The 57,671-nt window shown below is 55.2% G+C and carries 43 protein-coding genes and 1 tRNA gene (2 of these 44 cut by a window edge); 26 read left to right on the top strand and 18 right to left on the bottom strand.

From position 1 onward, the window contains the following. Positions 1-2,186 carry the 3' portion of a hybrid sensor histidine kinase/response regulator gene (locus VGM48_RS23210; RefSeq protein ID WP_331583030.1) on the top strand. Its footprint begins 1,930 nt before the window's first position, so the window shows 2,186 of its 4,116 coding nt (coding positions 1,931-4,116); the start codon falls outside the window, past its left edge; the stop codon is at positions 2,184-2,186. A gap of 9 nt (positions 2,187-2,195) precedes the next feature. Here the strand turns inward: VGM48_RS23210 and VGM48_RS23205 are convergent, their stop codons facing one another. From VGM48_RS23205 to VGM48_RS23170, 8 genes are all read right to left on the bottom strand, one after another. After that, positions 2,196-2,432 carry a hypothetical protein gene (locus VGM48_RS23205; protein WP_331583028.1) on the bottom strand — a complete coding sequence of 79 codons (237 nt, stop codon included), beginning with the start codon at positions 2,430-2,432 and terminating at the stop codon, positions 2,196-2,198. 11 nt (positions 2,433-2,443) lie between these two features. Continuing rightward, a complete protein-coding gene (locus tag VGM48_RS23200) occupies positions 2,444-3,964 on the bottom strand; it encodes a hypothetical protein (protein WP_331583026.1) in 1,521 nt (506 codons plus the stop codon). 118 nt (positions 3,965-4,082) lie between these two features. Continuing rightward, on the bottom strand, positions 4,083-4,940 hold the full coding sequence (locus VGM48_RS23195) for a rhomboid family intramembrane serine protease (protein WP_331583024.1): 858 nt from the start codon (positions 4,938-4,940) through the stop codon (positions 4,083-4,085). A gap of 157 nt (positions 4,941-5,097) precedes the next feature. After that, positions 5,098-6,945, bottom strand: coding sequence for a PQQ-binding-like beta-propeller repeat protein (locus tag VGM48_RS23190; RefSeq protein ID WP_331583022.1), 1,848 nt, complete (start codon positions 6,943-6,945; stop codon positions 5,098-5,100). A 27-nt stretch (positions 6,946-6,972) separates the two neighbouring features. Next, the gene (locus VGM48_RS23185; protein WP_331583020.1) at positions 6,973-8,625 is read right to left on the bottom strand and encodes a RagB/SusD family nutrient uptake outer membrane protein; all 1,653 of its coding nucleotides are present in this window, start codon (positions 8,623-8,625) and stop codon (positions 6,973-6,975) included. Positions 8,626-8,646: 21 nt separating this feature from the next. Then, positions 8,647-12,231, bottom strand: a complete 3,585-nt coding sequence (locus tag VGM48_RS23180; protein ID WP_331583018.1) for a TonB-dependent receptor — start codon at positions 12,229-12,231, stop codon at positions 8,647-8,649. Between the two features lie 139 nt (positions 12,232-12,370). Continuing rightward, positions 12,371-13,369 carry a FecR family protein gene (locus VGM48_RS23175; RefSeq protein WP_331583016.1) on the bottom strand — a complete coding sequence of 333 codons (999 nt, stop codon included), beginning with the start codon at positions 13,367-13,369 and terminating at the stop codon, positions 12,371-12,373. Between the two features lie 116 nt (positions 13,370-13,485). Beyond that, the gene (locus VGM48_RS23170; protein ID WP_331583014.1) at positions 13,486-14,058 is read right to left on the bottom strand and encodes an RNA polymerase sigma-70 factor; all 573 of its coding nucleotides are present in this window, start codon (positions 14,056-14,058) and stop codon (positions 13,486-13,488) included. 97 nt (positions 14,059-14,155) lie between these two features. On the opposite strand from VGM48_RS23170, the gene VGM48_RS23165 reads away from it, so the two are divergent. Beyond that, a complete protein-coding gene (locus VGM48_RS23165) occupies positions 14,156-14,761 on the top strand; it encodes an HAD family phosphatase (RefSeq protein ID WP_331583012.1) in 606 nt (201 codons plus the stop codon). On the opposite strand, the gene VGM48_RS23160 is transcribed toward VGM48_RS23165, so the two are convergent. Further along, positions 14,758-17,304, bottom strand: a complete 2,547-nt coding sequence (locus VGM48_RS23160) for a beta strand repeat-containing protein (protein ID WP_331583010.1) — start codon at positions 17,302-17,304, stop codon at positions 14,758-14,760. The two genes, VGM48_RS23165 and VGM48_RS23160, sit on opposite strands and share 4 nt — an antisense overlap. A gap of 493 nt (positions 17,305-17,797) precedes the next feature. Between VGM48_RS23160 and VGM48_RS23155 the strand changes: the two genes are divergently transcribed. From VGM48_RS23155 to VGM48_RS23135, 5 genes are all read left to right on the top strand, one after another. Beyond that, the gene (locus VGM48_RS23155; RefSeq protein ID WP_331583007.1) at positions 17,798-19,174 is read left to right on the top strand and encodes a sensor histidine kinase; all 1,377 of its coding nucleotides are present in this window, start codon (positions 17,798-17,800) and stop codon (positions 19,172-19,174) included. After that, positions 19,171-19,560, top strand: coding sequence for a response regulator (locus VGM48_RS23150; RefSeq protein WP_331583005.1), 390 nt, complete (start codon positions 19,171-19,173; stop codon positions 19,558-19,560). Before VGM48_RS23155 ends, VGM48_RS23150 begins: the two co-directional genes overlap by 4 nt. 25 nt (positions 19,561-19,585) lie before the next feature. Next, the gene (locus VGM48_RS23145) at positions 19,586-20,755 is read left to right on the top strand and encodes a MalY/PatB family protein (protein WP_331583003.1); all 1,170 of its coding nucleotides are present in this window, start codon (positions 19,586-19,588) and stop codon (positions 20,753-20,755) included. Next, positions 20,752-22,530 (top strand): DsbA family protein, encoded by a 1,779-nt coding sequence (locus VGM48_RS23140; protein WP_331583001.1) that lies wholly within the window; start codon positions 20,752-20,754, stop codon positions 22,528-22,530. The genes VGM48_RS23145 and VGM48_RS23140 overlap by 4 nt, the downstream gene beginning before the upstream one ends. 368 nt (positions 22,531-22,898) lie before the next feature. Next, positions 22,899-23,690, top strand: coding sequence for a hypothetical protein (locus VGM48_RS23135; protein WP_331582999.1), 792 nt, complete (start codon positions 22,899-22,901; stop codon positions 23,688-23,690). A gap of 17 nt (positions 23,691-23,707) precedes the next feature. Here VGM48_RS23135 and VGM48_RS23130 read toward each other — a convergent pair whose 3' ends face one another. The 3 genes from VGM48_RS23130 to VGM48_RS23120 all read right to left on the bottom strand — a co-directional run bounded on the left by VGM48_RS23130 (position 23,708) and on the right by VGM48_RS23120 (position 29,475). Next, positions 23,708-25,141: a SusD/RagB family nutrient-binding outer membrane lipoprotein gene (locus VGM48_RS23130; RefSeq protein ID WP_331582996.1), complete on the bottom strand. Its 1,434-nt coding sequence runs from the start codon at positions 25,139-25,141 to the stop codon at positions 23,708-23,710. 5 nt (positions 25,142-25,146) lie between these two features. Then, positions 25,147-28,344, bottom strand: coding sequence for a SusC/RagA family TonB-linked outer membrane protein (locus VGM48_RS23125; RefSeq protein ID WP_331582994.1), 3,198 nt, complete (start codon positions 28,342-28,344; stop codon positions 25,147-25,149). 81 nt (positions 28,345-28,425) lie between these two features. Beyond that, positions 28,426-29,475: an SDR family oxidoreductase gene (locus VGM48_RS23120; protein ID WP_331582992.1), complete on the bottom strand. Its 1,050-nt coding sequence runs from the start codon at positions 29,473-29,475 to the stop codon at positions 28,426-28,428. A gap of 70 nt (positions 29,476-29,545) precedes the next feature. On the opposite strand from VGM48_RS23120, the gene VGM48_RS23115 reads away from it, so the two are divergent. Then, positions 29,546-30,346, top strand: a complete 801-nt coding sequence (locus VGM48_RS23115; protein ID WP_331582990.1) for an AraC family transcriptional regulator — start codon at positions 29,546-29,548, stop codon at positions 30,344-30,346. 57 nt (positions 30,347-30,403) lie between these two features. Here VGM48_RS23115 and VGM48_RS23110 read toward each other — a convergent pair. The 3 genes from VGM48_RS23110 to surE form a co-directional block, all read right to left on the bottom strand. Beyond that, positions 30,404-30,474: transfer RNA gene (locus VGM48_RS23110), tRNA-Gln, on the bottom strand. 113 nt (positions 30,475-30,587) lie between these two features. Further along, entirely contained in the window at positions 30,588-30,899 is a 312-nt protein-coding gene (locus tag VGM48_RS23105; protein WP_331582988.1) for a hypothetical protein, read from the bottom strand. Continuing rightward, positions 30,887-31,921, bottom strand: a complete 1,035-nt coding sequence (surE, locus tag VGM48_RS23100; protein ID WP_331582986.1) for a 5'/3'-nucleotidase SurE — start codon at positions 31,919-31,921, stop codon at positions 30,887-30,889. Before surE ends, VGM48_RS23105 begins: the two co-directional genes overlap by 13 nt. A 176-nt stretch (positions 31,922-32,097) precedes the next feature. Here surE and atpG point away from each other — a divergent pair, with 176 nt between their 5' ends. The 3 genes from atpG to lysA all read left to right on the top strand — a co-directional run bounded on the left by atpG (position 32,098) and on the right by lysA (position 35,246). Continuing rightward, positions 32,098-32,979, top strand: a complete 882-nt coding sequence (atpG, locus tag VGM48_RS23095; RefSeq protein WP_331582985.1) for an ATP synthase F1 subunit gamma — start codon at positions 32,098-32,100, stop codon at positions 32,977-32,979. 78 nt (positions 32,980-33,057) lie between these two features. Beyond that, positions 33,058-34,011, top strand: a complete 954-nt coding sequence (gene scpB, locus VGM48_RS23090) for an SMC-Scp complex subunit ScpB (RefSeq protein ID WP_331582984.1) — start codon at positions 33,058-33,060, stop codon at positions 34,009-34,011. A 14-nt stretch (positions 34,012-34,025) separates the two neighbouring features. Then, the gene (lysA, locus tag VGM48_RS23085; protein WP_331582983.1) at positions 34,026-35,246 is read left to right on the top strand and encodes a diaminopimelate decarboxylase; all 1,221 of its coding nucleotides are present in this window, start codon (positions 34,026-34,028) and stop codon (positions 35,244-35,246) included. On the opposite strand, the gene VGM48_RS23080 is transcribed toward lysA, so the two are convergent. Further along, complete coding sequence (locus tag VGM48_RS23080) at positions 35,243-36,325, bottom strand: hypothetical protein (protein WP_331582981.1); 1,083 nt, start codon at positions 36,323-36,325, stop codon at positions 35,243-35,245. The two genes, lysA and VGM48_RS23080, sit on opposite strands and share 4 nt — an antisense overlap. Positions 36,326-36,379: 54 nt before the next feature. Between VGM48_RS23080 and VGM48_RS23075 the strand changes: the two genes are divergently transcribed. Genes VGM48_RS23075 through VGM48_RS23065 form a run of 3 tightly spaced genes read left to right on the top strand, consistent with a single transcriptional unit; the run spans position 36,380 to position 39,925 of the window. Continuing rightward, positions 36,380-38,026: a C1 family peptidase gene (locus tag VGM48_RS23075; protein ID WP_331582979.1), complete on the top strand. Its 1,647-nt coding sequence runs from the start codon at positions 36,380-36,382 to the stop codon at positions 38,024-38,026. Positions 38,027-38,030: 4 nt separating this feature from the next. After that, on the top strand, positions 38,031-38,525 hold the full coding sequence (locus VGM48_RS23070; RefSeq protein ID WP_331582977.1) for a DUF4442 domain-containing protein: 495 nt from the start codon (positions 38,031-38,033) through the stop codon (positions 38,523-38,525). Then, positions 38,522-39,925: an MBL fold metallo-hydrolase gene (locus VGM48_RS23065; RefSeq protein WP_331582975.1), complete on the top strand. Its 1,404-nt coding sequence runs from the start codon at positions 38,522-38,524 to the stop codon at positions 39,923-39,925. The genes VGM48_RS23070 and VGM48_RS23065 overlap by 4 nt, the downstream gene beginning before the upstream one ends. Positions 39,926-40,028: 103 nt before the next feature. Here the strand turns inward: VGM48_RS23065 and VGM48_RS23060 are convergent, their stop codons facing one another. After that, positions 40,029-41,147 (bottom strand): AI-2E family transporter, encoded by a 1,119-nt coding sequence (locus tag VGM48_RS23060; protein ID WP_331582973.1) that lies wholly within the window; start codon positions 41,145-41,147, stop codon positions 40,029-40,031. 130 nt (positions 41,148-41,277) lie between these two features. Between VGM48_RS23060 and VGM48_RS23055 the strand changes: the two genes are divergently transcribed. The 11 genes from VGM48_RS23055 to VGM48_RS23005 all read left to right on the top strand — a co-directional run bounded on the left by VGM48_RS23055 (position 41,278) and on the right by VGM48_RS23005 (position 55,940). Beyond that, positions 41,278-42,021 (top strand): hypothetical protein, encoded by a 744-nt coding sequence (locus VGM48_RS23055; protein ID WP_331582970.1) that lies wholly within the window; start codon positions 41,278-41,280, stop codon positions 42,019-42,021. Positions 42,022-42,090: 69 nt separating this feature from the next. Next, positions 42,091-43,455, top strand: a complete 1,365-nt coding sequence (locus VGM48_RS23050; protein ID WP_331582968.1) for an APC family permease — start codon at positions 42,091-42,093, stop codon at positions 43,453-43,455. Positions 43,456-43,471: 16 nt separating this feature from the next. Next, positions 43,472-44,050 (top strand): TetR/AcrR family transcriptional regulator, encoded by a 579-nt coding sequence (locus VGM48_RS23045; protein WP_331582966.1) that lies wholly within the window; start codon positions 43,472-43,474, stop codon positions 44,048-44,050. A gap of 17 nt (positions 44,051-44,067) precedes the next feature. Beyond that, a complete protein-coding gene (locus tag VGM48_RS23040) occupies positions 44,068-44,616 on the top strand; it encodes a Crp/Fnr family transcriptional regulator (protein ID WP_331582964.1) in 549 nt (182 codons plus the stop codon). 228 nt (positions 44,617-44,844) lie between these two features. After that, a complete protein-coding gene (locus VGM48_RS23035) occupies positions 44,845-45,288 on the top strand; it encodes a carboxymuconolactone decarboxylase family protein (protein ID WP_331582961.1) in 444 nt (147 codons plus the stop codon). 56 nt (positions 45,289-45,344) lie between these two features. Next, positions 45,345-46,730: an amidohydrolase family protein gene (locus tag VGM48_RS23030; protein WP_331582959.1), complete on the top strand. Its 1,386-nt coding sequence runs from the start codon at positions 45,345-45,347 to the stop codon at positions 46,728-46,730. Between the two features lie 17 nt (positions 46,731-46,747). Further along, a complete protein-coding gene (locus tag VGM48_RS23025) occupies positions 46,748-47,692 on the top strand; it encodes an AraC family transcriptional regulator (RefSeq protein WP_331582957.1) in 945 nt (314 codons plus the stop codon). A 50-nt stretch (positions 47,693-47,742) separates the two neighbouring features. Then, a complete protein-coding gene (locus VGM48_RS23020) occupies positions 47,743-48,195 on the top strand; it encodes an SRPBCC family protein (protein WP_331582955.1) in 453 nt (150 codons plus the stop codon). A 99-nt stretch (positions 48,196-48,294) separates the two neighbouring features. Further along, complete coding sequence (locus VGM48_RS23015; RefSeq protein ID WP_331582952.1) at positions 48,295-51,030, top strand: ABC transporter permease; 2,736 nt, start codon at positions 48,295-48,297, stop codon at positions 51,028-51,030. Between the two features lie 47 nt (positions 51,031-51,077). Then, positions 51,078-53,465, top strand: coding sequence for an ABC transporter permease (locus VGM48_RS23010; protein WP_331582950.1), 2,388 nt, complete (start codon positions 51,078-51,080; stop codon positions 53,463-53,465). A 111-nt stretch (positions 53,466-53,576) separates the two neighbouring features. Beyond that, positions 53,577-55,940 carry an ABC transporter permease gene (locus tag VGM48_RS23005; protein ID WP_331582948.1) on the top strand — a complete coding sequence of 788 codons (2,364 nt, stop codon included), beginning with the start codon at positions 53,577-53,579 and terminating at the stop codon, positions 55,938-55,940. 69 nt (positions 55,941-56,009) lie between these two features. Here VGM48_RS23005 and VGM48_RS23000 read toward each other — a convergent pair whose 3' ends face one another. Then, entirely contained in the window at positions 56,010-56,861 is an 852-nt protein-coding gene (locus VGM48_RS23000) for a methylated-DNA--[protein]-cysteine S-methyltransferase (RefSeq protein ID WP_331582945.1), read from the bottom strand. Positions 56,862-57,080: 219 nt separating this feature from the next. On the opposite strand from VGM48_RS23000, the gene VGM48_RS22995 reads away from it, so the two are divergent. Beyond that, positions 57,081-57,671, top strand: the 5' end (the start) of a protein-coding gene (locus VGM48_RS22995; protein ID WP_331582943.1) for an ABC transporter permease. Its footprint extends 1,821 nt past the window's final position; only the first 591 of its 2,412 coding nucleotides appear in the window; it begins with the start codon at positions 57,081-57,083; its stop codon lies beyond the right edge, outside the window.

Below are 57,671 nucleotides of genomic sequence, written 5' to 3'. Positions count from 1 at the left end.
CACATGCTGCCTTTAAAAGCCGGACCGGAAGAATGTATTTCGGCGGGGTCAACGGATTCAACGCCTTTTATCCCGACAGCATACAGGAGAATACCTTTAATCCACCCCTGGTCATCACCGGCTTCCAGATATTCAACAAGGAGGTCCCTGTTTCTACGGATCGGCACCCTTCACCGTTGACATCGGATATCACCGAGACAAAGGAGTTAAAGCTCGACTATAAAAGCTCGGTCATCACCTTCGAATTCGCCTCGCTGAACTATACGGAACCCAATAGCCGGCAATACCGGTATATGCTCGAAGGGTTCGACAAGGAATGGACCTACACCAGCACAAAACATGCCGTCACCTATACCAATCTTGATCCGGGTACCTATACTTTCCTGGTAAACGCAATGAAGGGGGACGGCAACTGGCTGGCCACGCCCACGACGCTCCGGTTCACCATCATCCCGCCTTTTTGGATGGCGACCTGGTTCCGGGTGCTGGCGATACTTGCCGTCATCGCCCTGGCGCTTGGCATCCACCGGTTAAGACTGCGGAACATCCGGTCCCATCGCAAACAGCTGCAATGGGAAGTGCAGGAAAGAACGGCCCAGCTCACCTTCTCCATCGCGGAAGAACGTAAGGCCCGCGAAGAAGCCGAACTGGCCAACAAGGCCAAAAGCGAGTTTCTCGCCAATATGAGCCATGAACTCCGGACACCCCTGAATGCCATCATCGGATTTACCGATCTGGTGCTGTCGACACCGCTCCAGCAACTTCAGCGGGACTATATCGAACACGTCAGCCGTGCCGGCTATAATCTCCTTGGACTGATCAACGCCGTTCTCGACTACTCCAAGATCGAAGCGGGAAAGCTCCTGCTCGACGACATCGAGTTCAATCTTGCCCATATGGTGGAGGAAACCGTCGGCATGCTGGCCATAAAAGGATTTGAAAAAGGGCTCGAGGTCATCTGCGAAATAGACCCTCGCCTGCCGGAACTGTTCCGGGGCGACAGCCTGCGCATCCAGCAGATCCTGGTCAACCTGATCGGGAATGCGATCAAGTTCACCGATAAGGGCGAGGTCATCGTCCTGGTGAAGAAGGAAGAGAACATCTCGATCCTCGTACAGGACACGGGTATCGGCATTCCGGCGGACAAGCTGGACACCATCTTCGAGAGCTTTACGCAGGGAGACTCTTCGACAACGCGGAAATATGGCGGCACGGGTCTCGGCCTTACCATCGCAAAGACCCTGGCGGAAATGATGCATGGCCATCTCACCGTGGAGAGTACGGTTGGCAAAGGAACTACCTTTACCCTTAGTCTGAACCTGCAGGCCGTCAGCGAGGCGCCGGTTCCTCAGCCGGTACGCCGATCCGCGCTGCATAATATCCTGATTGTGGATGACAATGCCTCCAACTGCCGGCTGTTGCAGGATATCTTCCGCCAGATGGAAGTGGGCTGTATGACAGCCACCAGCGGACAGGAGGCGTTAAGCATCCTTTCAGCCCACCGTCGACAGAACAGATCGTTCGACCTCATCGTCACCGACTACCAGATGCCCGGCATGGACGGTATTACCCTTGTCCGGGAGATCAAGTCCATGCTCACCGGCCGAAAACAACCCTTTATCCTGATGCTCTCCTCCATCGAGAGAAACATCTACAGGGAGGAGGCGAGAGACATCGGGATCGATATGTTCCTGACAAAGCCGGTGCGTGTCGAACAGCTGAACCAGATACTGGCCGGCATTTTTGAAGAACGGAATACGCCGCTGGCGGAGAACAACGGGCATGGCATCGCACCCATCAGCGATCTGCAACACAGTATTATGGTGGTGGAGGATGACGCGATCAATATGCTGCTCATTTCCGAGGTGCTGGGCAAGATGGGTTTCTCGGTTATCGGCGCGACCCACGGCAAGGAGGCGCTGATCCGGCTGGAGACACATTCACCCTGTCTCATCTTTATGGATATCAACATGCCCGAGATGGACGGCTTTGAGGCTACCCAGCGTATCAGGGAGCTGGCAAACCCCAAATGTGACATCCCCATCGTCGCCCTGACGGCGGACGCGATGAAAGAGGACAAGGACCGCTGTCTGGCGGCGGGTATGAATAACTTCCTGGCCAAGCCCTTCCGGATCGAGGAAGTAAGAACCCTCCTCGAACTCTATGTCCGCGCGCCCGCCAACTGATAGCGGTTGCTACCCTTCATTTATCTCATGTGCAATGAAAAGCTCGTCGTTGAGCAGTCCCCGGGCACTGATGGTCTTCCCGACCATGGCTTTTAGCGTGGGATCATCGAATGGATTGCCGCCCAGCCGCCGCAGGTGGTAGGAATTGCCATCCGTTTCCAGGAAGACCGCGTCATGCTCCGACTTAGAGCCTTCCGCGAATTTCCTCATCACAACCCTTCCCTTCAATTCGACCATGTCTGCCATAAGCCATCGGTTTACCTGGAGAAATATACGTGATAGTCCAAAATTCCGGAATCGGTCTCTTTCACGAGGAGAAGCTTCGACGGCTTTATAGGTTTTTTTCCCTTTTCCGGTGTTTTCATCGTAAAGGTACGAAATACCACCTGGCTGGGGACCATTCCCTTAGGTAACCCCCGGGTGACTTCCGAATGCCGTTCGCGTGTGGCGCGGGCGATATAATGCTCTTCGGTGGAATCGAGCATGCCTTCCCGCTGGAGGATGGCCTTTATATCCTTACGGTGCCGGACGCTTTTTCCGACACCCACTTTCCTGGCCGGGATCACCGATTGCCGCAGGATAGCGCCTTTACTGAAAAGTTGCATCCGCCTGCTTTTGATCGTATCCGCGCCCGCCTCTACTTTCTTGCTGTCGACCGGATTTTCCACCAACTGCAGACTCGGGTCGCCAAGGAAATAGAATTGACAGATGGTCTTGAGGGCCACGGGGTCGAGATGCGGTCCGCTCTTGGTAAGATATTGCTGCCGGGCCTCCAGCAGCGAACGGCCGGTTGAGGCGCCTTTAAGCACGCTGGTAAAAAAATAGGAACAAACGAGATCGGCCTGGTCGTTCGAATCGGCGGGCCCGTAGGCGATCGTGCTGCTGCCCAGAAAGCCCAGGGCGCCGCTAACCAAATAATTATTGGCAATGCTAAGCTGGTCCCCTCCCCCGGCGCTCGCGGCATCGATCAGCTGTGCTCCATAACAACATTCCGCGGCAACCAACGTACCCTTACCGATCTTTCCGGCGAGGTCCCTGGTATTCATCGACTCGGGATAGCTGGTCCCCGACTGTCCATAATAAGCATAGGTCAGCTCCGCCCCATGGCAGTTGATAAAATGGGAAAGGGCTTTTAGATCGCCGCTCTTAGTAGCGGCGCTGTCGGTGGGGGCCACCAGTAAACTGGAGAAATTACCAAAGACGGACTGGAGGCTGAGACTGGTGGACTTGATCCAGGGCTTGGCGGTAATGCCGAAATAAGTGGAATAATCACTCGTCTTGCCCGGCTTGGATGCGATGGCAAGATCGATCAGGGTCTTGACATAGTCGACATCGCCTTTGCCCGGTACGTCCGGCAGCCGCCCGACGACGCGGGTGGGCCCGGTGAAATCCTTTGCCTGGGTACTATAAGACGTGTCACAGGCATAGGGGAGATCGGAGGGTACGATCTTATCATCGTCGGAAGCCGGATTTACGATGGATTGGAACGGAACGATATCCTGCGCTCCGAACAAGACGATATAATCAGGCTTCCATTTGGCATAAAGCGCATCGACGGCATTCTTACAGTCCTTCTCCTTCGTCGATGGGTATACGGAGATACCCGCTTTCTTTGCTGAAGCCGGATCGTCGATATAAACCACCCGGGTAGTCAGTTTTTTCTTTTTATCGGCGGCTGCCAATTTTTTAAGCAGCGCATCGACTTTTTTGAAATTTGCCGCGCCATATTTCAGCACGAGCGGATTCTTGCAGCTGATGATCAGTTTGATGGTTGGCATAATTCATAGATTTCAACAAAGTTTACGAATTTCAGGCCGATTTGTATACCGTAGAAACACGGTATTTTCCGGACGGTGCCGATCGAGCCGATACGGGTGGGTAAGGTTGGCAGCGGGCTTATAATCGGTCGATATCCCCTCTTTTCGAATACGCCTCCAGCGTATCCTTTTCTTTTTTACTCAGGCTGCCAATCCCCCGCCTGCTGATCTTTTCGAGAATCCGGTCCACCTCCTGTTGCTGGTCGGCCCGCTCGGCATTGTACCGGTGATCGATGGAATAGTAATCCTTATGCGTCTTATAGAACAGGTTATCGACGAACAACAGGGCAGGCCGCGTGACGATGAGATAGATAAAAACAAGACAGGGGATGAGGATGATCAGGATGGTGGGGAGATTGGCCAGGAAGGTCGAGGGGCGCATCACGAGCGCGAGGAGCATGCCTACCAGTCCGCCGCCGAGGTGCGCATCGTGGCCGATATTGTTCTTCTGCGAGCGGATCGCGTAGATGCTGATCAAAACATAGAGCAGGGCATAGACCCAGCTCGGGACGGAGACGGGCAGCGGAAACAGGCTGATGTTCATGCCCGGGAACAACGCCACCGAGGCGAACATGACCCCGCAAACGGCGCCCGAAGCGCCGACGGAACTGTAATCCCCATGGTTCCGATGGATGAACAGGGAGAACAAACCCCCGCCGACCAGGCTTGCAAAATAGATCAGCAGGAATGAGATACTGCCCAGCGCCATTTCGACAAGCCCGCTAAAGGAATAGAGGCTGAGCATATTGAAAAGAAGGTGGCCCCAACCCACGTGCAGGAACCCCGATGTGATCAGCCGCTTGTAATCCTTATGGAGCAAGAGCTTGTCCACTTCGAACTTATAGCCGTCAAAGAAGAGGCTATTGGTAAAACCCTTATAGGAGACGAGGATATTCGTCACGATAAGGAGCAGGATGACAAATCCGGTAAAAGGCATACGAGTGCTGGCAGGTTTTGACCCGAAATATAAAGAATCTCTTCCACAAAAAAAGGGGCGGCCGAAACCGCCCCTTCACATCGTTCGCAATAAACCAGTGCGAACCACAGGTTCGCAGGCCGAAGGCACATTATCAGCCGTGAGCCGAGCCGGTTCACTATTTAACGTAGATACATGTCAACTTCCCATCCATCGTGCTGATCACGTATTCTTTATCGCCTATCGGCAGGATCCCGTTGACCATGCAGTTGGAGGCTTTGTATCGCCATAATAATTGTCCTTCTTTTCTCGCCAACGCCCAGACGGTCCCGGAATGCGTCGGCACCAGCACTACGCCGTCCTTTTCCAGCAGTGCCGTGGGCGCCAGCTCATAGCCCAGGTCGACGGGCGACCGCCAATCGATCTGCAATGCCGGCGCGGTGGTCGACACCCCGATGACAACTCCATCCATCGTCTTTACATACACCAGCGCGCTGTCGGCCGATAATCCCATGGACTCCCGGACCTTTAGCTTTGGCGCCCGCGACCGCCAGATCACCTGGCCTGTTGCCGCGTCGAAGGCCGTCATCACCTGGTCGGGCGCCACGATAAACAGCCGGCCGCCCGTCGCTACGGGCCAGCAGGCGGCGGGGGAATGCATCCGGCTCGTCGCGCCGTTATTCCACTTCCACACCAGCCGGCCGGTAGTCTTATCCAGTGCGTAGAGATCATACCCCCAGCAACCGAAATAGATATTTCCGCCATAGATCAGGGGCTTGTCCACCACAAATCCGCGAACCTGGTCGAAGTCCCAAAGCAATTTGCCCGTAGCGAGTTCCAGTGCCCTGAAATGACCGTCGCTTCCGCCGATGTATACCTTGCCCCCGTCGATCACCGGCGCCGCCACATCCGGCTTCGAAGTTTCGAACTTCCACACCAGCTTTCCGTCTTTCAAGCAATAAATATACTTGTCCGTCGACGCCGCTACAATGAACCCATCGGCAACGGCCGGCGTGGAATATACCTTTCCACCCGTCCGGTAACCCCATACCTTCTTGCCGGTCTTTCGATCCAGGGCGAAGATCCAACCGTCGGTGTCCGTGCCGATCACCCATTTCTTCCACACCACATTTCCGGTGCCGATATCACTCTTCGCCTGATACTCCCATCGCCGGGATACCTGTGGATAGAGGCCGTTCACCGCAAACGAAGGCCGGTAGTAGTGAGTCGTGTCGGAAGAAAAATGATGATCGAAAAGCCGGGCCGAAGCCCAAACAGACCCTATCGGCAAACCCGGGTGCTTCAATCGATAAAACACACTGTCCCCCGTGATCGTAACGATATTATACCCGCCGATCGAATCCTTTGCCCGTAAATTGGAGCGACCCATGATACCGGGGATCCCCTCGAAATTCAACAGGTGGTTACTATGGCCGTGACCGCAAAGGATAAGCTGGACATTGTGCTGCTTCAGCAGGTCGATGGCCTCATACCAGTTATTTTGTGAGGAGTCTTGCGGATAATGGTTCAGATAGATGACCGGCATATCCGGCCGGGGCAGATGTCTCAAAAGAGAATCCAGCCATACGATATTCTCATGAGGGACCTGTCCCGGGCCCATCCGCATATTGGGGCCGCAGGCCGTGCCGGCAAAGAGAAATCCGCCGTACTGGAACGTCGTCGTCTCCGACCCGAACACGGTGCGAAACGTATTAGCACCGCTCTCGCTCCAGTTGGCATCGTGGTTGCCGGGGATGATATACCAGGGTTTGTTCAGGCTGTCGAGAATGGCTTTGGCTTCCCGCAGTTCCGTATCGGCGCCAAACTCGGTGATATCGCCCGTTATGATGACGAACTTCAGATCGGGGTCGGCGTTGATATCCCGGACGGTGTTTCGCAGGTCGTCTACCGCGGTTGGGGCGCTGCCGATATGGGTGTCGGAAACATGGGCAAACTGAAAAGGACGTTGCGCGGAAGCTCCTATCATCAGCCCGCAGGCTATAAAAAACAAGAAAAGATGTCGCATAATTCTATTTTAAAGATAGGGTTTTTTCTACCATCCCGGATTCTGCATCGCTTGTTGAATGCCGGTCGGGTATAACAGGATCTGACTGGTCGGGATCGCCGACAGATAGTTTTTCGGATCTGTGAAGGTCCGGACCGACCCAGCCGCATAAGGAATGATGTATCCATTGGCATCCAGATGGACCGTATTGTTGGGCGTGACCCTGGCCCCCAGGAAGCTGTTGGGATTCTTTTGGCTGTCCATATAAACGCCCTTCTTCCAGCGCATGATATCCTGGAACCGGAATCCGTCCATCATCAGTTCGACTCTTCTTTCGCGGCGGATCTCCCAGATCAGCGGCGTTACATCGGCATCTTTGGCGGGATCGGCAAACCCGACGGTCTGCGGTCCGGTCAGCGTCAGCGCTTTTATGCCTGCGCGCTGCCGCAGCTTGTTGATCGACTGATCGAGATCGGCCTGTACAATGGTATACTTGCCAAGCTGATCCAGCTCCGCACAGGCTTCCGCATAGTTGAGATACACTTCGGCAAGCCAGAAGATGGGCGCATCGGTCGTGTTGTTCGGAGATTGCTGGACGTCGGCCGGCTGCAGGAATTTGGAAGGCCGGTAGCCCGAACTCGAAGTAAGACCCGACACCAGCGAGCCCGCATAACAATAGAAGGTATCGATAGTTTCCAGAAGCCGCTTATCCCGGTTCGTCCGCAGAGCCTGGATCGTAGCATCCCCCTTGTACAGCGGCGACAGTTGGATCGGCAGTCCATCCGAGCAGACATAGCTGTCGACGGCGCTTTTACTCGGCCCGTTCATCAGCGTAGTGCTGTTCGTATAACCGATGACCGAATGGGTGAGGAAACCTGCCAGATACTGTTTGTAGAGGATCATCTCCTTGTCGGAAGACAGGTCGAGACTGCTATAGGAGGTCCGGTAATCCGCTGCAAGGGAATAGGTGCCCGTCGCCATGAGCTGGGCGGCCGCATCCTTTGCCTGCTGAAGATAGAGATCGGCATTGGGCAGGTTCAGCTCCGGATGATATTTCCGGTAGGTTCCTTCAAAGAGGCAGATGCGGGATTTCAAGGCGAGCGCCACGTTTTGGTTGACGGTATTGGGCAGATCGACGACGCGTAAATTCGCCACGGCGTAGTTGATGTCCGCAAGCACGCTGTCCATCACCAGCTGATGGGAATCCCGGGGCTTGTAGATCTGGGTGGAATCGCTGATGTCCAGGGGGGAGTTGAAAAAAGGCACCCCGCCGAATTCCTGTACCAGTTTGAAGTACTGGAAGGCGCGGAAGAAATGCGCGATCCCCTTCCAGTGACGTTTTGCCGTCGAGTCCATATCCACTCCATCGACGCGTTGCAGCATGATATTGGCTTTGCGGATCATGCTGAAGTTCCAGTCGCCATTGGAAGCCGCCGTGGTGACGGGGAATTGCGAAAAGCTGGAAGAGACCTGGTCATCGGTGAACGCCGTGAAATAAAAGTCACCGGTGCCGGTGCCGTTCCCAAAACCCGGGAACAGGTTGTAGAACTCCCAGTTATAGGTGCGGACGCTGTTCTCGTCACGCCAGTAGGACGGATCCACTTCCGTATCGGGATTGGTCTTGTCGAGGTATTTTGTACAGGCCGGCAAGAGGAGGACAGCGAGCGGGAAAAGCAGCCGGTATATGTTCTTACTGATCATTGTCAATTTTTTTTTAGTGAATTAGAAGGTCAACTGCGTCCCAAAAGAATAGGTCCTGGAGAAAGGAAAGGTCCGGCCCGTGGAGCTGCTTTCTCCATCCGTGATCTCCGGATCGATGGGCGCGCCGACATGCGAAACGGTCAGCAGGTTCTCGCCGCTGACATAGAACCGCAGCTTGTGGATCCCTTTGCGGGCCAGCCAGGCAGCGGGGAGGGTATAGCCTGCCGTGAGGTTCTTCAGTCGGGCGTAGGCCAGATGCAACAGATATTTTGTCTGGGGATAGTAGTTGCCGCTCCCCTGAGAGATCCCTGCGATCGCCCCGGTGTTGTTATTGGCATAGGGCCGGGCAAAGCGCGCATTGGGATTCGTGGGCGTCCAGTAATCCAACTGGTTGGCATAGAGGATATCCGTGCCCTGGTACAACGGGATAACGATATTGCCGGCTCCCCAAAATTTCCGCTCCCCTACGCCCTGGATGAACACATCGATATCGAATCCTTTATACGAGGCGCCAAACCGGGCGTTGAACTGATAGCGTGGCTGGGTATTGCCGATGACTTTCAGGTCACCGTGATTGCCAAGCGTCATATTGCCGCCGTCGATCTTGCCGTCATGGTTCCGATCCTTGTACTTGATGTCGCCGGGGCCATATTTGAAGTTCCCGCTTTGCAGCGCGAGCTGCGAAGGAGACTTGGCCACATCGTCGTTGGAGGTAAAGTAACGGTCCGTCTCGAAACCCCAGATCTCGCCGTAGGTCTTGCCTTTGTAGTTGATCCCGGAGGCATTCGAAATGGACAGGTTGGGATTGCTCCACTTGGTGAACACCGTCTTGCCATCCGAGAGATTCAGGTTGCCGTAGACCGTAAGGTCTTTTGAGAGTGCATAGTTGGCGTCGATGCCGATCTCATATCCCCTTGTCCGGAAATTCCCGGCGTTGATGTATGGCCCGGATACTCCGAACGTGGAAGGGACAGAGGTAGGTTGTACCATTCCGATGGTATTCCGTTCGAACCAATCGACCGTCAGGCCAATATGGTTGTGAAAGAAACGGGCATCCGTACCGAAGTCCAGCGTTTTCACCCTTTCCCATTTGAGCGAACCGGCCACAGCTGTCGGCTGAGTCACCGTCTGAACGCTGTTGCCGCCATTCAGCCAGTTAGGCGTCGAACCGTTGAGCACCGGCAGGAACAGACTCCGCGAGCCAAGGTCCTGGTTGCCGATCTGTCCATAGGAGACCCGGAATTTCAAATCCGACAAAACAGGCTGCAGGGCCTGCATGAATTCTTCCTGGCTGATGCGGTAACCTGCCGATGCGGAAGGAAAGAAGGCCCAGCGGTTCTCGACGGGGAACGTGGAGGAGCCATCATAGCGACCGTTGAGTTCGACAAGGAACTTGCCTTTGTAATCATAGTTCACCCGCGCGAAATAACCTGCGTAGGCATTCTTGCCGTGACCGTTGGGGCTAAACGAAGGATTGGTAACGGGGGAACCCGGGGAGGTCAGATTATCGGCGCCTGCCGTCTGGGTACCCGTGGCGAGGCCGAGTTCACCCTGCGAAGGGTCCAGCAGTCCCTGACGGGCGGCCTTGAAATTGATATTCTCGTTGTTGTCCACGTTGACCCCTGCGATCAGTTTGAAGTGATTTCCGGGGAGCGGGGTAAACTGCCAGGTCGCATATGCGTTGAGCGTGTTGACGAGATAACGCCCCGCATAGTAGTTGGTGACATTCTGTGACGCCGAGGCGATATTCGTAAGGGGAAGCTGACCGGCCGTCCAGAAATCCCATGCGTTGACGGGTCCGCCGGTCTCATGACGGATGGCATTGTCGCGGCCGATGGTATAATCGGCGCGGACATTCAGGTTCTTCAGGATCTTGATGGTTGCACCCAGGTCGATCCGTGTATATTCGTCGGTAAGCGTGCTCTTGCTGGCCTGGCTCAGATAGGCGCCGTTCCCCCGGAAATAGTTACCCTGGTACGTGCCCAGCGGGAAATAAGAACCCCAACGCCAGAAATAGTACCAGTAGTTTTGGTATTGATAGGGATAATCGTATTCGTAATTACGGAAGGTCGTCTTGGCGCTAAGGTCGAGCCAGTTGTTCACGGAGAGGTTCACACCGCCGGTAAGATTGTATTTCTTTACGCCATCGGGGTTCATTTTCCAGATCCCCTGGTCATCGCTATATCCGCCGGAGACATAGTAGTTGGCTTTTTCCGTTCCACCCTGAACATTGATATTATGCTGCTGGGAGAAGGTGTATTTGTTCAGCATCAGCTTCTTCGGATCCCATACCTTATAGAAATAGGAAATGTGGCTCACCGGGTCGATATCCCAGTCTTCGCCCTTGATCATCTCCAGACCCGTATTTGTCCTGGCATAGTTCTTTTCCCAGTTGACGACCCCGGCCTGGATCTTTTCCAGTTCCATTCCAAACAATTGGGGCGTGGTCGTGGCGCTGGCGCGACGGCCGGCGGAGTCCAGGGCGATCAGCTCCTTGGCAGGATCGGCAAAGTCGGGGAGGACGGTCGGCGTGCTCCAGCTGAAGTTATCGTTGTAGGACACCCGTACCGGTTGATTGCGACGCCCCATCTTGGTCTTGATCAGAATGACGCCGAAGGCGGCGCGGGTCCCATAGATAGAGGCGGAGGCCGCATCTTTCAGCACAGAGATGCTCTCGATATCCGCGGGATTCAGCACCGTCAGATCATCCGCCTCCACGTTGTCCACCAGGATCAGCGGGCGGCTGGTACCATTGACCGATCCGATGCCCCGGATCTTGATATCCGGATTGGCGGTGAGTCCGCCGTTACCATACTGAATGGTCAGACCGGGCACGACACCCTGCAGGCCCTTGGCGGGATCGTTGAGGGGTTTGCTTTCGAACGTGTGGCTGACATCCACGGTGGATACGGCTCCGGTGAGATCGGCTTTCTTCTGCGTGCCATAGCCGACCACGACTACGTCGTTCAGACTGGAAGCCTCGGGCTCCAGGATGATAGTGAGATCACCGGACCCGGCCGACGGCTTCAGGGAATAGGTTTTGTAGCCCACCGCGCTGAAGTTGAGGGTTTGACCGGCACGCAACATTGTCGTAAACCTCCCGTCCGGGCCTGTCGTGACGCCCTTGTTCGTCCCCCGGATCACCACCGAGACACCGGTCATGGGCTCGCCGGCCTTGTTCACCACTTTACCGTGGATCACGGTATCGGCCATCACCACGTTCTCATTCCATTGCCGGCCGGGCCGCGTGCCGGCAGCCTTTTTATAGATCAGGATACTATTACCCATTTGTCTGAAAGTCAGATCGGTGTTCTCGAGCAGCAGATCCATCGTTGTGCTGAGACTACGGAATCCCTGAGGGATGTTCAGCTTTTTGTAGGTTGCCACCTGTCCCGGTTGGAAGGCGAAAAGAAACTCCGTCCGGCTTTCGATCTTTTTAAATGCCGCCGCAAGGCTTTCATTTTTCAGCCCCAGCGTCAGCTGTGTCTTATCCATGTTTTGCCCGCTGCTGGGCAGGGCAAAGAGAAGCTGGATATTTAATGTAAAGAAAATAATGTAGTAGAGACCTGTCCGCATAAGAAAGACGAGGTTACGTTTTAATATCATACCTTGTAATTGTTTTTAATAGTTTCACCATTATTAAAAGCTCACCGACCATCCGGGGTCCAGCCGGGTGGTCTTTTTTGTCCGTGTAGTAGTTGTAATTGGGGTTACATAAATAGTTGTTTTGATTGGGGGGTGATTATTAATTGCATCCTTTTCCGTTGATAATGATCTGATCGTTGGGTTGCGCGGTATAGCTCCCTTCCACGACGGCACACACGACAGTCAACACCTGCTCCAGGGATTCATGGGCCAGAAAGCTGGCGCTGATATGACAGTCCTTCAGGGCATCATTTGCCAATACGACGTTGACATGATATTTATGTCCGATCAGCCGCGCCGCCTCTGCGAGGCTGATCGAGTCGAGCACGAGGTAATCCTTTTTCCAGGCTACGATCGAATCGGCATCGACCGTTTGATTGATAAACGCACTCGAATGGGCGTCCACGGCTATCTGCTCGTTGCTGCTGATGACCCCATAGGTCCTCTGCGGATCGCTGACGCGCACCTTGCCCCTTGTAACGGTAACCACTACTTCCGATCGCGCCGGCCACGCGCAGACGTTGAAGGCCGTTCCCAACACCGTTGTGTTCACGGCTTTGGCATGAACGACAAATGGCCGGCCATCATCGGGATGAATATCGAAGTATCCCTCTCCGGTCAGGGTCACTTCGCGGGTCCGGGTGTTATAGGCAGCACCAATGGTCAGCTGACTGCCGCCGCGCAACAGGACCGTGCTGCCATCGGGCAGATGGATGAATTTCCCTCTGTCTGTATCTGCGGGAACGGCCGGCGTCGGGGTTTCCGTCTTCGCCAGCGGGGTCTTTCGCGGCGCCGAAGACCATAGGAGCCATCCTGCTACGGCCACCAATACCAGTGCCGCGGCTGCCGGTAACATTACCCGATACCTGTTAAAGGGTTTTGCGTTCGGGATCAGCTTGTCCGTCTTCTCCTCGGTGGAAAAGATCTTGTACAATAGACGATGCGCCGGCTCCAGGGACATATCCCGGTCGGCCCGGCCCTCCAGGAGGGCGTCGTCGATCCGTTGTTTCAAGAGTTTGTCGTACAGCCCGCTTTTGATCATCTGGAGCAGCTGCTGTACTTCTTCGGAGGTGGCGTTATTCGTCAGATGTTTTTCCAACAATACCGCAAACTTGTTTTCATCTCTATGCATTGCAATAAAGACGATCGTCCCAGGGGCAGGGAGTAGTGGGGGAGAAAAATTTTTAATTATTCGATCAGCGGGCGGAAAGATGGCTAAAGGAAAAATGCGGAGAGATGTTGCCGCAGATATTTTCGGATGGATTTCAGGGCCTCGGCCATATGTTTCTTAACGGTAAGCCGCGACAATTGCAGTTGGCCCGCGATAGCTTCCTGGCTCAGGCCCTGCATCTTTGCCAGTCGGTAAACTTCTTTTTGCCTTTGTGGCAGAAGGTCGACGGCCTGGCGTAACAGTTGAAGACATTGGTCCTGCCGGAGGCGGTGATCGGAGTCATCCACGGATTCGGAGGAGAGCGGCCATTTTTTTTGAGCGGCCGTCTCATAGGAGAGCGCCTTCAAGCGGTCGAATATCAGGTTGCGGGCGAGGATGAAAAGATAATTTTCGGTGTTCTGGATCTCTTGCAGGTCCTGTCGCTTCAGCCATATCTTCATAAACACGTCCTGTACGATCTCTTCGGCCAGCACCGGTGATTTCAGGAAATGCCAGGCCACGCTATACACCTTCCCCCGATAGTGATCGAACAACTGCGTGAAGGCATATTCGCTGCCTTCTGCCAACAGCTGCCAGGTTTGTTTTATTGCTACTTGCTCATCAGGGGGCACAGGCATACTAATCACGTTGAGACGGCAAAAGTAAAACAATCGACCTCCCCTTCGCCCCGATCCGGTTTGTTAACAGACAATTAATGTATGTTATCTTTGATGGATGGAAGACTCGAAACTGGAGATCCTCACGCGGATAAGCGCGGGATTTAAAGCGTATCTCTATGACTGCGACGGCACGCTGGCCGACAACATGGCCGCACACAAAGAAACCTACCTGCAGGTGGCCGCAGCAAAAGGCCGGACGATCGACGGCGGGATCATCGACGAACTGGCTGGCTGGCCGGTGCTGAAGGTGATCGAAGAAATAAACCACCGCCACGGAACGGACTTCGACCCAAACGAATTCAAGGCGCTGAAATACCGGCTCTTCATGGAACAGTATATCGATCATACCTTGCCTGTAGAGCACGTTGTCGCACATCTGAAAGCGAATGCAAAAAAGAAAAGGATCGGCGTCGTTTCCGGCAGCGGCCGGGAAGCGGTGGAGAAGACACTTGATGTCCTCGGGATCGCCCCACTCATCGAGGTGACCGTCTGCGCCGGCGAAACGGAACGGGGCAAGCCCTATCCCGATCCATTCCTGAAAGCGGCTAAACTGCTGGGCGTCGAACCCGCCGACTGTCTCGTCTTTGAAGACGGTGAAGCCGGCGTCCGGGCCGCGGAAGCAGCCGGGATGAAATGGGTACGCATCGACCAGTTGGTCTAGTGCACCACCATCTCCTGCGTTATTTGCAAAAGGGTGTTGCCGTCCATCACTTCTACAAAGTACACCCCGGCAGGATAACTGCCCGTATTCAGCGTGACATTACCACCGCCTGATCCGTCGATTACCTTGGATTGAAGCACCGTCCCCGTCATATTGACAAGCCGGATCGAAAGGCGGCGGCTCGTAGCCCCGGCGCTGATGGTAATAGTCGTGTTGGCTGGATTGGGATAGACATTCACCTGGGCCAGAGCGGCGAACGCCACCGTTCTCACCGGTGAATAAAAGGAAACTCCATCTGCACTTTCAACCAGCAGCCGGTAATAATCCTGACCGGTTACGGGCGAAACATCCGTAAAGGAATAGCTGTTCTCTTCGGAAGACCCGCCCGGTACCACGCCGATATTCGTCCAGTGGGAACCATCGACATTCTTCTCAACCGTGAAAGAGACTACGGGAATATCTGAGTTGATGGACCAGGACAGATCAGCCGTCCTGCCTTTTGGTATGGCTTTGAAATCGGTCAGCAGCACGGGCAATGCAATCGGTGTCCCGATAATGCTGAACTGGCCAAAACTGCCGAAGCTGGTACTCGCGGATTTTGTGGCGACATTACCGCTGCCGCTGGTGGTCTGCCAGGTTCCGCCTGAGTATTGGGTAATGCCGATATTGGTGCCGAACTGTTGAAAAGAACCTCCTTCCAGTGCGGTACCCGTCGAAGCCCAGTTGAGACCGAGTGTGGCATTGCCGGATCCGGCAGTGCGGCTGACATTCCACGTCGCGTGGGCCATCAGGTCCAGCAGGCCCGAACTTACTGAAGAACCGGTTGACAGCGCATTCTGCGTCACCCCCTGATAGACGGAGGTGGAATAGGCCGTATTGCCATTGTTGCCGGGATTGATGTTCACCGGCAGATAGTAGCTGGAATTGCCGATCGGGAAAAGCGTCGACGTATTTTTAGGAAGGCCTTTGATGGCGAGATAGCCGGTTTGGGTCATGCCGTCACCGGTAATTATATAACTGGTGGTAGAAGCGCCGGTGATCGCGTTGGAGCCCGTGCTGATGGTCAAAGGATGGGTCGAGGCGTCCAACAGGCCGCTGGAAAAACTTAGTTGATCGCTTACCGTGGTGGGCAGACCCAATAATACATTTCCCCCCGTATTCGCTATTTGCAGATCATAAAAGGTCTGGCTGGATAACGCCGAAGAGGTGATGGCCTGCTGTGTCGCCCCGGAAAATTTCACGGTATTGGTGCCGGGATCAAAACTCCCCTCGATGTCAAAGGCAGTGCCGGCATTGCTACCGGTGATATTCAGGACTGGGATCTGAGATGCGTCGAAGGTGGTTTTCGAGTTTGTGCTGATGCTCAGGGCATTGACATTGCCGGGAGTGAGTGGCCCCACCGTCTTGACTACATTTGTCGCCGAAGTGATATTTGGATAATTGGTCGTGGCGTGCGGTTCCAGCGCGAAAAAATTGGTATTGTTCTGAGTGCTGGAATTCCCGAACTGTACCGTACCGCCGGTAACAGAGTATAGATTCGAGGCCACATTTGCACCGCCCATGTCGAAGTCGGGTTGGGTTGCCGTGCCCGGCTCCTGTACGATGATGAGTCCTCCCGACATGAATGTTTGCCCATTTGTTTCGTCCTGCAGCTGGAAGGTGGCATTGTCGGAAGATCCGTTTGCGGCAACCGTCATTGTGCCGCCCGTCATGTGAAAATCGACATAATCGTTATTGTCTTTGGGATTGAAACCGGCCCCCACCGTCAGCGTTCCGCCGGTAATATAAAGCTGCGGCGATCCGCCGACTGCGGTATATTGAAAGTCCTCACCCGAATTGGTGTTCTGTCCGGTCTGGACATTCACCGTTCCGCCGTTGATAAACAGCTCACCCGATAGCTTCACATTCCCCGTGGTTCCCCCTGTGGCCAGATTCATCGTGCCTGCGTCGGATTCGATGACGACGCCGAAGGGAATGTTAAGGGCAGTGGACGAGCCGCTGTTATAGGCATTGTTGAGTGTCGCAGTGTTATCCATCTTCCAGGTTCCCCGGGTAAAAGTGAAATAGTATTTGGCGCCCGTGTTGATCCCAGCGATGAACTTGGTATCCTGGACATCGAGCACCGTGCCGGCCGCGCCCATATTCATTACGACAGTGCCGGCAATGGAATAGGTACCGCCCCCGGTGATCGTCGCATTCGCGGCGCTGTTAAACGTCAGTGTAGTATTGGCGACAGCAGAAAGGGTGCCGGCGTTGGACAATGAACCGGCGATGCTCAAACTGCGATTGCTGGAGATCGAAATTCTGCCGCCCGAATTGATGGTTAGACTTGCGCAGACGGCCGCCGTATTGACGGTTACTGTAAAGCCATTGGGAACTGTAATATTATCCGCTGCCGTCGGCACTCGATTGGCGGACCAGGTATTGGTGCTATTCCAGTTGCCGGTTCTAATAGCAGAGATATTTGCGGCCAGGGTAGAAAACGTATTGGCAAATAAAGACAACGTCACTACCAATACACGGTAGGTGCAATTAGTTGACATGGATTCGGTCAGATTTTAAGGGTCTTTAAAAGAAAACAATAACGGGATGCACTTAGTGCTATTGCTTTTTTTTCATAATCGGACCCCGGGGTGGAAGACCCTGGGGTGGAAGACCCCGGGGTTATTCTGCAGAAGAAAGATCGCCGGATCTTTTTCATGAAGCAACATTCTTTTCTTGATTATCGGTTGGTGGTATACGTTAGTTATATCCATGTTGCATAGATCGGCGATTTCTGACCAACGATGTTGGTTCTCCAGGGTTCTCCCGGAACCGGATGGTTTATGCCGTCCATAATGTTGGTGGCATGGTTGCCGGAGATGGAAGCCCAAATAAACAATACCCTTAGTGGCAAACAATATCAATTTCTCTAATTCGTTATTAATTAGTTGATTCAGCCCCAGTGAATTAGTACCCATGATCCCTGTCCGTGCAAACAACCGCCCCGACAACCGGTCATCCCTACAAGATGCTGATTGTAAACCGTTTCTGGCGGTGGCTGACCATATTGCCGGCATCCCGGGAGCCTTTATCGCCCCGGCGGGGACCGATCCTGGAAATTCTTTTTGCTTCCCCCTGGAACTTTCTCCCCATTGCTACGGACAACTCTGCATTCCGGCTGGTTTGCCGGATGGGCTTCGGCCGGATCAACGTAAGGCGTTGGAAGAACTGGCTTCGGGTATCGCCCGGATGTTCGCGGCAAAAAAGCAGTTCGCCACTCATAATGGTAACCAGGCCGCGCTAACGGCAGAAGCCCAGGATAAGCTTGACAGGCAACGCGAGTTTTACGAGAACATCCTGAATAAATTGCCTACGGATATCGCCGTTTTCGACGCGAATCACCGCTACCTTTTCGTCAACCCCGGAGCGATCAGCAACGAAGAATACCGCAAATTTATCATCGGTAAGGATGACTATGAATATGTCGCCTATCGCAACCGGGACATTTCCATTGCCGACTCCCGGCGGGCAAAATTTCTCGAGGCCAGGGAAGCGGGTAAGGAGATCCGCTGGGAAGAGACCATGATCGATCCGTCGGGAAATCAGCTGACCCATCTCCGGCGGATGTTTCCCGTATATGATGAGAACGGGGAATTTTCGATGGTCATAGGATTCGGAATGGAGATCTCCGATCGTAAGGCCCTGGAAGAAAAACAGGCCCGGCTGGTGCGTCAGCTTTCGACGCAGAACACCCAGCTCATTGATTTTTGCAATATCGTCTCGCATAACCTTCGGGCGCCCCTGGTCAATATTTCAATGTTAGTGGATATTCTCGGCACCAGCGACGACCTTGATGAACATAAGCTGCTTACTTCAAAGCTTCGCCCCGTACTTGATAACCTTCACTCCACGTTCAATGAATTGGTGGAGTCGATACAGATCCGGCAAAATCCCGAGATCCGGTCGGAAAAACTGTCGGTGCAGGAAGGTCTGCAGCGGACGACGGAAAGCCTGCAGACGGAGATCCATCGGCTGGAAGCGGAGATAGAAGCGGACTTCGCATCGGCGCCGGTCATCAACTTCCCGCCCCAGTATCTCAGAAGTATTTTGCTCAATCTGATCTCCAATGCCCTCAAATATCATTGTCCCGGCCGGCCGCCACGCATCCGCGTGACTACCCGCAGGGAGAAGGACAAGATCGTTCTTGCCGTTGCGGATAATGGGCTGGGTGTCGATCTGGTCAAGCATCGGGATAGTTTTTTCAAGATCGGCAAGGTCTTTCACCGGCATCCCGACGCAAAGGGGTTTGGACTTTTCATGACGAAAACGCAGGTGGAGGCAATGGGGGGCAGGATCTGGGTCGAAAGCGAGCCGCAGATCGGAACCACCTTTTATATTGAATTTATCAATCAGCAAAATTGTTTGCCGTGAAAAATATTTACTTCATAGACGATGATCCCGTATTCATCTATCTCACGAGAAGGATGATGTCCTCTTCGCGGACGGGGTTCGATGCGAAGGAATTCACGGATGGTGAACTGGCCATCGACCACCTGCGGAAGATCAGTGACCAACCCGATCTGCTGCCCGACATCATTTTCCTTGACCTGAGCATGCCGGTTATGGACGGCTGGGAGTTCCTGGAAGAATACAGCCAGTTGCGCTGCAGTCTTAGCAAGAACATCTCCCTGTTTATCGTTTCGTCGTCCATTTCCCCGGAAGAGGTTGAGCGTTCGAAGACCTATGCCGCCGTCACCGACTTTCTGATCAAGCCGCTTCGGGCGGGCAAGATCGAGGAGTTGCTGGCGGCGAAATGATCCGACATACCCTGAAAACTTGAATATGTTCGACCCTAACCATGTTGATTTGCCTGTTCTGCGGGAGAGAGCGTACAATCTCCGCTGGGCAACCGTTCCACCGGAGGTGATCCCCCTCACCGCCGCTGACCCGGATTTTCCCTGTCCGCATCCCATCACGGAGGCCATCCGCCGGTTCGCATCGGCCCGCTATTTTTCCTATACCCCTGCTGAGGGCTGGCCGGAATTCAGGGAGAGCATGGCTGCTTTCTTCACCAACAAAAGACATTGGCCCGCGTCACCGGGTGACATCCTGCCGGTCGATAGCGCGGCCTTCGGCATCTATCTTACCTGTAAAGCCTTTCTGTCTCCCGGGGATGAAGCCATTATCTTCGACCCGGTGGATTTTCTCTTTCGGTATTCGATCGAGTCCGTGGGCGGCCGCGCGGTTTCCTTTCCTATTCCGGCCGACACCGGCATAGTCGATTTCCAGCTGCTCGAAACCCTGATCACCGATCGGACGAAGCTCATCTGTCTGTGTAACCCGCTGAACCCGACCGGGAAAGTATTTACCGCTGCCGAACTGATAACCCTGGGCGAGCTTGCGCTAAAACACAACCTGCTGATCCTTTCAGACGAGATCTGGAGCGACATTGTATATGCTCCTCATTCGTTCACCAGTATTGCATCCCTTGATCCGGCGATCAGGAAGTCGACCATCACCATCACCGGGTTCAGTAAGTCCTACGGCCTGGCCGGCCTGCGTATCGGGGCTATCGGGGCAACCCATCCTCCTCATTGGCAGCGGCTCTTCGAAGCATCCCTGCATGCTTCCACCGTCCATGGCGTCAATATCCTGTCACAGGTGGCAGCCTCGGCGGCCCTCCGTGAATGCGGCGAATGGCTGAAAGGGTTTTTAGGTCATCTGGACGCTATGCGGAGGCTTTGTGTCGACAGCCTTAATGCGATCCCGGGCATCCGGTGCACGCTGCCACAGGGTTGTTATGTTGCCTTTGCCGATGTCCGCGGGACGGGCCTGTCTTCCGCTGAGATGCGGGATATGCTGTTCGACCGGGCCAAAGTCGCCGTAGTACCGGGCCTGCCACAGTGGTTTGGCCCCGGAGCCGATGGATATATCCGGCTCAGCTTCGCGACATCAGAAAAAATATTACAGGACGCGCTTCAGCGCATTCAATCGACAATCCATACGCTATGAAATATGTTATCATTGGTGGTGGCATTGCTGGAGCAACTCTTGCCATCTTCCTGCAAAGAAAAGGCTTTGAAGTGGTCATCGCCGAACGCCTGGACGGCAAGGCCAGCGTCGGCCACGGCTTTCTGATCCACAAGGAAGCGATTTCCGTCCTGGAAGAGATCAACCTGCCCGGCGGCATGGTTCCCGGTGAAAGCATCCACGGATTCCGGTTGTTTCGGCCGGATGGCGTATTGGTGCGCGAGGAACTTCTTGACTCCTGGTCCTGTATGCGGCGAGATCAGTTGATGGACTTTCTGAATGGATATCTGGCGGAAGGCACCCTGCATCAGGGTCTGCCCTTCACCGGTTTTATCAGAAATGGGAACCGGGTCGTCGCGGCGGAGTTTGAAGGTGGCCGGCGCGAGGAGGGAGATATTTTTATCGGTGCGGACGGCGCCAGGTCCCTGGTTCGTCAGCATCTGTTTGGTAAGACGGTGCATAGTCCCGTGCGGGTCAAGGAGATTGTAGGGGTTTGTTCCCATCCGGCCCTTGCGGCCCGCTATGCCCACAGCTTCCTTAAATTCCAGCACTCCGACTACGGGCTTTCCTTTGGGATGATTCCTACGGGGCCGGAAGATTTCGTCTGGTTTATCCAATATGATCCGACAATGGGTGATGTCGTGGGCGAAGGCAGCGAAGCCATCGCCGCCTTTTGTCGCAAGAAATTGAAGGGCTTCCCAGATCCGGTCACCGAGATCCTGGACAAGGTCGACTTTCGTCTTTCCTATGTCTGGCACACCCGGGACTTCGATCCGTTGCCTGCCTTCCATCAGCAAAACGTGGTATTGCTGGGCGATGCGGCGCAGCAGGTGCTGCCCTTCACCAGCGCCGGTACCACCAATGCCCTGCTGGGGGCGAAAGTTCTCGCCGATGGGTTGACGACTTATGCCGATCCGCAGATAGCTTTCCGGGTGTATTACGAGCAACGGGCCCTTCATGTCAAAAACCATGTACAACTCGGGCGGCAGTTGACCCGCAACTTCCTTCGTCCGGAGAAGGAGAAGAAAAGCGAAGTTCAGCTTCCCTTTCTTCCCACCAGGCCCGTTCGGTTTACGGGCGTGGCGCATGGTCTCCTTCGCCATCCCCGGGTGCGCATCCAATATTTTACCGATCCGGTCTGTTCCACCTGCTGGATCGTTCAACCCGCCCTGCGGAAGATCATCCAGGAGTACGGGCGTAACCTGAACATCAGTTATCATATGGGTGGACTCCTTCCTTCCTGGGAGACGATCCGCGGAAGCATCCGCTCGCCGGAAGATGCCGCGCGCCACTGGGAGGAAGCCGCCTTGAAATATCAGATGCCGATAAATCCGATGGTATGGAAAGACGATCCGCTTTCTTCTTCCTTCCCTCCGTCCATCGCCTTCAAGGCGGCGCAACGGCAGGATGAGGAGCGGGCGGTCCAGTTCCTGCGGCGTCTCCGGGAGATGCTGTTCCTGGACGCGAAGAACATCGCGCGCTGGCAGCATCTTGCAACGGCTGCTGAAGAGACGGGGTTGGACTGGCAAAAGATGCTGGCGGACTTCAACGGCGAAGCCCTGCAGGAATTCCGCCTCGACCTGCGCCTCGCCCGTAGCCTGGGGATCGTAAGCTTTCCAACGCTGATCCTCACCGACGCCGCCGGCAATAGCACCCGGATAAAGGGCTATTTCGAGTTCAGAGAGCTGGAGGCCATTATTCTCGGGATGTTGGCGGCAGACCCCTCATTCATTCCCGGGCTGCATCGGACGGGCTGAGCGTCGCGTCCGGTGATAGGCAATGGTTTTAATCAATTGATTATTATTTCATTACAGTTGTCCGATCGTGAAGAAATAAATTTATATTGCTGTAGAACTCGATGGGCCAATGGGACTAAATTTTATTGCCATGGCCAATGAGATTGAGGACTTGTTCGGAGTTAAAGTCGACGTTGTTCCTAAGCGTTCCATCAAATCCGGATACCTTCCTTACGTTGAAAAGGACATAGTGTATGTCTAGGGTTTTTCATGCAATTTTATGTGATCGAAGCGTGCCTCTACAATGATCTTCCAACTTTTAAAGCGGACCTACAACTTATTCAAAAAGACCTGGTTAATGCAGGAAGATGATTTGTATATTTATATCTATGTTAGATATAAGGCATTATATTAAAGTAGGCGCATTATTTATCTTTACGCTGATTGGCGTGGCCGGCTACTCGCAAAACACCATCAACAACTACAAATACGTGATCGTACCCGAGCGGTTCGATTTTTCAAAGGCGGATGATCAATATGGCCTGAATACCCGGGCAAAGTTGCTGCTGGAGCAAAAGGGGTTTGTCGTTTTTTGGGCCGGCAAAGACGTACCCCCGGCTGTGGCCGCCAACAAATGTAACGCGCTGCAGGCCGACGTAACCCAGCGAAAAGGGATGTTCTCTACCAATCTTACCTTTCTCTTGAAGGATTGCGACGGCAATACCATCTTCAAAAGTAAAGAAGGGAAAAGCCGGGAAAAGGAATTTGAAGTCGCGTATGACCTCGCATTAAAAGATGCTTTCGTATCGCTAAACGATGTGCCTTACAAATATGATAGCTCACGCTCTGTACAACAAACCCAGCAACCTGTCACTACAGCTGCTGTTTCCCCTTCTCCGGCGCCCGCAGCAACATCGGCCGCCGCAACATCGGCCGCCGCAAAGTCCGCAAATGCGCCAATCACGGGAACCTTATATGCCCAGGCCATTCCCAATGGGTTTCAGCTGATCGATACGACTCCGAAAAAAGTACTGACGCTGCTTAAAACCTCCACCCAGGACTGTTTTATAGCCGAAGCAGCGGGAGCCAATGGGATTGTTATCAAAAAAGATGGCGAATGGCTTTTCGAATACTATAAAGACGACAAGCTTGTCTCTCAGAAGCTGGAGATCAAATTCTGATCGCAACAAGCCCGTCATCAGTTCTTATCAAACCATAACTTCGTCGTCAGGAGGTCTGCCCCCTGATGAGCCACCGCTGCCTTGTAACTCGTTCCGTTCAACGATTGCTCCGATCCGGGGTAAATAAACCGCACGGGCATCTTCCCGCCCAAGGTCCCTGCCACCGCAGGTGTCAGCTGCGGATAGTCCAATCTTCTCCATTCCGCAAACGCCTCCAGTCCCTGGCCGTAAAGCGCGATCCACTTTTGATCGCCGACGGACTTTTTATAATTCCCCGCATTGTATTGCACCGATGCCTGTCCCAGGTAATTCCCGGTCACCGTGGCATCCGTGATCCCATATTGTGCGAGGCTGGCCAGCACGCCTTGTTTATACAGATCAGCCGCATCACCCGTGATAAATCCCCGCGACACCGCCTCGGAAAGATCAAATAATATCTCCGCATAGCTCATGATCACCGCCGGCGCATGGGGCGCTCTGAAATAGTCCCCCGGACGGGATGTCCTGCTCAACCCCAGGTTGTTGGCATCTCCCGTCAAAAGTCCGTTTGGCACACCCACATAACCGTGGGGGGCATCGTCTGTCGGCTGTGCATAGACAGGCAGGCGTGGATCATTCAGCGAGCTGAGTCGGTCCACGATCGTCTTGCTGATCCGGTAATCCTGTCTGGTGTCGAATGTAAGGCTCACCGGGTTCTGGTTGGGCGAGTCCTGGTAGGCGAGTGCCGCCAGGTCTGCATTGCTTTCGAAAAAGGCCACCGCCTCGGTTTGAATATCAGTAAACACCTGTTTGGCCAGTGTCGGTTCCTGGTCCGCTATCCGTAAGGCGATTCGCACCCGCAGCGCATTGACGAATTTCTTCCAGTTGACGATATTTCCGCCATAGATGGCATCACCCTGGATAGCGGGACCGGCAGGGTCCAGCAGGGTCTGGGCGGTTTTCAGGTCGGCCAGGAGCCCTAGATAGACGTCTCTTTGAGCATCATAGGCCGGAGTCAAAAAGCTGTCGATATTGTTCGCCTGTTTGTAAGGGATATCGCCATAGGCATCCGTCAAAATCTGGAACGCCCAGGAACGCAGCGTCAGGGCCACCCCTTTATAGTTGTTGTTCTGTTGCTCTTCCCCGATGGAGATCACCTTGTTCAGGTCGGTGATGCTTTGTCCGTACAGCGCGCTCCACAGGGTGGTAAAGCTGCTGTTGTTGAAGATATAGCGGTCCGGGTCCGTATACTGGATCTTTGCCCAGTGCTGGATGAAGAGCAGCGAGGAATTCAGGTTGTTGTCCACACCCCAATAGGCATCGGCCGTCAGCTTTTCAGCAGCCGTCAGCAGATAATCCGGTTGTGGGTTCTCGGTAGCATTGGGGTTCTTGTTGATATTGGCCAGTTCTTTCTTGCAGGACGCCGTGCCCAGTAACAGCCCGCCCAGTATAAGTTTATAGATCGTCTTCATGGTAATTAAAATTTGAAGTTTACATTGATGCCATAGCTTCTGGTTCCGGGAAGGCTGAGATCTTCCAGTCCCTGTCCATTGCCCGTGTTGAAGGCCGTTTCCGGATCCACATTGGGTACATTTTTATGGATGATCCAAAGGTTCCGACCCACCAGGCTGACCGTGGCGCCGACGAATCCGATGGGCTGCAGCCATTTGGACGGCAGTTCATAACCAAGCTTCACTTCTCTCAGCTTGATAAAGGAGGAGCTATAGATCCAGGCTTCGTCGAAGTTATTCAGCGTCTTATAATATTGTGATGCCGGGGTAACGGCCTTATTGGGTTTTCCGTCCAGGGTAACGCCTTTGAAGATGATGCCATCGTCATAGACCTTCTCCCCCGCGGGACCGGCCGCTCCGGCCACCGGCTGTTGCGAGTTATCATTGCCCGGGTAGTAGTAGTTCAAACCGCCGTGCGCTGCATCCCTGCCGGGGAGCGTCGTCGCCAGCACACCGGTATACGACCCCGTGGCATTGGTGGAAGAATATTGGCTGCCGCCAAAAGACCCATCTATCAGTATACTCAGGGAGATATGATCGTAAGTGAAGGTGTTTGTGATGCCGCCCAGCCAGTCCGGTGTATACTTGCCCAATACCTGGTTGTTGGGATTGGTTGCAGGCGTTCCGTCATCGTTGACGATGATCTGTCCCTGCCCATTGCGCAGGAAGGCCGTTCCGAAGAGACTGCCATATGCCTGGGCTACCGTAGCCACCGTCTCGATCGAGCCGTCGCTGCCAAGCACATAGTTTTTCAGCAGACCTTCATTATCCAGTGACACCAGTTTGCTGCGATTCATCGCATAGTTGGCGTTGATATCCCAGGTAAACCGAGCGGTCTTCACAGGGGTGAAACCCAATTGCACTTCGAGGCCTTTATTATTGAGCCTTCCTGCGTTGACCAGTTTCTGTGAATAGCCCGTGGTGTTACTGACGTCCACATTCAGTATCTGATTAAAGCTGCTGCTTTGATAAACGCTCAGGTCCAGGCGAACTCTGTTGTTAAAGAAACCCGCTTCCACCCCAATCTCCGAAGACGTGGTAGTCTCAGGTTTGAGGTTTGGATTGAGGTCCAGGGCGCCGGCCGTCAACTGGGGGTCCGACCCAAAGGTGGGGGTGATAAAGGGATAGGTGTTTAACAGCTGGTAGGGCGTCGCATCGGCGCCTACTTTGGACCAGCCACCCCGAACTTTCGCATAGCTCAGGACATCGCTCTTGATATCGAATGCGTCGGACAGCACCAGGGAAGCGCTGACCGATGGATAGAAATAAGAAAGGTTGTTGACGGGAAGGGTGGAGGCCCAGTCGTTACGAGCGGTGAAATTCAGGAACGCGTAATTGCGGTAGCTTAGCTGCGCCGATCCGAACAGGCTATAGGTCTTCAGCTTGTAAAAATTGTTCGACGATACCAGGGGGTCTCTTGAGTTGGTCAGCGTATAGAGACCGGCCACAGCCAGGCGTGGGGCTTTCTGGTCATTCTCCTCGAAGGATTTGGTCCGCAGGTTGGTGCCGCCCAGGACTTCCAGGGCCAGGTCGGTATTGAGCTTTTTATTATAGTTCAGGGTGAATTCGGTGTTGGTCTCGTTGACTGTATAGGCATCTTCTTCATAAGACCCGAAGGGCGTGCCGCTGGTGCCGTAGGCTATCCGCAGCTTGCGCCGGTCGGTATAGTAGTCGGTGGCGGACTTTAAGTTGGCCGTCAGTCCGTCGATGATCTTATAACTCAGGCCGATATTACCGATAAGGCGATCCCGACGCTGGCCCACCGTATTTTGTTCCGCGACGAAGAAGGGATTGCTGTAATAGGCATTGTTCCAGTTGAGCGGGCTGTGCGTGCTGTTGTAGTGGTCGCGCAGTTTATTCATATCCACCTGGCGGCCCATCCAGATAAACTGAAGCATGGTGCTGGTGGATCTTTTACCGCCCGAGCCCGGAAGGTTACCGGCGTTGGTCTGCACATAGTTGGCATTCACGGTCAATGTCAGCTTCGGGTCCAGCTTCAGCGTGGAGTTGATGGTGAAGTTGTTCCGTCCGAGGTCGCTGTTGGGGATGACGCCAAACATCTTCTGGGTATTGACAGAGAATCGGTAGTCGTATTTGTCGCCTGCGTCGCCGATAGATACCCCGTTGCTGTAGCTGACGCCGGTTTTGAAAAAGCTTTTTACATTGTCCGGATGCGGCACGAAGGGCGACGGTGTGCCGTCGAAAAATTGCGGGATCAGTTGGCCGTTCATTTTCGGGCCCCAGCTTTCATCCACGTTGTCGTTGACCCCGCCGCCGGCGCCGTCCTTATAGCTAAACTCGCCGTTGGCGCCTTGGCCGAAGATGTTCTGATATTTCGGAAGTGTCAGCAGATTGTCAAAGCTCGTATTGGAGTTCACGGTGACGCCGACCCCTTTCTTCTTCCTGCCGCTTTTGGTCTTGATCAGCACCACGCCATGTGCGGCACGGGAACCATATAAGGCCGCTGCATTCGGTCCTTTCAGGAAGCTGATGGATTCGATGTCGTTGGGATTGATGTCGGAAATGGGGTTGGCAAAGTCCCGGGAAGCGGCCGTGCCCAGTTGTTGGTCGTTATCGACGGGAAATCCATTGATGACGAACAGAGGTTGGTTATTCCCCGAGATGGAGGTCTCGCCCCGGATCACGATCCGGGAGGAGCCCATATCGCCCTGACTGTTCGTGACGCGGACCCCCGCTACTTTTCCTTCGATGGTATTGACGAGGTTGGGCTCGGATGTCTCGGAAATATCCTTTGACTTCAGTTCCTGCACGGCGTAACCCAGGGATTTCTTCTGTCTTACGATTCCCAGCGCCGTCACCACGACTTCGTTGAGGACCCCTTTCGCCTGTTCCAGCGATACCTGGAGATCGGTGTCCGCTGCAGGCAGTTCCGCCGGGGTATACCCAATAAAACTGAATTGAAGGATGTCCCGTGCCGTTGCGGATATTTGAAATTTACCTTCTGCGTTGGTCTGTGTGGCCCTGGCGCTTCCTTTTACGGTGACGGTAACGCCGTCCAGCGGAGTACCATCCGGTTTTCCGGTAACGACGCCTTTTACGATGATGGATTGAGCTTGGGAGGAGAAAGAGAAGGAGATAAGCATTAGTCCGGCCAATAGCAGTCTATACCCGTCCGGCATAAGCCCGGTTAGCAGATTCTTCATAACAGTGATTTTAGTGACTCGATGTTTTTCGGACTGCAAATATAAACCCTATCTGGTTTATAGACTAATATTTTTAAAACCCTATGGAATGACCTTATCGTTCCTCAGTTCAGTAAACAGCCGATAGAACATTTCTTCCGTGTCTACAAACTCGTGAAAACCGAGTCGTCTGGCCTTTGTTCCATCTCCAAAAAAGTCATAGTCCCATGAAAATACAAAGTCGCCGAATGCCCACGAGGACAGTTGCTCATAACTATGCTCCTTCAGTCCATACCTCTTTTGTATCTCCTTCCACAGTATAGCTTTGTCGGCCATGACCGTCTTCAGAGGCATCGGAAGCGGCGGGGCTGTTTCCATTTTAAAATAGGCCGCGATCTTCGGCCACATCTCACTCCATCGGAACAGATCGCCGTTGTTGATATTGAACGCCTGGTTGGCGCCCTGGGGACTTGTGGCCGCCCAGATCGTGCCCTTCGCCAGCAATGTCGCGTCGGCCATTTCCATCAGCTTGTCATAGGCTTGCGGCTTGCCCGGAAACCGCAAGGGCAGACCAAGCTCCCGGGAAATAGAGGCATACATGGCGATCACCAGGATGAGGTTCATCGGATTTCCGAGGGCGGTACCCCCTACGACGGGCGGGCGGATTGCGGACCAGGTCCAGTTCTTGCCGATCTGGCGCTGTTGCAGGAATCGCTGTTGCCCGACGTTGAATTCGGGTGGCATGTGATCGGCATCGCTTTCTTTGGCCGGCGTCTTAAAAGGACCGTAGTGCGCGCCATATACCTTATAACCCTGCATGAGGCTGATGTGTTGCAGTCCGGCAGGGTCCACGGCGTTAACCACATTTACCAGCATGGCAACGTTTGGCTCCACCAGCTCCGCCCAGCCCGGCCTGTCCTGGTAGGCGGTATAAAATATATGCGTGATCCCGGACAGTCCCGCCAGTTTCTCGCTGCTATCCTGTGAGTCCAGCAGATCTGCGGATATATAGCGAACTTTGTCCATATCTGTGCCGCCACGCCGCGACACCCCGATGATGTTCCAGCCTTCCGACTCCGACAGCTGCCGGATTATTTGGGTGCCGGCTACCCCGTTTGCACCTACTACCAGTGCGGTGTTTTTTGTTTTCATCCCCCAAAATTCGGTCCACGGGACCCGCTGAAGCTTGTACCTTTACACTACATTTTGGTATATTTCTCATATGAAACGATATCGCCAGTTGGAGGATGTCCTGGTTGCGGATTTTGTGACCGATCGTTGGGAACATCCCGTCCATAGTCATAATCACTATGAGCTGATCTACATCAAATACGGCTCAGGCGTCCATCACATCAACGGCGTGTCCACGCCTTATAAAGAGACTGATATCTTTTTGCTGGGGCCGGAAGAAGAGCATGCCTTTGACATAGCTACCCGCACCCGATTCGTTTACATAAAATTTACGGATGCCTATATCTACCAAAAGGAAAACGCGGCGTATGACGAAGTGCAGCATCTTGAGTATCTGCTAAAGAGCAGGGAAACGCATCTTTCGGCCTTTCGGTTGAGTGAGGAGGACGCCAACACTGCCGCCCTGGTTTTTGATGTCGTTATTTCGTTGAAACGGGATATCCGGCACAACGAATCCCTCATCCGGATGCAGTTGCTTTCCTTGTCCATCCTCTTGCAGCGCAACATGGCTGAAATCCGTTCGACCGTCGGGCGGAATAAAGATATGCAGGCCTTATTCTGTTATATTCACAAGCATATCTATATGCCCGACCGGCTAAGATCCGCGGTCATGGCTGAGCATTTCCATCTCGCCGAGGCGTATGTAGGACCCTATTTTAAGAGGAATACCGGTCTCAGCCTGCGGGATTATATTCGCGATTACCGCGTTGGTCTGATCAGGAAGAGAATGGATAGTGGAAAATATAGCTTGAAAGAGATTGCCGCTGATTTTGGATTGACGGATGAGAGTCATGTGAGTAAGCTGCTTCGCGAAGGGCGCGCGAAGTGTTAGCCGTTGAGGCCGCCCTTGTGTAAAAAAAGACCCCTCGCTTTGCGAGGGGTCTTTTTGTTGGCCTACCTGGATTCGAACCAAGACAAACAGAACCAAAATCTGTCGTACTACCATTATACTATAGGCCATTCCGACCTCCGGCAGGGCGTGCCGTAAAAAGGAGTGCAAAAATAAGGTTTGACGCCAAACCCTCCAAAAGAATTTACTGTAAAGTCGTGATTAACACCTCCGAATCAGGAGATTACAACGAAATAAACTTAAACAACAACGCCACGATCGCGTAGATCAACGTCGCCGCAAATACCCCTTTCGCCGTTTTATCCCGATGCGAATTGATATAAACCGTGAACAACACGATATTCAGTACCAGACAAGGCACCGAGATCGCCGTGATCTGCGACTTGTTCGCCTGGATAAATCCGAAAAACTCTCCCACCGTGTACAGTGGATAGAACTTCACAAAATAATAAACGATAAGACTCAGCAACGGCGCTACAAGCCCGAGAATAAGGCCCAGTCGGAGGTTATCTTTTTTGAATATCACAATTTCCACGTTTTTTCGAGTTTGCTCTTTAGAACGTAATTCGTCATGTCAAATTGTACGGGTACCACGCTCACATAGTTATGTTCCAACGCCCATACATCCGTATCTCTTCCCCGGTCAAAATTTACAAATTTGCCCGTTAACCAGTAATATTTTCTCGAATTCGGGTCGTTGCGCTCCACAAAATCCTCCTCGTATTTCGCGTAGGCCTGCCGGCAGATCTTGATCCCCTTGATCAGGTTATCGGGCACCGCCGGGAAATTCACATTGAGGATCAGGTGCTTATCCATCGGTCGCGACAATACCTGCTCGACGATGATCCGGACATATTTCCTTGCGGGGCCAAAATCGGCCTCAACACTATAATCCAGCAGGCTAAAGCCCATCGACGGGATGCTTTCTATCGCCGCCTCGACCGCTGCGGACATCGTTCCGGAATAGATCACGTTGATCGAATGATTCGCGCCATGGTTGATGCCGCTGAGACAAAGATCCGGCTTCCGGCGGAGAACCTTATCCACGGCCAGTTTCACGCAATCCACCGGCGTCCCGCTACAGGACCAGGCTTCCACTCCTTCGAAGAGATGGTGCATGGGTTGCAGCCGCAACGGATTCCCGATAGTAATGGCATGGCCCATTCCCGACTGGGGCTTGTCCGGCGCCACAACCACCACTTTGCCCAGACCCCTTACAGCCTCTACGAGATTGCGGATCCCCGGGGCATTGATCCCGTCATCATTGGTCACCAGGATCACCGGCAGTCGCTTGCCGTTCTTGCCATTTTTGCCACTCGCCTCCAGCGCTTTTTCCGCCGCGGTAGCCTCTTCACCCATCCCATTCTTTCCCGTCTCACGGATGATCCCTGTCGGCCCCGTCTTCCCTGTCCGCCGGGACCTGGTCGTCGTATCGGTTGTCTTGATGAACCCTGTGGCACCCGTCTTACCGGGCTTTTTGGCGGCGGCAGTTTTCCCGTCGGCCTTCCGAGCCTTTCCGGATGCGGCAGTCTTGTCGTTCGTATTCTTCTTTTCCATAGATGTTTAAATATCCTCCCGGTCAGCTCGTATCTGTCCGACGGACAGGCCGAACTTCATCCGGAACGGCAAAAATCAGCATAATTTTGGAATTTTCCCCCGTTTTCCCCCCATCACCGGGATTTCTCGCGGCTTTGCGCTATTTTTGCACCCATTTTAAACTACGTTTCGCGACTATGGCAGGACAACTAAAAGAGGTACGCAACCGGATCAAATCCATCCAGAACACGCAACAGATCACCAAGGCGATGAAAATGGTAAGCGCAGCCAAACTACGGCGCGCCCAGGATTCCATCCTTCAAATGCGCCCCTATGCCCAGAAGCTGCAAGAACTGCTCAGTAATATCGTCTCCAACACCGAAGGCGACCTGAGCCTGAACCTTGGCATCCAGCGCCCCGTCGGGAAAGTACTCATCTTCGTCATCACCAGCGACCGCGGTCTGGCCGGAGCCTATAACTCCAACGTCATTAAGCTCGCCAAGGTCACCGCCCGCGAAAAATATGCCGCCCAGCTGGAAAAAGGCAATGTCGTCTTCTGGAGCATCGGAAAAAAGGGCTACGAACACTTCGCCAAGAACAACTTCAACGTCTCCGACACCTATAAGGATATCTTCCTTCAACTAAGCTTTGAGCACGTACAGGCAGCTGCACAGGCGGCCGTAAAGGCCTTCGAGCGGGGTGAATTCGACGCCGTCGAGATCGTCTATAGCCAGTTCCGCAACGCCGCCACCCAAAGCTTCGTCGTCGAACAATTCCTTCCCATTCCCAAGGTGGAGAAGAAACCCGGCGCCGCCAACGTCGACTTCATCTTCGAACCCAGCAAGGAAGAGCTTATTATCGAACTGATGCCGAAGATCCTCAACACCCAACTGTATAAGGCCGTACTGGATGCCTGGGCTTCCGAGCACGGCGCCCGCATGACCGCCATGGACAAGGCCAGCGACAACGCGAACGAACTGCTCAAGTCGCTCCGCCTTTCCTACAACCGGGCACGCCAGGCCGCGATCACCACCGAACTGACGGAGATCGTATCCGGCGCTGCAGCACTCCAGGGGTAAAAAGCCATCAGGACCCGCAGCATCCGGGGCTACGCTGCCCCATGAAGATCAACGGGCCAAGGGCCGAAAACTTAGCATATGGAAATCGGAAACATCATCCCGCATATCGAAGCGCTCATTTTCGCGAGCGACAAGCCACTAACCTCCATGGAGCTCACGGAGCTGATCAATAACGCCTTTGGCTTTATGGAGGAAAAGCTGACGCTCGAACAGATACAGACCGGTATCGACGGGATCATCGAAAAATATGCTTCCGAATTCTATCCCTTCGAAGTCCGCGAAAGCGGCGGCGGCTGGCAATTCCTGACAAAAAAAGACTATCATAAGACCGTCGCGCAGCTGAACGGCGAAAAATTCCTCAAACGCCTCAGCTCAGCCGCCCTGGAAACCCTCTCCATCATCGCTTACAAACAGCCGATCACCAAAGGCGAGATCGAAGCCATCCGCGGTGTCAGCAGCGACTACAGCATTCAAAAACTGCTGGAAAAAGAGCTTATCGTCATCACGGGCCGCAACGAAAATATGCCGGGTAAACCCCTGGTCTACTCGACGTCCAAAACCTTCATGGATTATTTCGGGATCAACACGGCCGCCGATCTTCCCAAACTCAAGGAGGTATTCGCCGAAACGCTGATCGAGCCTACCGCCATCACCCATAGCCCCGACGAGATCGCCCCGCTTCAGCCGAATACGGCCGGCGAAGAACCCGCCGAAGGCGAAATACCCGCCGATGGCGAAATACCGCTTATCGTCTCCGAAGAAGGCGAACTCCGGGAAGGCGACACCGAAGAAGAAGTCACCGAAGAAGGCGACACCGACGAAGAAGTCACCGACGAAGCTATTCCGCCTTATTCCGATGCGGACGAGAGTCTCGCCCCCGAATATCCCGAAGCCGAATCGACCGGATCCGAAGAATCTGACGAACAGGCCGACGAACCAGACGCCGCCGCCGATGAAGGTGAAGACGAGGCCTCGTCTTCTGGTGACGAAGAAGCCGACGATGACGAAGCAGTCCGTGACGCCCAACCTTAAACAAGCGACCTATCATGTCCCAGCAAGAAACTCAACTCTCCCCCGAATACCTTATCTCTCTCGGCCAGCAATTCGGAACCCCGTTGTATGTCTATCACGCGGAAACCATCAGCCAACAATACAACAAACTCACTTCCGCCTTCCGCGGCACCAACACCGTCTTCTTCTACGCCTGCAAGGCGCTCACCAACGTCAACATCTTACGCCATATCTACAGCATCGGCGCCAACGTCGACTGCAGCTCGATCAATGAAGTAAAGCTCGCCCTCCACGCCGGCTTTCCCCCGCAGCGCGTCCTCTATACGTCCAACGGCATCGGTTTTGACGAGATCGTCGAAGCCCAATCCCTCGGCGTTATTATCAACATCGACAGCCTCAGCAATCTGGAAAAGTTCGGCCAGAAATTCGGGCACGGTTACCCGGTAGGTATCCGCCTCCGCCCCAACATCATGGCCGGCGGACATCTCAAAATGAGCACCGGCCACGATAAAAGCAAGTTCGGCATCCCCGTCGACCAGATCGACAGGGTCCTCAAACTGGTGGACCAATATAACCTTCGCATCGGCGATCTTCATATTCACACCGGTTCCGAGATCAAGGACGTCGACGTGTTTGTAAAAGGCATCGAAGTCCTCTTCGATCTGATCCCCAAATTCAAGGAACTTCAGTTCATCGACCTCGGCGGCGGCTTCAAGGTGCCCTACAAGGAGGGCGACGGTGAAACGAATATCCAGGAACTGGCGCAAAAAGTCGGCGAAGCCTTTGCCAATCACCCCAATCCCGGCGGCCGCCCTCTGCAGGTCTGGTTCGAGCCGGGCAAGTTCCTCGTCAGCGAATGTGGCTATTTTGTAACGAAGGTCAATGTCCTCAAGGAGACCAACGCCGCCAACTTCGTCAGCGTCGACAGCGGATTCAATCATTTGATCCGCCCCATGTTCTACGACGCCTACCACCGCATCGAAAATGTCAGCAACACCGCAGCAACGCCAAAACGTTACTCCGTCGTCGGCAATATCTGCGAGACCGACACCTTCGCCTGGGACCGGACCATCAATGAGGTCCGCGAAGGCGACTACCTGGTGTTCTATAACGCCGGCGCCTATGGCTTCGAAATGTCCTCCAACTTCAACTCCCGCTATAAACCTGCGGAAGTACTCGTCAAAGCCGGCTCCGCCCACCTTATCCGCCGCCGCGACACCTTCGAAGATCTGTTGCGCAATCAAATCGAACTTTAATGTATGGCTATCGGCGCTGCCACCGGGTGCGGCGCCGTGAACTTCAACCCCAGCAGGGCCGCCATCGTCGCGGCAAACTGTTCATCCCAAACAAGCCCCGCGTCCTTCACCTCGCCCCGGGCAGCCACGCCGGGCCCCATCGCCATGAAATACGTCTCATTACTATGCTCCAGCCTGGAGCCATGACTCGTCCACTCCGGTCCCACACCCCGGCCATGATCCGGAAACACCACCAACGCCGTTTGATCTTTATAAAAAGGGTCAGTCTGTATCAATTCCCAGACATCCCTGAACATCGCGTCCGCATAATGCGCCGCATCCAGGTAACTCCCATAATCTCCCGCATGCGCAAAATCATCGTTGTCCCCAAGATCGACATACAGTACACGCGGATGCTTTGCTGTCATATACGCGCGGGCCATTAAATAAGTCGCCCCATCCAGCCGCTCCCCGGCACCAAAGATATCGGGTAGCAGATGCTGCATCCGGTTGGCCTCCGCTTGCGCCGGCGTCAACGCCCCCTTGACATCCTCCCCATAGATATTCACCAACATTCCATTCCGGGTACGATTAAGGATACGCGCCACTGCATCCCACGACGCAAAGCTCGCCACTTTCCCCCGGAACCCGGGCTGTTGATCGATAAACTCCAGTACATTCAAATTCGGGTTATCCGGATATTCGTTGGAATTTATCGCTGAGTCATAATAGCCGCAAAATGCCTCACTCCGCCCGGGATAGGAAAACCAATATTTGTTCCGCACCTGTACCTTGCTTCCCAGGTTCCGATTCCCCCACAGCTGCCCCTTCACCGCCATCGTCTCCCACACAAAGGGCATCAATTTCTTGCGCCGCTGCTCCGCGTTATCCGCCCAATACTTCTTCATCGTATACGCCGAATCCACATGGTTATACTGCTTGTCAAAGATCACTCCCGAATCCGCGCCCTGGTAGAGTTCCCGCCACCGGTAACCATCCATCAGGAATATAACCAGATTCTTAGCCTTCGCCGGCTGCTGCGCGACGCCGGCGCCGCACCAAATGCAAAAAACAACTGCAAGTAGGTATACTCTTTTCATAACGATAAAATTAACTGCAATCTTCCTACATTTATATTAACTAAATGTAATCACATGCCTATCCGGATGGTAGACGACCCCAACGACCCCCAGGACAACAGTGGCGAAGACTCCGGTAGTGGCGGCGGTGGCAATTTGGGCGGGGGTGGGGGAGACAATGGGATCCTGGGCATCCTCTTCTTACTCCTCGGACTCTTCCGTGGCCGCGGCCTCATCCTCCTTCTCGCCATCCTCGTCGGCGGCTACTTCCTCCTTGGCCGCGGTGGCTGTAACAATCTCATCGGCGGCGGCGGCGGCAATGGTGGAAACGGTAACGGCCGGCCCAATGCCAACCAGAATCTCTTCACCGGCGGTTTCCTCGATCCCAAACAATTCGAAAAGGCCAATATCTACGAGTCCCTCGACTCCACAAAGAACCCGCTCCCCGAAGCCGCCAACCTCCAGCGCTTCGCTCCCAGCGTCGGCAACCAGGGCCACCAGGGCAGTTGTGTCGCCTGGTCCAGCGCCTACGCTGCCCGAACGATCGAAGAAGCCGCCCGCACCGGCGCCGACCCCAACAGCCTTCGGTTCAGCCCCTCCTTCCTGTACAATCAGATCGGCCTCGATAACTGCGACGGCAGCTATATCGAACGCGCCCTGGAGTTCATGACCCGTACGGGCTCTGTCCCTTACAGTCAGTTCCCCTACGATGACAAGGACTGCAGCAAGCAACCCGACCAACAGCTGCTACAGGATGCACGGCAATATAAGATGCGCGGCTTCAACCGCCTCACCCCCGGCGACCGCAACAACGTCATCGACCTCCACGCGATAAAAGAGAATATCTCCCGGGGGGCGCCCGTGGTCATCGGTATGCAGGTCGGCGGCAGCTATATGCAGGATATGATGGGTAAGGACGTCTGGCAGCCCACCGGCGAAGACCGCAGCATGGCCGGCTTTGGCGGACACGCCCAATGTGTGGTTGGTTATGATGATCGAAAGTATGGAGGGGCGTTTCTCATCATGAACAGCTGGGGACCTGAGTGGGGCAACAACGGCTTCGCCTGGGTTCGTTATCCCGACTTCAGATTCTTCGTTCGCGAAGCCTATGGCATCGAACCCATGGCAAAGACAGGCGCGGCCGCAAACGAGCCTTTCGCCTGCGAGATCGGCCTCGTCGAGGTCCGCTATGAAGGGAACAAGACGCTTATGGGAGACTATATTCCGTTGCAGGTGAAGAAGGACAATGTCTTCGAGACCATCGCACCCGTAAAAATGGGCACCCGCTTCAAGATGGAAGTGAAGAACAGCACCGAATGCTATGTCTATGTCTTCGGCAAAGAGACCGACGGCACCAGCTATACGCTGTTCCCCTATCCGGTAAAGGACAACTCGCAAAAAACAAAATACTCCCCGTTCTGCGGTATCACCGGGTACCGCCTCTTTCCTAAAGGGCAGAGCATGATGCCCGACAGCGTGGGAACAAGGGACCAGATGGCCGTCGTCGTCAGCAAGCAACCGCTCAACTGGTACGCGCTGAACAACGAGATCAGCCGCAACCCGACACAGGACTATGGCGCCCGGCTCAATGCCGCCCTGGCCGCCCAGCTTGTCCGTAACATCCCCTTCAAATCCTCGGCGAAGGGAAATATGCAATTCACCGTCAGCGGGGACAAGGATAACAGCGTTGTCGCCACCATCGTAGAGATCAGCAAACACTAGCACCATGACAACTAATCCCGCCGACGCAAGTCCTTTTCTACGGCTTATCCGCAGCCCGCTGAAAGTGAAACTCTTTCTGTTGACCAACCTCCCCAGCGCCTTCTTCTCCGGGCTCAGGATCCCCGAGGTGGACGGGGATCATTGTGTCGTCACCGTTGCTTACCGCTGGTTCACCCGCAATCCTTTTCGTTCGACCTACTTCGCCTGTCTTAGTATGGCGGCGGAGATGAGTACCGGAGTTCTCGCCATGGCCCGGGTATACAAACATACCCCTTCTGTTTCCATGCTGGTCGTTCACTCCGAGGCCGCCTACTTCAAAAAAGCCACCGGCCTCACCCGCTTTGTCTGCAACGACGGCGCCGCGATAAAAGCCGCCGTTGACCAGGCGATCGCCACGGGCGACAGCGCAACCGTCAAGGCCCGAAGCATAGGTACTAACGCCGCCGGCGATCCGATAGCGGAATTTTTCATAACTTGGTCCTTCAAGGTAAAAAAATGAAAATTGCTTTCCACGGCGCCGCCCGTACCGTCACCGGTTCAAAACATCTCCTGACACTTAACAACGGAAAAAAATATCTCCTCGACTGTGGCATGTTCCAGGGAATGGGCGCCCAGACCGATGTTCTCAACCGCAACTGGGGCTTTACCCCGGCGCAGGTAAGCAGTCTCATTCTCTCGCATGCCCATGTCGACCACTGCGGCCTCATCCCCAAGTTGATCAAGGATGGCTTCGCCGGCAAGGTCTTCTGCACCCCCGCCACAAAAGCACTCACCGGTATCCTTCTCGAAGATAGCGCCGGCATCCAGGAAGACGAAGCAAAATATGCGAACAAACGGCGCACGGCCGAAGGGCTGCCCTATATCCAGCCGCTGTACACGGAAGAGGATGCCAAACGGGCCCTGGATCATTTTGTCAGCGTGGAATATGATGATTGGCATGCCGTCGACGAGTATGTAAGTGTCCTGTATACGGATGCCGGTCACATCATCGGCAGCGCGGCCGTCCATCTGAGAATAAAAGAGGAGGGGAAAGAGACCCATATCAGCTTCAGCGGCGATGTCGGCCGGTACAAGGATGTCATCCTCCGCAGCCCCGCCGTCTTCCCCCAGGCCGATCATATCCTTATCGAATCCACCTACGGCAACAGCCTCCACGATGCGGCGGAGACCACCCCGGAGATGCTCCTGAAGTGGATCGAACACACCTGTGTCCAGAAAGGCGGCAAGCTGATCATCCCCGCCTTTAGTGTGGGTCGAACGCAGGAATTGTTATTTGCCCTGAACACCCTCGAGGAAGCGCACCAGTTGCCCGATCTCGATTATTATGTCGATAGCCCGCTCAGCGTCGCCGCAACGGAGATCGTAAAAAGTTATCCGCAATATTTCAATAGGACGATCCAGAAGGTCCTGGAGAAAGACAATGATCCCTTTAGCTTCAAAGGGCTCAAATACATAAAATCGGTCTCCGAGTCCAAGCTCCTCAACTATCACGACAAACCCTGTGTTATCATCTCTGCCAGCGGGATGGCTGACGCCGGTCGTGTCAAACACCATATCAGCAACAGCATCGAGAACAGCCGCAACACCATCCTGCTCGTTGGCTATTGCGAGCCTCATTCGCTCGGCGGCCGACTCATGGCCGGCGCAAAGGAGGTCCATATCTTCGGCATCCTCCACGAAGTCCATGCCGAGGTCGGCAGCATTCGCAGCATGAGTGCCCACGGCGACTACGAAGACCTCAGTCAATTCCTTGCCTGCCAGGACCCGCGCCAGGTGAAGACCGTCTTTATCGTCCATGGGGAATATGAGGTCCAGCAGGCCTTCCAGGCCCGATTGCAGAAGAAAGGCTTCGCCGACGTCCGCGTCCCCGAACTCCACTCCGAACACGGTCTGGGCTAAGCGCCCCAAGGCAGGAAAACATCGCGGCGCCTTACTCGCTCCGCAAACTCCGGATCGGATTCACCATCGCGGAGCCCCGGCGCATGGCCCCGAACGATCCTTTTTATTCAGCCGATGGTCTGTCCGTTTTCGATACAGCTGCCGTCCGCTTACCCGGTATCCTCCCCGTTCGCAACTTTCGCGTCGCCTGGTTGTCCCCCAGCAGCCGCCCCCAGGGCTTCATCTCCGGTATCCGGTCGAAGATGATCTTCAGCACCCCGATAAACGGGATCGACAGGAACATTCCCGACAACCCCCACACCGCTCCGCCTAATAACACCACGACGATGGAGATCAGCGCATTGATCTTCACCTTCGCCGAGACGATATAGGGAATAAAAAAGTGGTTGTCCGCAAACTGGATGATCATATAGGAAACACACACCCATATCTGCGTGCTGAACCCATCCTTCACGATCGTCGCCACCAACACCGGCAGCAAGGTCGACAGGATCCCGCCAAAGAAGGGCAGCACATTCAATATCGCCCCCAGGACGCCCAGCAACACCGCATACGGCACTCCCAGGATCAGCAGGGCCAGTGTATTCAGACTCGCCACGATCAACCCCTCGATCAGCAGTCCATACATATAGCTTTGGATCGCTCCCCGCGTCTGCCGCAACACCGTTCTCACCTCCTCTTCGTTCTCCTTCGCAAAAATGTCATAAAGAAAATTCAAGATGAGGGTCTTATAATATACCAGCAGAAACGTATAGACCGGCAGCAAAAAAGCCGTCGTCAGCGTCCCGAACACGGACCCCAGCAGCCGCCCGACCAACGGCTTGATACCGGCTTTCGCCTCCACGATATACTGGTTCTGCTTCGCCAGCGGGATCTTCCGGGCCAGGTCCTGCTGGAGCTTTGACACCAGGGCTTGTGTTTTCTGTTCCAAAGCCGGCAATTGCGACGTAAAATGCATCATCTGGGTGGCCAGGAAATACCAGACGCCGCCGATGACGACAATGGCCACCAGCAAGGCGATCAGGATCGCGGCCACCCGCGGTATCCGCCAGATCATCAGCCGGTCGACCAATGGGTTCAGGAGGATCGCAAGAAACAAGGCAAATGAAAAAGGGATCAGGATATCCCGCAAGTCCGCCAGGGCATAGGAAAAAAGGATCAGCCCGAAGAGGATGATCGTGGCCCGGACATAAAAGGGGTATTTCCTTGGTACAGTAGGCATATCTTCTCCTATGCCTAGCCCGTGCCGCGGAACCGGGCGGAGCCGTTCGCATGCGAAAACATGCGGAAATTGGATTATTGGTTATCTTACAACCCAGGCTGCCGGCGTAAAGGCAGCCCCATTACCCAATATGAGTAGATTATTCCTCATCGCGTTTATCGCTATCCTCGCAACCTCTACCGCGGAGGCCCAGACAACCGCCCAACTCTCGGGTAGGGACATCGTAAAGAAAATGCACGACCGCTACGCCGGCAAATGGTATCATAGCTTCACTTTCAACCAAACCACCGAGGTATACCGCAACGATTCGCTGCGATCGACCCAAACCTGGTACGAGTTCATCCGGTTCCCCGAACGGTTTCGCATGGACTTCGGCGCGGCCGACAGCGGCAACGCCGCCATTTTCCGCCGGGACTCCTGCTACCGCTTTCGCGGCGGCAAACTCCGCAGCACCACCATCAACAACAACGAAGGCCTCATCTTCCTCCTGGGCGGGATGTTCTTCTACCCGCTCGCCCAAACCTATACCATTTTCGACTCGCTCCACTACGATCTGCGCAAGGGCCATGAAGACACCTGGAAAGGCCGGCCCGTCTATGTCATCGGCGCCAACAAAGGCGAGGACGGCATCAATCAGCTTTGGATCGACCGGGAGAATCTCTATCTCGTCCGCCTGATAAAGGCCGACCCTTCCTCCAAGCTTGAAGCCCTCTTCGAAGACTGGAAACCCGCCGGCGGCGGCTGGCTGGAAACCAAATGCAGCTTCTACGTCAACGGCAAGCTGGCGCAGGTGGAGACTTATCATGACTATAAGACCAACGTCTCGCTCGAAGACCGCATCTTCGACCCGGCTAATCTGGCGAGGACGCACTGACGCCGCTGACCCGATAGACCGGAACCGCCTCCACTTTGCCTGTTCGCGCTAAATCCGTTATTTTTATCCATGCCCGCAAAACGAGCCCCTGGCAAACTGCGGTTGCTCCATCTGGCAGCCATCATCTTCTTTACCGTCTCGGGAGGTCCCTATGGGCTCGAGCAGCTTTTCGACCTTGTCGGCAACGATGGGGCCCTCTTCCTCCTGCTCCTGACTCCCCTCCTCTGGGATGTTCCTACGATTCTCACCGTGCTGGAGCTCAACAGCCTCATGCCCATCACCGGCGGGTATTATCAATGGGTGAAACATGCCCTCGGCATCCGCTGGGCTTTCTTTGAGGGTTGGTGGACCTGGCTCTACACCTTTTGCGACCTGGCTATTTACCCCGTTCTTTTCATTGGCTATGCCGCCTATTTCGTCCCGGAGATCGCCCACTACAAGATCCCCATCTGTCTGGCCATCATCTGGTCTTCGGCGATCCTGAATATCATCGGGATCATCCCCGTTGGCCGGGCCTCCCTGATCCTCGGCGTCGTCGTTCTGATCCCGTTCATCGTTCTCTTCGGGCTTGCCTATTTCCATCCTGCGGCACTTCCGCTGACGAACAATGCCGGCGGCACGACGGTTCATGGTTATGGCTTCCATTCCATCTCCCTTGCCCTCTACACCGTCATGTGGAACTTCATCGGCTGGGACAACGCCACCACGTATGCCGGAGAGGTCGCCCGCCCCGTCCGCTCCTATATCATCTCCATCGGTATAGCCTTTTGTCTCGTCATCGGAATCTATACCCTGTCGGCCCTTTCTGTCGCGCGTACCGGCATCGATCACAAGACCCTCCTCGACGGCGGCTTTCCGGTGTTGGGTGAATTACTTGGCGGTCGTGGATTGGGGATGCTCATCGCCGCGGGCGGTATGGCCAGTACTCTCGGCCTTTATTCCGCCGTCCTGCTCTCCGTTTCCCGGGTTCCCCAGGTCATGGCCGATGACCAACTGCTGCCGTCCTGGCTCTGTAGGCTCCACTCCCGGTTCAAGACGCCTTATATCTCCATCATTGCGTCGTCGGCCGTCGTCAGTATTCTGGTGTTATTCACCTTCTCCGACCTGGTGGTCATGGATATTATCCTTTATGGCGCCGGCCTGTCCCTTGAGTTCATCGCGCTTTTCATGCTGCGGATCAGAGAACCCGATCGCCCGAGGCCCTTTCGCATCCCCCTCGGCAAGACCGGTCTGGCCCTTATGCTCCTGCTCCCCATCGGCATCTATGTCTTCGCCCTCACCGGCGTCATCACTACCAGCACCACCGGATCCTGGTCATCGGCGGACCCGGGTATGGCCCTTCCCATCGCCATTGCCCTGACGCTGCTTCTCTCCGCCGCACCCGCCTGGTGGCTCGTCCGCTGGACCTTAGGCCCGAAATTTGTAGATTTGTAGCCAACAAAAACCGATCATGCCGCGCACCAAATCATTCAACGAGGAGGACACCCTCGACAAGGCAAAGGAGGTCTTCTGGCAGAAAGGCTACAATGGCACTCCTCCCCAGGATATCCTCGAAGGCACCGGTCTCAGCCGTTCGAGTCTTTATGATACTTATGGCGACAAACGCACTCTTTTCATAAAGACCCTCAACCGCTACCGGCAATGTGAGACCGCCGGTGCCATCCAATACCTCGATGAGTCGGCTGATCCCGTCCAGGCCATCCGCCGGGTTTTTCAGGGCGCCTACGAGGCCCTGATGACCGAGCAGCCGCGCAGGGGCTGTCTCATGGTCAACACGCTCTCCGAGCTGGCACCGCATGATGAGGAGGTGGAATCGATCGTGCGGGAGAACCGCCAGGCCCTGGAAGATGCCTATATGCGGACGATAAAGCGCGGTCAGCGGCTTGGCCAGATCGCAAAGTCCCACCAGCCCCGCGCCCTTGCCCGTTACCTGCTGAACAGCCTGTGGGGCCTCACCACCAATCTCAAACTGGGCCTTGACAAAAAGGCCGCCGACGACATCGTCAGGATAACGCTATCCGTCTTATGACACCTCTTTTTGCCCACATGCGAAAAATCGTCGCCCTCGACGAGAATGAGGAAGCCATCCTCACCGCGGGACTGCGGTCAAAAAAGCTGAAGAAAAAGGAATTCCTGCTGAAGGAAGGACAGGTCTGCACTGCGAACTATTTCGTCTTGAAAGGGTGTCTCCGCATGTATTTCATCCGGGAAGACGGTGTCGAACAGATCATCCAGTTCGCCATCGAGAATTGGTGGATCACCGATTTCCAAAGCCTCGACTGGCAGCAACCCTCCCGCTTTTATATCCAGGCCATCGAAGGCGCCGAGGTCGCCATCCTCGACCGTACGCATCTCCCCGCGCTCTGCGCCCGCCTGCCCCAGCTCGATCACTATCTCCGCCTCATCGTCCAACGCGCTTTCGCCGCTGCCCAGCAAAAGCTCTTCCTCATCCACACCCTCTCCGGCGAGGAACGCTATCATCATTTCAACGACAACTTCCCCCAGTTCATCCAGCGCATTCCGCAATATATGATCGCCTCCTACCTCGGCTTCACCCCCGAATTCGTCAGCAAGATCAAGACCCGCCGCAAATAGCGGGGCGTCCTATCCCCTGAGAGGATACTTCAAATAAATGATCAACGCCGCCATCAAAAAATTACCCATCAAAAACGTTCTCGGGAATAAAATAAGCAGCGCGCTTGCGACGGTCAGCACCCCATTAATGATCCGAACTATCATAAGCAGTCATTTTCTTAATCATGATTATTTTTTCGCGGCTCGGGTCGCCCCAACTTTGTTTCGTAAAAAAACAAAACACAAGCTATGTCCACAAGGATCAAACTCGGCAAAGCCGACCCCAACGCTTACAAAGCGATCATCGCCTTCGACAAATATCTCGAAACGTCCCGGCTGTCCGTCACGCACAAAGACCTCATAAAGATACGCGCTTCCCAGATGAATGGCTGTTCTTACTGCATCGATAAACATACAAAGGAAGCCCGCGCCATCGGCGAGACCGAGCAACGTATCTATGCCCTCAGCGCCTGGCGGGAAACCCCCTTCTTCACGCCGGAAGAACGCGCCATTCTTGCCCTCACCGAAGAGGTAACCCTCATCAGCAACCAGGTCTCCGATAAAACATACAACGAAGCCGCCGCGCTCTTCGATGAAGAATACCTCGGCCAGCTGCTGCTTGCCGCCATCATCATCAACGCCTGGAACCGGATCGGCATCGCTACCGGCATGAGCCCGGCCATTAACGGCTGATTAACACCCAGCCATACCCAATCCTGTCGTACCTTGCGGTCAGAACCAGACATTCCATGAAAGCGATCACCACTCTCGTAAACAAGGTCCTCATCGCCACGGCGATCTTTCTGACCTCAACCATTAACGGCAACGCGCAGCAAACGACGATCCTTACCAATGCCACCATCATCGATGGGACGGGGAAGCCTCCGCAGCCCAACATGGCCATGATCATCGAGGACGGCCGTATCGAAAAGATCACCCGCGGCAAGATCGCCGTTCCCGATGGCGCCGTACAGGTGGATATGACCGGTAAATATCTGATGCCGCAGCTGATCAGCTGTCACAGCCATGTCGGCAACGTCCGCGATACCGTCGCCTCTTCGGCCAACTATACCCGGGCGAACGTCCTGCGGCAGCTGAAACAATACGAAGACTACGGGGTAGGGGCCATCCTCTCGATGGGAACGGAGCAACCCCTTGGTATCTCCATCCGTGAAGACTCCCGCGCCGGGCTGATCCCCGGCGCGACCCTATATTCCGCCATCTTCGGCTTTGGAGTAAAAGGCGCCATGCCTCCCGAAGCCGCGGGCTTCTCCGCCATCTACCGGCCCGGGACCCCCGAAGAGGCGGCACACGATGTCGACGAACTGGCCACCTGGCACCCCGATGTCGTAAAGATCTGGGTGGATAATTACTACGGCCAGTTTCAAACCTCCATGAAAGAAGAGGTCTACACCGCGATCATCCGGGAAGCGCACAAACGTGGTATCCGCGTCGCCGCCCATGTCTATCATCTCGCCGACGCGCGCAAACTCGTCGCTGCCGGTCTCGATATCATCGCCCACAGCATCCGGGACGGCGAGATCGACGACGCCCTCATCGAAGAGATGAAGGCCAAACACGTCGCGTATATCCCAACCCTTTCCCTGGACGATTTCGCGACCGCCTATCTCGACGACCCCGCCTGGCTCAACGACCCCTTCTTCCGCAACTCACTCGAACCCGGGGTCTACCGGATGATCACCAGCCCGGCCTATAAGGAAAAGCTCCGCAAGAGTCCCGTGACCCCACAGGAAAAAGAGGCGCTGAGATATGCATTGATCAACCTCCGCAAACTCTACAAGGCGGGCATCCTCGTAGCCATGGGCACCGACTCCGGCGCAACGCCCATCCGGGCGCAGGGTTTCTCCGAGCATCTGGAGCTTGAACTCATGGTCCAGGCCGGGCTCACCCCGCTGGAAGCCATCAAGGTCGCGACCTTCAACAGCGCCCGGCTGCTCCGGATCGATGCCGACCGCGGTACGCTGGAACCCGGCCGTCGCGCCAGCTTCCTGGTGCTCGACAAGGACCCCAGCGTCGACGTGCGCAACACCCGGACTCTCTCCGCCGTCTGGTCCGATGGTGTAAAGGTCAGCGATGGCCCTCTGTCGATCAACAAGACAACGGCCACCCGTTAACCCCCTATCTTTGCGTTATGGCGACGCCCCAGCGCATATCCACCGATGCCGGCACCCGCGACTCCCTAACCTGGGAATTCGACGGCATCCGGATGGGTCATGCCGTCTCCAATTTCAAGGCACTCACCAGCTTTACCGCCGGCAGCGCCGCCGCGGACGTCGTTCGTCTCCACATCGGCCTGAAAGGCAACTACAGCTTTCGCTATCACCAACTCAACACCGACTATCATCTTATCGGCGGTCACCACAACATCCTATATTCAAAAGACTTCGACATGACCGTCGAGAACCGTACCCTCACCCTCGAGACCTTCGGCATCCAATTCCCGCGCGAGACCTTTCTCCGGTTTACCCAAAACTCAACCGAACTCCTGAAAAAGTTCGCCGACCGGCTCATTTCCGGCACATCCGCCATCCTCTCCGATCAATGGGGCGCCGTCGACCCAGCGATCCAGCAAGTCGTCCAGCAGATTGTCAACAATCCCTACAAGGGCGACCTGCAACAGATCTTTTTTCTCAGCAAGAGTATCGAACTCCTTGTTCTCTCCGCAGAGTCCTGCCGTCTCGCCACCGAAAAGAAGGAAGCGCTCATCACCTCGCCGACAGACAAGGAGAAGATCCTCGCCGTCCGCGATCTTATCAACGAAAAACTCGATTGCCCGCCTAATTTGTCGACCATCTCCCGCACCGTCGGCCTCAACGAGTACAAACTAAAGCGCGGCTTCAAGGAGGTCTTCAACACCACCGTCTTTGGCTATCTCAGTGAACAACGCCTCCTGCTGGCCCGGCAATACCTCCTCGACACCCAACAGACGGCCGCCGAGATCGGCTACCAGTTGGGCTATTCCACTCCGCAGCACTTCAACAACGCCTTCAAGAAACGCTTCGGCATCCCGCCCGATACCATCAGACCGGACAGGGTCCGGCCTGGCGGCGAGGCAAAGCGCCGAAAAAATCCGTAAAATGCAATCCGCGGCGACAAACCCGCCGTACCATTGTAAAAAATAAGCATATGTCAAATTCCCTGATCGTTGAAAACGACATTACCATCGCCGCCCCTGCCGCAAAGGTCTGGGACGCGCTCACCCAACCCGAATGGACAAAACAATATATGTTCGGCTGCGTGCCTGTTACAGACTGGAAACCCGGCAGTCCCCTGCTTTGGAAGGGGACCTTCAATGAGGTGGAAATGGTAGCGGTAAAGGGTCATATTGTCAGTATCGACCCCGGTCGTGCCCTCGTCTATACGGTCATCGACCCGAACAACCCGGCCATCCCCGACCTGCCCGAAAACCATCTCACGGTTACCTGCCGCCTCACCGAAACCGGCGGCAAAACCCATCTCTTTGTCTCTCAAGGCGATTATAATACCGTCGCCGAAGGCGAAAGCCGCTACAAACATACAGTGGACGGCGGCGGCTGGAGCCCGATCCTCGACCAGATAAAGCAACTTCTCGAAAAATAACGCCCGGCCGTAATGGCAAAAAAATGACCGGCCCGCAGGGCCGGTCATTTTTTTCTACCGATTGCAACAATCCATCCGAAAATCCGATCTTTATCCCACATGAAGGAACTCTCCCGGATATGGATCCTGATGGCCCGCAAATTATCCGGCGAAGCCATGCCCGAGGAGATCGCTGAACTGGAACGCTTTCAGCAACAACACCCGGAACTGACCTACTCCCTCCAGATGACCGCCGATCTCTGGAAGTCCCAACACCCCGCCGAGGAAACAGCGGCCGAGGCGGACCAGGCCTTTAGCCGCCACCTGACCCGCATGGCCCTCCGCGATATTCAATCCACGGAGCCGGGCCCGGAAGCGGTCAGCCCGCCCATCCGGCGCGAAAAATTCAACCTCGCCCAAACCCGGGACCTCGTCGCCAACTATCTCACCACCACCGTTCGCAGCCTGCGCCGCAACAAAGGCTTCACCACCATCAACATTTCCGGCCTCGCCATCGGCCTGGCCAGCGCCATCGTCCTCCTCCTCTGGATCCGGAACGAAGTCTCTTTCGAACAGTTTCATACCAACCGCGACCGCGTCTATCTCGCCATGACCCGCGCGCCGCTGGATGGTCAGCTCGACGTCGACAACCACACTCCGATGGTCATGGCGAGCCAACTAAAAACCCACTACTCCAAACAAATAGAAGAAGCCGTTCGCATCAACTGGGTCGGCGCCTTTATCCTCTCAAACGCGGACAAACATATTCAGACCCAGGGCTATCTCTGTGACCCGGGCTTTTTCCGTCTCTTCACCTTCCCGCTGCTAAGGGGCAATCCGGCCACCGCCCTCAGTACCCCCCGCAGCGTCGTCCTCACCGAAAGGCTCGCAAAACGGCTCTTTGGCGACAGTGACGCCCTGGGCAGGACCCTCAGCGTCGACAGTACCGACAACTTCGTAGTTTCAGCTGTTGTGAAGAACCAGCCTTCCAACACCCAATTTCAATTCGACTACCTCATCCCCTGGTCCTATACAAAGGAGGTGCATTGGGAAGAAACCCTCTGGCAAAAACCGACCATCCTAACCTATGTGCTGCTGAGACCCGGCGTCACCGAGGACGCGGCCAACAAGGCCATGCGCATGGTCATCCACGATCATGCACAGGAGATCCCCGCGGAACTCTTCTTCCACCCGATGCGCAAATGGCATCTCTACAGTAATTTTATCGATGGCAAAGCCGCCGGCGGCGGGATCAACTTCGTCCGGATGCTCGCCGTCATCGCCGGCTTCATTCTCCTCATCGCCTGTATCAATTATATGAACCTGAGCACGGCCCGCAGCATTCGCCACGCCCGCGAGGTCGGTATCCGCAAGGTCATCGGATCGGGCCGGGCTTCCCTCATCGGCCGTTTCCTTGGCGAATCCCTTCTCCTTTCCCTGGTTGCAGGCGCCCTGGCATTAAGCATCGTCGTCATCGCCCTGCCCTGGTTCGATCATCTCGTAGGGACCGATCTCACCATCCCGTATGGCAACCCCTGGTTCTGGCTCGGCGGTCTCGGCTTTATCGTCTTCACCGGCCTGCTCGCCGGCAGCTACCCGGCTTTCTACCTCTCCGCCTTCCGTCCTGTCAATATCCTGCGCGGTCACTTCAAGACCATCCACTCCCGGAACTTCGTCGGAGCTGCTTCGGCACGCTCCTTCCTCGTTCGTAACCTTCGGTACTCCTCGGTTACCCCCCGGCGGATCCTGGTCGTCTTCCAGTTTGCCTTCGCCATCACCTTTATTATCTGTACGATCGTCATCTACCGCGAATTTGACTATGCGCTTAACCGCAAGTCAGGCTATGATATGAACGGCCTCGCGTTTGTCTTTGTCAAAGGCGATATCGCCAAAAACTATCCGGCCATCCGGGAAGAATTGCTCGCCACACACGCCGTCTCGACCCTTACCCGCACCGATGCCCCCATCTCCGAGATCTGGAGCTGGAATGACAACTACACCTGGCCCGGCAAGGACCCCACGGAAAGGACCGTCTTCATCCAATATCACACCGACCGCGCCTTCACCGGCACCATGGGGCTAAAGCTGATCGAGGGCCGCGACATCGACGTCGAAAGATATCCCCAAGACACCGCCGCCGTCCTCCTCAGCAAAGAGGCGGTCCAGCGCATGGGCTTCGCCAATCCGGTCGGCCAGACGATAAAGGATCATTCCCACACCTGGCATGTCGTGGGTGTGATCAACGACTTCGTAACGGGCAATGTCTTTAACCGCACCTATCCGACCATCATCCAGGGCACCCCCCCGCGGATACTCTATGGCACCCTCACCTTCCGCTTCGACGACCAGCAGAACCGCGCCGAAAGCGAGGCAAAACTCACCGCCATCCTGCGGAAATACAACCCCAACTACCCGCTGGAATTTTTTTATGTAGATAAATACCTGCTGGCAAAGGCACAGGGCGATGAACACTTTGGCACCCTCGCGGCCCTCTTCGCCGGCATGGCTATCTTCATCTCCTGTCTCGGCCTCTTTGGCCTTTCCGCCTATATGGCCGAATCCCGGCTCAAGGAAGTGGGCGTCCGCAAGGTCCTCGGCGCCTCGATCATGCGCATCACCGCGCTGCTGTCAAAAGATTTCCTAGTACTGGTCGTCATCGCCTTTATCATCGCCTCCCCGATAGCCTGGTGGTTCATGCGCCAATGGCTCGCCGGCATCCCCTATCATATCGGGATGAACTGGTGGATCTTCGCCCTCACGGGTGTCCTCTCGGTGATCATCGCCATCGGCAGCGTAGGGTATCAGGCCGTGCGCGCCGCCCTCACCAACCCCGTCCTCATCCTCCGCACCGACTGAGCTGTAATATTTCTCCCTTCCGCGCGACAAACAAAAAAACAACAACCATGGCCTGGTTAAAAATAGCTTTGCGCCATCACCGCGCCGGCCGCCTCTATACCCTCCTCAATCTCTCCGGTCTCGCCATCGGGATCACGGTAGCGCTGCTTATCGGCTGCTGGGTCCAGGACGAGCTGTCGTTCAACACCGTTCACCCCAACTATGACCGCATCGCCCGCGTCATGGACAACCAACCTGCCGACGGCGGCATCAACACCAGCAACCGCGTTCCCGTTCCTCTCGCCGCCGAACTTCGGGATCATTATGGTTCCGACTTCACCCACGTCGCCCTCTACTACCCCAACTTCCGCCATATCCTGACGGTGGATGAAAAGGCATCCCGCAAGTCCGTCGCGGCTGTCGGCTCCTGGGTTCAACCGGAGCTACCGGTAATGCTCAACCTTCCGATGCTCAGCGGCAACCGGCAAACCCTCACCCATCGTCAAAATACGATCATCTCGCGTTCCCTTGCCCACGCCCTCTTCGGCGCCGCCGACCCCATGGGCCGGACCATCCGCGTCGACAACAACATCGACGTCACCGTAGGCGGCGTCTTTGCCGACATCCCCGTTGGCTCCAGCTTTCATGAGGTCAATATCTTCCTCCCCTGGGACAAGGCCGTCGATGAAATGCCCTGGATGAAAGACTATACCAACGCCTGGGACGCCCCCGGGTTCAATATCTATGTCCAACTTGGCGAACACGCCGATATCAACCGCATCAACCGGAACATCAAAGGCCTCATGGCCGCGCATACCTCCAACAAAGCGGAAACCATCTTCCTGCAACCCATGCGGCAGTGGCATCTTTATGATGAATTCAGCAATGGCGTCGACGCCGGCGGCCGTATCCGTATCGTCCGGCTCTTCACCGGTATCGGCATCTTTGTGCTGCTGCTGGCCTGTATCAATTTTATGAACCTCACCACCGCCCGCAGTGAGAAACGGGCTAAAGAAGTGGGCATCCGCAAGACCTTAGGAACTCCAAAAGCCTCCCTCGTCACCCAGTTCCTCGGTGAAGCCCTGCTCATGACCCTCGCCGCCACCATCCTCGCACTCGGCATCGCCTGGCTCACGTTGCCTTTCTTCAACCGGCTTTCGGGAAAAACACTCTCCATTCCCTGGACCAACGCGGGCTTTAGCGCACTAGTCCTCGTGTTCATCCTCCTCACGGCGCTGCTTGCCGGCAGCTATCCCGCCTTTTATCTCTCGCGGTTCAAACCGGTAAGAGTGTTAAAGGGTGATCTTCGCTCCGGCCCCCTGGCCGCCCTGCCGCGCAAGATCCTCGTCGTGCTCCAATTCTCCGTCTCCATCAGCCTCATCATCGGCACCATTCTCGTCGGCCGCCAGATCGCCTTTGCAAAGGATCGCCCCGTGGGTTATACCCGCGCGGGGCTCATCAATATCGGGAAGAATACAAAGGACCTCTATGATGCAAACTATCAGGCGTTGCGCGACGACCTCCTGCGTACCGGGATGGTCGACAACATGGCCGAAGCCGCCGTCGCCCTGACCGAAGGCCCCGATGCGACGATCGGCGATCTCAGTTGGGAAGGGGCAGACCCTCATGCCAAACCCGCGTTTAGCTATCTCGGCGTTACCGCGGACTATGGCCGCACCATCGGCTGGCAACTCGCCGCCGGCCGCGACTTCGACCCGGCGCTGAAGACCGACACCAGCGCGGTGATCATCAACGAAAGCGCCGCAACGCTCATCGGCTTTCCCCAACCGATCGGCAGGCAACTCCGCCTTTGGGGGCAACCGCATACCATCATCGGTGTTGTCCGCAACCTGGTTATGAACTCGCCCTTCCAGAACGTTCCACCCGGCTGTTATTTTCTATCCTCCGACAAACAGGTAAACGACATCCTCCTCCGCATCCGGCCGGAGCGATCCATGCATACCGCCCTGGCGGCCATCGAAACCGTTTTTCGTAAATACAATCCCGAGAGCCCCTTTGACTATCGCTTTGTCGACACCGACTATGCGCAAAAATTTGCCGAGGAGGAGCGCGTCGCCGCCCTCGCCCGTACCTTTACGCTGCTCGCGATCTTCATCTCCTGTCTGGGACTCTTCGGTCTCGCCGCCTATAGCGCCGAACAACGCACAAAGGAGATCGGGGTGCGCAAGATCCTCGGCTCTTCCGTCTTTCAGATCTGGCGGCTGCTCACCGCGGACATCCTTCGGCTTGTCGCGATCTCCTGTGGTATCGCCATCCCGCTTGCCGGTATGTTTATGCGAAAATGGCTGACTGGGTATACTTATCGCATCCCTATCGGCTGGGATGTCTTCCTCCTCTCAGGCGGCATGGCGCTGATCATCGCGATTGCGACTGTCAGTTATCATGCGGTGCGGGCGGCATGCGCTAACCCTGTGCGGTCGCTGCGAAATCCCTGATCCGGACACTTCCTGTATCAAACCCGAACATTTTTTTGTCGTTCGGAGGATCAAAACCCATTGTTTGACAATTCGGTAGCATTCTGGCATCCTCTTCGCTATCTGTTTTCCATGCTAAAGAATTACCTCAAGATCGCCATTCGAAATTTACTCCGCAACAAAGGTTTCTCCGCTATCAATATAAGCGGTCTGGCCATCGGAATGGCCAGCGCCCTCCTGATCCTGCTCTGGGTGCATAACGAACTCAGCTTCGACCGCTGGTACCCTAAAACCTCCCGGCTTTACAAGCTCTACAACCGCGACAACTTCCAGGGCAGCCTGCAGGCCTGGCCGAACACGCCGAAGGTCCTTGCCCAATATGTCAAAAAAGACTTTGCCGCGGTAGAGGATGTCTCCCGGTATCGTTCGGTCAGGTATCTTCTCACGGTGGGTGACACCCGTCTCAATTCTGAAGGTGTTTGCGTAGACAGCGGCTTCCTGGCGATGTTCGGTCTCCCCATCGCACAGGGCGATGCCGTGCATGCCCTCAACACACCCAAAGGGATCGTTCTTACCCAGCATATGGCCAAAACCCTTTTCGGCAATGGAGACCCGATGGGCAAGACGGTCCGCGTAGATAGCAACAACAACTTCATCGTCACTGCCGTGGTAAAGGACCTGCCCGCCAATACCTCTTTAAGATTTGACTATCTGCTTCCCTGGTCCTTTATGATGCAGACCGGCACCGACAATGATGATTGGAGCACCAACTCCGTTTATACTTTTGTGCTGTTGAAGCCCGGCGCCTCGCAGGCAGTTTTCGACCGGCAGATAAAGAACATCGCCATCGAACACTCGGCTCATAAAGAGACGACCCAGGTCTTCTCCCAGCCGATGAGCCGGCTCCATCTTTATTCCAAGAACGAAAGTGGCGTCCTCGTCGGCGACAAGATCCATATCGTTCAGCTCTTCGCCCTGATCGCCGGCTTCATCCTGCTGATCGCCTGTATCAATTTTATGAACCTCTCTACTGCGCGCAGCGAAAAACGGGCGCGCGAGGTCGGCATCCGCAAAGTTGTCGGCGCTATTCGGGGCTATCTCATCGGGCAGTTCATCGGGGAAAGCATCTTCATTGCCACCCTCTCCTTTGGCCTGGCGCTCCTCCTCGCTCATCTCGCCCTCGACGGCTTCAACCAACTCGTCGGCGAACAGCTGGTCATAGAATTCGACAACCCGACCTGGTGGGCCTTTGCTATCGGATTTGTCGTCTTCACCGGTCTTCTCGCCGGAAGTTACCCGGCCTTCTACCTCTCGGGCTTCCAGCCGGTGAAAGTCCTCAAGGGCCCCTTTCGCAACGCCAACGCCCTCGTGTCCACCCGCAAGATACTGGTCGTCCTGCAGTTTACCTTCGCGATCATCCTGATCATCTCTACCCTCATCGTCCGCCGCCAGATCCAGTATGCGCAGGATCGCGACACCGGCTACAACCGCAGCCATCTCGTCTATACGGTGAATCAGGGCGAGATCGCGAAGCATTATGAGGCGATCAAACAGGACCTGCTGAGCAGCGGCGCGGTTCTAAGTATGACCAAATCGCTGAACCCCATCACCGAGCACTGGATCGATGGCTGGGGTTTCTCCTGGGAAGGCAGCACGGCTTCCGACAAACACATCGATTTCATCCATCTCAGCAGCGATGCCGATTTTCTCAAGACCATGGGCGCTTCCCTGGTTACCGGCCGCGATATCGATATCTATAAATATCCAACCGACTCCAGCGCCGTGCTGCTGAACGCGACAGCCGTCCGGACCATGCGCGTAAAGGATCCTATCGGCATGACGATCCGTTCAGAAGAAGGTCCCGTCTATCATGTGGTCGGCGTGATAAAGGACTTCATCCTCGAATCCCCTTACGAGAACATCACCCCGATGATCATCATGGGCAACCGCAACTTCTTCCAGGTGATTCACATGAAGCTCAACCCTGCCTGGCCTGTCGGCGCAAACCGGGCCGAGCTGGAAAAGGAGTTCAAACAATATAACCCGCAGTACCCCACGACCTTCAGCTTCGTCGATGAGTCTTATGCCGATAAATTCAAGGCCGAACAGCAGATCGGCGTCCTGGCCGCGCTTTTCGCCGGGCTCACCGTCTTCATCTCCTGCCTGGGCCTCTTTGCCCTGGCCGCGTACATGGCCGAGAACCGCATCCGCGAGATCGGCGTCCGCAAGGTCCTCGGTGCAAGCGTCACCGGGATCACCACGATGCTGGCGAAAGACTTCGTATGGCTTGTCCTCATCGCCTTCGTCATCGCCGCACCCGTATCCTGGCTGATCATGCACAACTGGCTCATCAATTATGACTACCGCATCCCCATCAGCTGGGACCTCTTTGTCCTTTCCGGCGGGCTGGCCCTCTTTATCGCCGTCGCAACCGTCAGCTTTCAGGCCATCCGCGCCGCCATCGCCAACCCGGTAAAGGCCCTCCGAAGCGAATAGCCCTCGGGGGCGAAAGCTATGATGCTCTGCCAAAAAACCCTATTTTGGCCCTATGAAACGATCGAGCCGTTACGCCACGCGCGTCTCCATCTGCGCGGCTTCCCAGCCGATGATGGCCTGCTTCCGCGTGCTGCCCCAATGATATTCTCCCGTCTGCCCGTCGCTGCGGATCACGCGGTGGCAGGGGATCAGGAAAGCCACGGGGTTGGCGCCCACCGCGGAACCCACCGCGCGCACCGCCTGCGGGTTGTGGATACTTCCTGCCACCTCCGAATAGGTCGTCAATCCACCCATCGGTACTTTTAACAGGGTCTCCCAAACTTTTATCTGGAAGGCCGTGCCCTTCAGGTGGAGTTTGATCTCCCGCGGCCGGCTCCAGTCCTGCGCGAAGATGGCCAGCGCCTCGTCCTGCCAGCCATCACCGGCTTTGTGGTACTGAGCGTTCCGGAACTGCTCCTTCAGCAGATCGAGCGATGCTGTCCGGTCCTCGTCGGCAAACGCGAGATAACAAACCCCCTTATGCGTGGAGGCGATAAGTAAAGATCCGAACGGACTCTCCGCGAACCGGTAGTTGATCGGCAGCTCTTCCCCGCCATTCTTATACTCACCCGGCGTCATCCCTTCGATCTTGATGAAGAGATCGTGCAGCCGTCCCGTTCCCGAAAGGCCTGCTTCGAAGGCCGCGTCTGAAAGAGTCGCCCCCGAACCCAGCACCTGTTTGGCATGTCCCAGCGTCAGGTATTGTAAGAATTGTTTTGGCGTCACCCCCGCCCACTCCTTGAACATTCTCTGGAAATGGAACGGACTCAGATGGACATGTTCCGCCACCTGCTCGAGTGAGGGCTGGTCTTTAAAATTGGCTTTGTAATAGCCGATCGCGTCGGCTATCCGGTTATAATTGATCGTTGCTTGTGTTTCCATGTTATTTTCTTTTTCTACCCCAAAATTACCCTGCTGACACAGCTCCCCAAACCCGGTTCTTGCGCTTCTGGAAATTAGCATTTTTCTGCCACCGGACAACCTGCGTATCAAAACCGGACACCGGTGCCCTGGAACCACCCCTTAACCATTTGATCAACAATCATCTGCAACCTTGGCATTCTTCTGGCACAAAACACCCCAACAGCCAAAACGATCCCCATGTTCAAAAGCTATTTCAAAACAGCTTTCCGCTTCCTGCTAAAGAATAAAACCTTTAGCGCCATCAACCTGATCGGTCTCGCCGCAGGCACCCTCTGCTGCCTGTACATCGTGCTCTATGTCGTCGACCAGTACAGCTACGACACCCAGCATAACGATGCGGCGCAGATCTATCGCGTCACCACCACCGTCGCCCAAAAAGGCGATCGCCACACCAACGCCACCACCTCTCCGCCGGTAGCCGCCGCCATGAAAAAGGAATTCGCCGAGGTCGCGACTTTCACCCGCGCCATTCCGACCCTGGGCGTCTCCCAGCACCTGCTTCAATACAAGAACCGGTCTTTTTATGAATCCGACGGCCTCTTCGTCGACTCCACCTTCTTCGATGTATTCACCTATCACTTTACAAACGGCAGGCCCGGCAATGTCCTCTCTCCCGCGTACTGCGTCGTGCTCAAAAAAGCCGTCGCCGACAAGCTCTTCGGCAGTGAAGACCCCATCGGCAAAACGATCGTCATCGATAACGCCTTTGGAAAGAACAACTTCACCGTCACCGGTGTCGTCGATGAAAGCCTCGGCAAATCTCACCTC

It is taken from the genome of Puia sp. (genome assembly GCF_036500295.1).
Lineage (GTDB): Bacteria > Bacteroidota > Bacteroidia > Chitinophagales > Chitinophagaceae > Puia.
This window is presented reverse-complemented; position numbering and strand designations above follow the sequence as displayed.

Excerpts from the sequence above, each read along its gene's own strand:
- VGM48_RS23180 (WP_331583018.1), bottom strand. The coding sequence starts at position 12,231 with ATGATATTAAAACGTAACCTCGTCTTTCTTATGCGGACAGGTCTCTAC.
- VGM48_RS23065 (WP_331582975.1), top strand. The coding sequence starts at position 38,522 with ATGAAAATTGCTTTCCACGGCGCCGCCCGTACCGTCACCGGTTCAAAA.
- VGM48_RS23050 (WP_331582968.1), top strand. The coding sequence starts at position 42,091 with ATGCCCGCAAAACGAGCCCCTGGCAAACTGCGGTTGCTCCATCTGGCA.
- VGM48_RS23195 (WP_331583024.1), bottom strand. The coding sequence starts at position 4,940 with ATGCCTTTTACCGGATTTGTCATCCTGCTCCTTATCGTGACGAATATC.
- VGM48_RS23025 (WP_331582957.1), top strand. The coding sequence starts at position 46,748 with ATGGCGACGCCCCAGCGCATATCCACCGATGCCGGCACCCGCGACTCC.
- VGM48_RS23190 (WP_331583022.1), bottom strand. The coding sequence starts at position 6,945 with ATGCGACATCTTTTCTTGTTTTTTATAGCCTGCGGGCTGATGATAGGA.
- VGM48_RS23120 (WP_331582992.1), bottom strand. The coding sequence starts at position 29,475 with ATGAAAACAAAAAACACCGCACTGGTAGTAGGTGCAAACGGGGTAGCC.
- surE (WP_331582986.1), bottom strand. The coding sequence starts at position 31,921 with ATGGAAAAGAAGAATACGAACGACAAGACTGCCGCATCCGGAAAGGCT.
- VGM48_RS23055 (WP_331582970.1), top strand. The coding sequence starts at position 41,278 with ATGAGTAGATTATTCCTCATCGCGTTTATCGCTATCCTCGCAACCTCT.
- VGM48_RS23035 (WP_331582961.1), top strand. The coding sequence starts at position 44,845 with ATGTCCACAAGGATCAAACTCGGCAAAGCCGACCCCAACGCTTACAAA.
- VGM48_RS23140 (WP_331583001.1), top strand. The coding sequence starts at position 20,752 with ATGAAATATGTTATCATTGGTGGTGGCATTGCTGGAGCAACTCTTGCC.
- VGM48_RS23135 (WP_331582999.1), top strand. The coding sequence starts at position 22,899 with ATGTTAGATATAAGGCATTATATTAAAGTAGGCGCATTATTTATCTTT.
- VGM48_RS23020 (WP_331582955.1), top strand. The coding sequence starts at position 47,743 with ATGTCAAATTCCCTGATCGTTGAAAACGACATTACCATCGCCGCCCCT.
- atpG (WP_331582985.1), top strand. The coding sequence starts at position 32,098 with ATGGCAGGACAACTAAAAGAGGTACGCAACCGGATCAAATCCATCCAG.
- VGM48_RS23115 (WP_331582990.1), top strand. The coding sequence starts at position 29,546 with ATGAAACGATATCGCCAGTTGGAGGATGTCCTGGTTGCGGATTTTGTG.
- VGM48_RS23170 (WP_331583014.1), bottom strand. The coding sequence starts at position 14,058 with ATGCCTGTGCCCCCTGATGAGCAAGTAGCAATAAAACAAACCTGGCAG.
- VGM48_RS23010 (WP_331582950.1), top strand. The coding sequence starts at position 51,078 with ATGGCCTGGTTAAAAATAGCTTTGCGCCATCACCGCGCCGGCCGCCTC.
- VGM48_RS23160 (WP_331583010.1), bottom strand. The coding sequence starts at position 17,304 with ATGTCAACTAATTGCACCTACCGTGTATTGGTAGTGACGTTGTCTTTA.
- lysA (WP_331582983.1), top strand. The coding sequence starts at position 34,026 with ATGTCCCAGCAAGAAACTCAACTCTCCCCCGAATACCTTATCTCTCTC.
- VGM48_RS23200 (WP_331583026.1), bottom strand. The coding sequence starts at position 3,964 with ATGCCAACCATCAAACTGATCATCAGCTGCAAGAATCCGCTCGTGCTG.
- VGM48_RS23125 (WP_331582994.1), bottom strand. The coding sequence starts at position 28,344 with ATGAAGAATCTGCTAACCGGGCTTATGCCGGACGGGTATAGACTGCTA.
- scpB (WP_331582984.1), top strand. The coding sequence starts at position 33,058 with ATGGAAATCGGAAACATCATCCCGCATATCGAAGCGCTCATTTTCGCG.
- VGM48_RS23080 (WP_331582981.1), bottom strand. The coding sequence starts at position 36,325 with ATGAAAAGAGTATACCTACTTGCAGTTGTTTTTTGCATTTGGTGCGGC.
- VGM48_RS23145 (WP_331583003.1), top strand. The coding sequence starts at position 19,586 with ATGTTCGACCCTAACCATGTTGATTTGCCTGTTCTGCGGGAGAGAGCG.
- VGM48_RS23185 (WP_331583020.1), bottom strand. The coding sequence starts at position 8,625 with ATGATCAGTAAGAACATATACCGGCTGCTTTTCCCGCTCGCTGTCCTC.
- VGM48_RS23075 (WP_331582979.1), top strand. The coding sequence starts at position 36,380 with ATGCCTATCCGGATGGTAGACGACCCCAACGACCCCCAGGACAACAGT.
- VGM48_RS23030 (WP_331582959.1), top strand. The coding sequence starts at position 45,345 with ATGAAAGCGATCACCACTCTCGTAAACAAGGTCCTCATCGCCACGGCG.
- VGM48_RS23070 (WP_331582977.1), top strand. The coding sequence starts at position 38,031 with ATGACAACTAATCCCGCCGACGCAAGTCCTTTTCTACGGCTTATCCGC.
- VGM48_RS23015 (WP_331582952.1), top strand. The coding sequence starts at position 48,295 with ATGAAGGAACTCTCCCGGATATGGATCCTGATGGCCCGCAAATTATCC.
- VGM48_RS23205 (WP_331583028.1), bottom strand. The coding sequence starts at position 2,432 with ATGGCAGACATGGTCGAATTGAAGGGAAGGGTTGTGATGAGGAAATTC.
- VGM48_RS23005 (WP_331582948.1), top strand. The coding sequence starts at position 53,577 with ATGCTAAAGAATTACCTCAAGATCGCCATTCGAAATTTACTCCGCAAC.
- VGM48_RS23045 (WP_331582966.1), top strand. The coding sequence starts at position 43,472 with ATGCCGCGCACCAAATCATTCAACGAGGAGGACACCCTCGACAAGGCA.
- VGM48_RS23130 (WP_331582996.1), bottom strand. The coding sequence starts at position 25,141 with ATGAAGACGATCTATAAACTTATACTGGGCGGGCTGTTACTGGGCACG.
- VGM48_RS23040 (WP_331582964.1), top strand. The coding sequence starts at position 44,068 with ATGCGAAAAATCGTCGCCCTCGACGAGAATGAGGAAGCCATCCTCACC.
- VGM48_RS23165 (WP_331583012.1), top strand. The coding sequence starts at position 14,156 with ATGGAAGACTCGAAACTGGAGATCCTCACGCGGATAAGCGCGGGATTT.
- VGM48_RS23060 (WP_331582973.1), bottom strand. The coding sequence starts at position 41,147 with ATGCCTACTGTACCAAGGAAATACCCCTTTTATGTCCGGGCCACGATC.
- VGM48_RS23000 (WP_331582945.1), bottom strand. The coding sequence starts at position 56,861 with ATGGAAACACAAGCAACGATCAATTATAACCGGATAGCCGACGCGATC.